Origin of the sequence: Streptomyces albiaxialis, from assembly GCF_039530985.1 — a bacterium.
Classification (GTDB): domain Bacteria; phylum Actinomycetota; class Actinomycetes; order Streptomycetales; family Streptomycetaceae; genus Streptomyces; species Streptomyces albiaxialis.
Map to the genome: position 1 here is coordinate 184359 of NZ_BAAAPE010000011.1, position 57671 is coordinate 242029.

Sequence of the window (57671 nt, forward strand, 5' to 3'; positions counted from 1 at the left end):
CTGCTCGGGCCCGTGGGGACCAGCTCGCTCGGGCGGACGATGACGAAGCCCTCGCCCTCCAGCGCGAGCTGGACCGCCTCGCCGGAGCCGCCGCGGAGCATCGAGCCGAAGCTCTGCGAGCGGTGCAGCGAGGTGCTGAGCTGGGCCGTCCAGCCGACCACCGCGTCCGTGTCCACGTACACCGGCGACTGCGGCGTCACGGGTATCACGATGGGCTCCCCCTCGCAGGTCACACCGAGCTTGCCCTGCCCGGTGAACACGCTGTTGAAGAGGCCGCCGCCCGTCATGCCCGCGCCCTTGACGACCTTCACGTCGTACGACAGCGAGGCGTCGAAGACCAGCACGTTCCGGCCGTTGATGCTGAGCGCGTCGCCCGGGGCGATGTCCACGATGAAGCAGCTCGCCGCCTCGTGCGCGAACCAGGCCTCGCCCTGCCCCCGTACGGCCATCAGCGGCAGGCCCTCGCCGGTGACCTTCCGCTTGATGTATCCGCCGACGCCCTGCCCCTTCCGCTCGAACTGAAGGTTCCCCCGGAACGCGACCATGGCACCCTGTCGCGCGAAGCACTCGCCGTTCACGGCGTACTTGATCGACTTGCTGTTCTGCAGCGACATGCCCGCGGCACTGGGTGCCTTGGCCATGTACGCGTCTTGGAAGAGGTCACTCTGCATGTCCTCATCCTCCCAGGGGTGTTGACCGGCGCTCCAGCCCCGCGCGGCTACGGCCGGTAGACGCAGGACACACCGAGGCCGCTCCCGCTCACCGCGAGCGGATTACGGGCGGGCCGGGGCCGTGCGCGGGCGGCGGAAGAGCGCTGTCCAGAGGAACGGCTCGCCGAAGTGGGGCGATGCGGGCGGCTCGTCGGTCATGCGGCGCAGCTCGACCTCCTCCAGCCCGGCGAAGATCCAGCGGAGTTCGTCCGCCGTGTAGCCGAGCCCGCCGTGCGGCGCGGGGCCCCGGTAGTGAGCGGCGTCGGGCAGCTCCGAGCCCATCGCCCCCGCCGCGAAGCACACGAGCGCGAAGTGGCCGCCGGGCGCGAGGACCCGGTCGAGCAGGGCGAGATGGCCGACCCGGCGGTGGGGCGGGAGATGGTGGAAGCAGCCCGAGTCGTACACCAGGTCGTACGGGCCCTCGGGCGCCCCCGCGTCCCGCTCCGGCGCCGCGAACGCGTCGGCACAGCGGAAGCCGACCTCGGCGCCGGTCCCCCGTGCCCGTTCCTCCGCCCACCGGATCGCCTCCGGGGACAGGTCCACGGCGTCCACGCGCCAGCCCCGGGACGCGAGGAAGAGCGCGTTGCGGCCGGGGCCGCAGCCCAGGTCGAGGGCGCGGCCCGGGCGCAGGGTCCCGTTCCCGACGTGCGCGGCGAGGTTCTCGTCCGGCTTCGCGACGAAGAAGGGGACGTCCCGCGAACGGTCCCCGTAGAAGCCGTCCCACCGGTGCGCGGCGCCCGCCGTCCCGCCGTCGGCGCCGGGCGCGTACAGCCCGTCGAGCAGCTCCATGACGTCCTCGACCGTGCGGATGTTCCGGTTCCGGTTCACCGCTCCCCTCCCTCTCCTCGAAGCCCTCTCCTCGAAGCCCTCTCCGGGCAGGCACGTAAGGTACCCGGATGATCGCAGTGCCGGAGGAGTTCGCGCGGGAGACCGTCGCGCGCGAGGGAGAGCCCGGGGCCGCCTGGCTGGAGGGGCTTCCCGGGACCGTGGACGAGCTGCTCGCCCGCTGGGGGTGCGTGCCGGACGGCGAGGTCACGCACGGGGCCGTCGGCGTGATCGTCCCCGTACGGCGTCCGGGCGGGGACGCCGCCGTGCTGAAGGTCTCCTTCCCGCACCCCGGCAACGTCCACGAGCCCGACGCGTTCGCCGTCTGGGGCGGTCGCGGCGCCGTCGTGCTCCACGCCCGCGACGACGACCGGTTCGCGATGCTCCTCGAACGCGCCGGTACGGCACAGCTCGCCGACTCCGGCGACCTCGACGGCATGGTGACCGTCGCCGGGCAGCTCAGCCGCGTACTGGCCGTTCCCGCGCCGCCCGGCCTGCCCCGGCTGCGCGACCGCGCCGACGCGTGGGAGGAGGAGCTGCGCGAGGACGCCGCCGCGTTCCCGGACGCCGTGCCGCGCCGCGCACGGGAGGCGGCGGTGGCGACCGTACGGGAGCTGGGCCGCGCGCAGCCGGACACCCTCGTCCACGGCGATCTGCACCCCCGCAACATCCTGAGCGCCGAGCGCGAGCCCTGGCTCGCCGTGGACCCCAAGGGGTACGCGGGCGACCCGGCGTACGACGGCGGCACGCTGCTCAAGTCGCTGGCCCCGCTGTTCGTGGACGCCGAGGATCTGGGCGGGGAGCTGCGCCGCGTCCTGGACCTCTTCGCCGGGGCCGCCGGTCTCGACCCCGGACGCGCCCGCCGCTGGGCCCAGTTCCACGCCGTCCAGACGGCCTACTGGGGCCTCCGCCACGGCTCGCCCTCGGCGGGCTTCGCGACCCACGTCGCGGAGCTGCTGACCGGGCGATGAGCGGGCGATGACGTTGGCCGGAACTCGACGGGCGTACGCGCCGCGGGCGTACCCGCCGCAGACGTACGGCCGCTACCGGTCGGCCCGCAGATAGATCACCGCGCCGTCCACCGTCGCGACGCGCGTGTAGTGGCGGTCGACGTAGCTCCGCAGGGTCGGCATACGGGGGATGCCGTACGGCGCCTCGCGGGAGTCGTCGACGATCAGGGCCGGCCGGGTCTGCCGCAGCTCGCGCATGAAGTACGGCCAGGCTCCGTCCATCGCGTACCGCTCGCCCGTACGGATGCCGCCCCGGCCGCCGCTGAAGTTGGAGAGGAACCCGGCGGTCAGGTACCGGGACGCGGGCTTGCGGGCCGCGAACCAGTACCCCTCGGGGTGCATGCTCCACAGCAGGACCCGCTCCTCGGGGACCGTCCGCGCGCCCACCTCCCCCGCGACCCGGTGCGCGTGGTCCAGCTCGCCGCGCTTGTACGCGAAGCCCCAGCCGATGAAGGCGGCGGCGAACACGGACGTCACGGTCAGCACCACCGTCGCCTGCCGGGCCCGCAGCTCGCACAGCGCCGCGGTGGCGAGGAGGGCGAGGGGCGGGGTGAGCTGGAGGAAGTAGTGGCCGTAGAACTGGAAGCCGACGGCGACCGCGACGGCCGAGGCGCCGAGCCAGACCCACTGGTCGGCCACGTCGCGCAGCCGCTCGCGGTGGCGGCGCAGCACGAGCCCCAGCGCGATCAGCAGCGGCAGGGCCGCGGCGGAGAGGATGCTGAGACTGCCCAGCGCCCGCCCCATGGCGTGCAGCCCGGCGCCGTCGGCGGAGACGTACGCGCCGGAGCCGGTGGCCATCCAGTACGCGAAGCGGGCGGGCCCGAACGCGAGCGCGACGCCCAGCACGGGGAGCGCGGTCCCGGCGGTCAGCCGGATCAGCGGGAGCCAGCCCGCGCGGGTCCGCCACAGCAGGAAGAGCACGGGCAGCAGGACGGCTCCGCCGGTCTGCTTGGTCAGGATGGCGCCCGCGACGGCGAGCCCGGCCCTTCCCCAGTGCGCCCGGTCGGCGCACCACATCGCGGCGACCGTCCAGGGCAGCATGAAGACCTCGAACGTCGCCGCCTGAGTGTCCTCCGGGTTGATCCCGATGGACAGCAGGACGTAGACGACGCCCGCGATCCAGCCCGCTCGCCCGCCCCAGCGGCGGCGCGCCAGCGAGGCGGCGAAGGCCGCCCCGACGGCCACCGCGGCGATCGCCGCCACGCGCAGGGGCCACAGTGAGTCGTCGCCGAACAGCGCGAAGGCGCCCTGGTAGAGCCAGGGCATGAAGGGGGGCTTGCGGTCGACGACGTCGTGGTAGAGCGTGCCGCCGTCGGCGAGCTGGCGCGCCTGGGTCGCGAGGAACCCCTCGTCGGGGTTCCACAGGGGCCGGGCGAACGAGGGGATACGGGTGAGCGCGCTCAGCGCGACGAGCAGGGGGAGCAGCCACAGCCAGTACCTGCGGTCCGCCGCGGCCGTTCCCCGCCGGGCCTCCGTGGCATCTGCCGGTCCGGCGATACGGGTACGGACTGAGGGCTGCGGCATGCCCCTAACCTAACGGTGCGTGCCCCTTTGCCCTCCGGGGGCCCACACGTTCAGGACAAGAGCCCCGCCCCTTCTCCTCAGGAGGGCGTGGTCCTGTGCCCGGCACGACCAAGCGGGGCATGCCCCCTCAGGGCATGCCCCCTCAGGGGCGCGGGACTGTGTTCAATTTGCGGCTCCGCCGCGCGGGCGCGCCCGGTCACAACACCACGGGGCTTGCCCCTTCAGGGGCGCGGGGAACTGCGCGCCCAGCCACGACGCAGCCGCAGCCTGCGAAGCACGGCACGGGGCACCCCGAACCCAGCCCCCATCGCGGGGCACCCGCGAAGAGGGCTGGGTAGCCCAGAAGCGAGGGTGCCCCACGTTGCGGGGGGGGGCGGGGGTTCCCCGCTGGGCCCCTCGGGGAGAGGGGCGCGGCGGTTCAGTCGCGGGCTACTTCTTGGGCGGCGGCCCCTTCGGCGGAGCCGTCTAGTTTGGCGACGAGCCCCGTGACCTGGCGGGCGATATCCGGCGCGGTCAGACCGATCTCGGCCATGACCTCCTTCCGGGACCCGTGGTCGAGGAACCGCTCGGGGATGCCGAAGTCACGCAGCGGCACATCGACACCCGCGTCCCGCAGGGCCTGCGCGACGGCGGAGCCGACGCCGCCCGCGCGGCTGTTGTCCTCGACGGTCACCACGACCCGGTGCTGCTCGGCCAGCGGCGGCAGCGACTCGTCGACGGGCTTGACCCAGCGCGGGTCGACGACCGTGGCCGAGATGCCCTGCTTGTCGAGCAGGTCGGCGATCTCCAGGCACATCGGCGCCAGCGCGCCGACCGAGACGAGGAGCACGTCCGGCACGCGCACCCCGGCGTCGGGGCGCCGCAGCACGTCCATGCCGCCGACCTTCCCCACGGCCGGGACGGCCGGACCGACGGCCCCCTTGGAGTACCGCACGACGGTCGGCGCGTCGTCGACCTCGACGGCCTCGCGGAGCTGGGCCCGTACCTGGTCGGCGTCGCGCGGCGCGGCGAGCCGGAGGCCCGGCACGCACTGGAGGATCGACATGTCCCACATGCCGTTGTGCGAGGCCCCGTCGGAGCCCGTGACCCCGGCGCGGTCCAGCACGAAGGTGACCCCGCACCTGTGCAGGGCGACGTCCATGAGGAGCTGGTCGAAGGCGCGGTTGAGGAACGTCGCGTAGACGGCGAAGACGGGGTGGACCCCGCCCGTGGCCAGGCCCGCCGCGGAGACGGCGCCGTGCTGCTCGGCGATCCCCACGTCGTAGACCCGGTCGGGGAACTCCTGCGCGAAGGCGTGCAGCCCGACGGGCCGCATCATGGCGGCCGTGATCGCGACGATGTCGTCCCGCTCGCGGCCGAGCTTGACCATCTCCTCGCCGAAGACCGAAGTCCAGTCCGCTCCCCCGGACTTGACCGGCAGGCCGGTGTCCGGGTGGATGACGGGGACGGCGTGGAACTGGTCGGCCTCGTCCTGCCGCGCGGGCTGGTAGCCGCGGCCCTTCTCGGTGAGGCAGTGGACCAGGACCGGGCCGCCGAAGCGCTTGGCGCGCTGGAGCGCGGACTCGACGGCCGCGATGTCGTGCCCGTCGATCGGCCCGACGTACTTCAGGCCGAGGTCCTCGAACATGCCCTGCGGCGCGATGAAGTCCTTGAGGCCCTTCTTCGCGCCGTGCAGCGTCTCGTAGAGCGGCTTGCCGACGACGGGGGTGCGGTTGAGCACCTCCTTGCCGCGGGCGAGGAAGCGCTCGTATCCGTCGGTGGTGCGGAGCGTCGCGAGGTGGTTGGCGAGGCCGCCGATGGTCGGCTCGTACGAACGCTCGTTGTCGTTGACGACGATCACCAGCGGGCGGTCCTTGGCCGCGGCGATGTTGTTCAGCGCCTCCCAGGCCATGCCGCCGGTCAGCGCGCCGTCGCCGATGACGGCCACGACGTGGTCGTCCTTGCCCTGGACCTCGTTCGCCTTGGCGAGGCCGTCGGCCCAGCCGAGGACCGTGGAGGCGTGGGAGTTCTCGATGATGTCGTGGTCGGACTCGGCGCGCGAGGGGTAGCCGGAGAGGCCGCCCTTCGCGCGCAGCGCGGAGAAGTCCTTGCGGCCGGTGAGCAGCTTGTGCACGTACGCCTGGTGCCCGGTGTCCCAGAGCACCTTGTCCCTCGGGGACTCGAAGACACGGTGCAGGGCGATGGTCAGCTCGACCACGCCCAGGTTGGGGCCCAGGTGTCCGCCGGTCTTGGAGACCGCCTCGACGAGGAAGGAGCGGATCTCCTCCGCCAGCGTCTCAAGCTGCTCCGGGCCGAGCCGGTCCAGATCGCGTGGTCCCCTGATGCGGGTCAGCAACGCCACCCGTACCTCCTAGCTTCGAGCGTGATCGAGCAGTGCCGATTCCGTCGAGTCTAATGTTCCGCTCGCGGAGGCAATCATCGGCTGGTGCTATCTCAGTCACACGAATGGTCCCTTGCCACACCCGTAGGACCTGTGTGAGATACGTCGCCCGACCCGGGCCCCTCCGTGTCCTTCCCGGCCCCTCCCGTCTCCCGGCCTACGCCCTGCCCGCCGTCTTCTGTGTCCGGCGGGAGACCGAGTCGATCACGACCGCTGCCAGCAGGACCGCGCCGGTGATCATGTCGCGGATGGCGGAGCCGGTGCCCAGCAGCGCCATGCCGGAGTTGATCGACTGGATCACGAGCGCACCCAGCAGCGCGGACCAGGTCTTCCCGCGCCCGCCGAAGAGGCTCGTGCCGCCGATGACGGCGGCGGCGATGCAGTTCATCAGCAGGCTGCCCGCGCCGGACGACTGGTTGGCGGCGTTGATCTGCGAGGCGTAGAACATGCCGCCGATGGCCGCCATGGTCCCCGCGATGGAGAAGACCGTGATGCGGATCATGGGCACGTTGATGCCGGCCCGGCCCGCGGCCTCGCTGCTGCCGCCGACCGCGAAGACCTTCCGGCCGTACGTGGTGCGGCGCAGCACGAAGTCCGTGAGGACGACGATGCCGAGGAAGATCACCACGGCGAGCGGCAGGCCCTTGTAGGAGTTGAAGACCATCGCCGCCGCGTACAGCGGGACCGCCAGCACGACCGTGCGCAGCACGATCTCGCTGAGCGGGCGGCAGGGGACCTGCGCCGCCTTGCGGCGCCGCGCGTCCAGCAGGGAGAAGCCGAGGAAGGCCAGGACGCCGACGGTGGCGAGGCCCATGGCCGCGGCCTTGTCCTCGAAGTAGTAGTTCGTGAGCTTGGCGACGATGCCGTCGTCGTCCAGATTGATGGTGCCGCTGGGGCCCAGGATCTGGAGCATCAGGCCGTTCCAGCCGAGCAGCCCGGCCAGGGTGACCACGAAGGCGGGGACGCCGATCTTCGCGAAGAAGAAGCCGTGCAGGGCGCCCGCCGCCATGCCCGTGAGGATCGCCAGGAGGAGCGCGAGCCCCTCGTCCATGCCCTTGTTGATGTTGAGTACGGCGAGGACGGCGGCCGACATGCCGCTCACCGAGCCGACCGAGAGGTCGATCTCGCCGAGGATCAGCACGAAGACGATGCCGACGGCGATCAGCCCGGTGCCCGCGCTGAGGATGAACAGGTCGCTGAGGTTGTTCGCGCTGAGGAACGCCGAGTCCTGGGCCTGGAAGACGATCGCGATGATGATCAGGCCCACGACGACGGGTATCGAGCCCAGCTCGCCGGTGCGGACCCGGCGGACCAGCTCGTTGAGGTAGCCCTTGAACCCCTGCTGGCGCACCAGCAGCCGGGGGTCGACGACGGTGACGGCGCCGGTCGCCTTCCCCGCGGTCTCGGTGGTCTCCGTGGCCGCCGCGCTCTCCGTGGCGGCCTCTTCGCCGGTGGTCACTTCTCCACCTCCGGTGTGGCGTCCTCGATCCGGGACGTACGACGGGTGACAGCGTTGTCGGTCGCTCCGGTGATGGCGGAGACGATCTCTTCCTGGGAGGTGGTGGCCACCTCGAACGTGCCGTTGTTCCGGCCCAGCCGGAGCACCGCGACACGGTCGCTGACGGCCTTGACCTCGGCCATGTTGTGGCTGATGAGGATCACCCCGAGGCCGCGCTCGCGCAGCCGCTCGACCAGGTCAAGGACCTGCGCGGTCTGCTCCACGCCGAGCGCGGCGGTCGGCTCGTCGAGGATGACGACCTTGGGCTCGCCCAGCAGCGAACGGGCGATGGCCACGGTCTGCCGCTGCCCGCCCGAGAGCGCGGCGACGGGGATACGGACGCTGGGGATCCGGATGGACAGCGTGGAGAGCAGCTCCAGCGAGCGGCGCTCCATCTCGACCTCGTCGAGGATCGAGCCGCGGCGCAGCTCGGCCCCGAGGAAGAGGTTCCCGACGACGTCCAGGTTGTCGCAGAGCGCCAGGTCCTGGTAGACGGTGGCGATCCCGAGAGTCTGGGCGTCGTGCGGGCGGTGGACCTGGACCGGCTTGCCGTCCCATTCGATGGTGCCCTCGTCGGCCGGGCCGACCCCGGCGATGGCCTTGACGAGGGTGGACTTGCCGGCTCCGTTGTCGCCGACGAGGGCGACGACCTCGCCGGGGTGGATCTCCAGCTCGACGTCCGTGAGTGCCTGGACGGCGCCGAACCGCTTGGAGATCCCGCGCAACGCCAGCACGGGCGCGGTGGACACGTGAATCAACTCCCCTGTTCCAGCAGTACCGTGGCCTGTTGCCCGGCTACTTCAGGCCCGCCTTGTCGCACGCCGACTTGAACTTGGCGGTGCAGATCTCCTTCTGCGTGAAGAAGCCCGCCTTGCCGACGTACTTCTTGACGTCGTCCTTCGTCAGCGGCAGCGGCGTGACGATCTTCGAGGGAACGCCCTTCTCGGACTCGCTGTCGGTCTTCGAGCTGGCGATCTTGTCGACGCTCTCGCCACGCGCGAGGGCCACCGCGAACTCGGCCGCCGCGGAGGTCTCAGGGACGTACGGCTTGTAGACGCTCATGTACTGCTCGCCGGACAGCAGCCGCTGGACGGCGTTGAGTTCGGCGTCCTGGCCGGTCACCGGGGGCATCTCGTCCTTGGCGAAGCCCGCGCCCTTGAGCGCGGTGATGATGCCGCCCGCCATGCCGTCGTTCGCGGAGTAGACGCCGTCGACCTTGTCCTTGCCGAGCGCGGAGAGGGCGCCCTTCATGTTCTCGTTGGCGTTCTCCGGCTTCCACTCCTTGGTGTCGTACTCCTTGCCGACCTTGACCTTGCCGTCGAGTACGGAGTGGGCGCCTTCCTTGTACATCTTGGCGTTCGGGTCGGTGACCGAGCCGTTCATCATGACGACCTGCGGCTTGCCCTTGACGCCCTTCTCGTCCAACGCCTTCAGCAGCGACTTGGCCTGGATCTTGCCGACGCGCGGGTTGTCGACGGAGGTGTACGCCTTGATCGGGCCCTCGGCGAGGCGGTCGTAGGCCACGACGGGGATGTCGCGGTCGTCGGCCTTCTTCACCGAGCTGGAGATCGACTTGGCGTCGACGGCGTCCACGATGAGCGCGTCGACCTTCTTCGCGATCATCGTGTCGGCCTGCTGCTGCTGGAGGTTGGCGTCCTGCTTGGCGTTGGAGTAGAGGATCTTGGTGTCCTCGCCCGCCAGCTCCTTGATCTTCTTCTCCATCAGCGGCTTGTCGAAGCGCTCGTAGCGCGCCGTCTGGTTCTCGGGGAGCAGCAGGCCGATCGTGAGCTTGCCCTTCTTCCCCTTGCTGCCGCTGTCCTTGTCGTCGGCCTGGTCGGCGCTGCCGCAGGCCGCCGTGGCGACGGCGATGGAGAGGGCTACGGAACCGAGGGCGACGCGGCGCATCGTTGCGTGCATGAGCTACCTCCCTGACGGGGCCGCGTCGATGCGGCCGAGGTAGCCGGAAGTCAACTCGTCGGTACGAGCGTGGTCAATAAGTAAATCATTAACGAGATGGCAACGATGCCATTCGTTAGTGCCCCGAAGGGGCGCGAGGGAGGCCGGTGCCGCCCGTCGCGCCCCTTCGGACCGCTCTCCTCCGACCGTACGGCGGCTAGACGGCGGCGGGGACCTTCAGCGTGGAGGCGGCGTCCATCTCGGAGAGGACGAGCGCCAGGGCGCCCAACACCTCCGCGCGGCTGCCCAGTTCGCCCGGGACCACCTTGAGCTGGCGGGCGGCGCTCGGGATCGCGTACCGCGCGACGGAGTCCCGTACGGGGTCGAGGACCAGGTCGCGGGCCTCGGCGAGGGGGCCGCCGAGCACGACCCGGGAGGGGTTCAGCAGATTGCACAGGCTGGCCACGCCGCTGCCGATGTGGCGGCCGATGTCGGCGACCACCCGGCGGCACCCCGGGTCGCCCTGCCCGGCCAGCTCGACGACGCGGGCCATGGTCAGGTCCGTGCCGTGGCTGGAGTGGAGCAGCGGCAGCACGTACCGCGCGGCGGTGAACGTCTCCAGGCAGCCCCGGTTGCCGCAGCGGCAGACCGGGCCCGACTCGTCGAGGGTGATGTGGCCGATCTCCCCGGCCGTGCCGCCCGGGCCCCGGTAGATCTGCCCGTTGATCACGAGCCCGGCGCCGACGCCGCTGGCCACCTTGATGTACGCGAGGTCGGCGGCGCCCCGGCCCGCGCCCCAGACCTGCTCACCCAGGGCGCCGAGGTTGGCGTCGTTGTCGACGTGGACGGGGACGCCGAGGCGGCGGGCCATCTCGTCGCGCGGATTGGTGCCGGCCCAGCCCGGGAGGATCGCGGTGGAGCCCAGCACGCCGGTGCCGATGTCGATGGGCCCGGGGACGCCGAGGCCGACGCCGATGACCTTCTCGGGGCTGATGCCGCTCTTGGCGATGAGGCGGTGCGCGAGCTGCTCGGCGCGGTCGAAGCCCTCGGCGGAGGAGGCGTCCACATCGATGGGCTCGGCGGCCTCCTCCAGCACCGTGTGCGCGAGATTGCCGACGGCGACGCGCAGGTGGGAGTGGCCGAAATCGATGCCGACGACGGTCCCGGCGTCGGCGCTCAGCGAGACCGCGCGGGCGCGGCGTCCGCCGGAGGAGGTCGGGGTGACCTCGACGGTGCCGCCGTCCTTCAGCTCGCGGACGATGTTGGAGACCGTGGCGGCGGACAGTCCCGTCGTACGGGCGATCTCCGCCTGGGTCAGCGAGCCCGCCATCCGCACGGCCCGGACGACCCGTTCAAGGTTGGCCCGGTGCAGCGAGGACTGCGACCCCGGAGTCTCCACCACTGTTCACTCCCCGTGTGTTTGTCTCCAACATATGAACTCTAAGCAGAGCCCCAGCCGTTCCCCGCGTCAAGTCCTTGAGCACGAGTGGGCATGGTGGCCGCTCATATGTGTGGCAATTGTACGGAGCGTGAGCGCATGCGGACGCGGGGGTCCTGGCACCGGCTGCCGGGACCCCCGCGGTTCCCCCTGTGCTACTTCACCGATCCGGCGGTCAGGCCGGAGACCACGTGGCGTTCGATGAAGGCGAAGAGCACGACGACGGGCACGATGGCGACCACCGAGGCGGCGAACAGATAGTTCCACTCCACCGTGTAGTTGCCGATGAAGTTGTTGATGCCCACGGTCAGCGGCTGCTTGTCGGGCTCCGTGGAGAGCGTCAGGCCCATCACGAACTCGTTCCACGAGGTGATGAACGTGAAGATCACCGCGGTGACGACGCCCGGCAGCGCCAGCGGCAGGGTCACCTTCACCATGGCCCCGAACCGGCTGGTGCCGTCGACCATGGCCGCCTCCTCCAGCTCGGCCGGGATCGAGGAGATGTACGCCGAGAGGATCCAGACGGCGAAGGCGAGGTTGAACGCGGCGTTGCACACGATCAGCGTCCACACCGAGTTCAACAGATCGAGCTGGTAGAACTGCCGGTACAGGCCCACCACCAGCGCCGTCGGCTGGAACATCTGGGTGACCAGCACCAGCAGCAGGAACCACTTCCGGCCCCGGAAGCGCACCCGCGCCGTGTAGTAGGCGGCGGGCAGCGAGACCAGCAGCACCAGCAGCGTGGCGCCGCCCGCGACCAGCAGCGTCACCTGGAGGTTGTCCCCGAGCGAGGACTCCTTCCAGACGTCGATGAAGTTCGACCACTCCAGGTCGGACGGGAGGTACGTCCGGTCGCGCAGCTCCTTCGCGGGCCGCAGCGCCGTCAGGATCATCTCCAGGTACGGCGCCAGGAAGAGCGCCGCCAGCAGCCAGGCGACCGCGGCGATGACGAGCGTGCGGGGGCTGAAGCGGCGCGGCGGCTTCGGCGGCGTCACCTTCCGTGGGGCGCGAGGAGTCGTCTTCTGAACGGCCGTCGTCATCAGTCCTCCTCGTTCCACCGGCTGACCTTCAGGAAGATCAGCACCAGCACGACGACCATCGCGAAGTTGACCACGGACATCGCCGAGGACTCGGCGATGTCGGTCTCCTTGAGCTTGTACATGAACACCGTGGTCGTGGCGGTGTCGCTGCCCGGACCGCCCTGCGTCATCGCCCAGATGATCGGGAACGAGTTGAAGACGTTGATCAGGTTGATGACCACGCCGACGAGGAACGCGGGCCGCAGCAGCGGGAGGGTGATGCCGCGGTACGTCTGCCAGGGCCCGGCTCCGTCGATCCGCGCGGCCTCGTAGACGTCGTGCGGAATGGTCTGGAGCCCCGCCAGGAGGGTGTAGGTGGTGAACGGCAGCGAGACGAAGACCGCGACGAACATCATCCACGGCCAGGCCGTGCCGGGTTCGCCGAGCCAGTCCTTCGACTTGTCGATGAATCCGAGGTCGATCAGGAGCGTGTTGAGGACGCCCGCGGTCTGGTTGAGCATCCACTTGAAGCCGATGGCGGTCATCAGCACGGACGCCGCCCAGGGGGCGATGAGCGCCCAGCGGGTGACGCTGCGGCCCGGGAAGCGCTGGTTGAAGAGCTGCGCGAGGGCCAGCGAGATCAGCATCGTCGCGGTGACGACCACGACGGTCCACAGGACCGTCCAGAGGAGCACATGACCGAAGTCGGTCTCCTCGAAGAGCTTCTTGAACTTCTCGGTGCCCGCGGATCCGCGGACCTTGCCCGCGATGCTGATGTTCAGGAACGAGGTGCGGACCAGCTCGACGATGGGCCAGACGACGACGGCCAGGATCAGCAGGATGACGGGAGCGATCCAGGGAAGCGGGCCCAGCCGCCCGAGACCGCCGCGCGGACCGCGGCGTCCCGGTCGGGTGGGGAGCCCGCCCCGTCCCCGGCTCCCGCGGGCCGGGGACGGCGGGGCCTTCATTGACACAGATTCTCCTTGCGGTGCGAGAACAGCAGGAACGGGAGGGCGGGAGGGCTACTTGTTCGCCGCCGCTTCCTCCGCCTTCTTCTGCAGGTCGCCCAGCACCTTCTTCGGGTCCTCCTGCGCCGCCTTGCCGCCCGTCTTCTTCATCTCGGCGGAGACGACGTCCCACGAGGGGTCACCCAGCGGGTAGAACTTCGCGTTCGGCAGCTCCTTGAAGAAGGGCTCCAGGTCCTTGTGCTTCCCGCTGCTCTGCATCTGCTCCATGGCGTCCTGCGTCACGGGCGGGAAGTTGTACATCTCGTCGAACTTCAGCATCTTCTTGGAGTAGGTGAAGTCGAGGAACTTCTTCACGCCCTCCTTCTCCGCGCCGCCGTCCTTGAACGCCATCATCCAGTCGGCGACGCCGAGGGTGCTCTTCAGCGGCCCGTCCTTGCCGGGGATCGGCACGACGCCGTAGTCGATCTTGCCTTCCTTGGCCATGGCGATGAGGCTCGGGTGGCCGTTGAGCATGCCGACCTTGCCGCCCGCGAAGTCCGCGAACGCCGTCTTACGGTCGGTGGAGGCGGGGTTGGAGTAGGTCAGGCCCGGCTTGACGAGGTTCTTCTGCAGCCACTCGAAGGTCTCGACGTTCTCCGCGCTGTCCAGCGTGTACTTGCCGCTGGGGTCGGTGTAGCCGCCGCCGTTGCCCATCTCCCAGATCATCGTCTCGCCCTGGGTCTCCTCGGGACCCAGCGGCAGGGCGTACGGGGTCTCGGCGGCCTTCTTGTCCTTGATCTTCTTCGCCGCGTCGGCCAGCTCGTCCCAGGTCTTCGGCGGCGTCTTCACGCCCGCCTTGTCGAGGATCTTCTTGTTGTAGAAGAGCAGCCGGCTGGAGGAGACCCACGGGATGCCGTACTGCGTGCCCTCGACCTCGCCGGCCTTGGCGAAGGAGGGGATCAGGTTCTTGCGGGTCTTGGCGGAGGTGACCTCGTCCACCTTGTAGAGCAGGTCGTCGGCGACCTTGTCGGCGTAGCCGCCGGTCTGCAGCAGGTCGGGCTCGTTCCCGGCCTGGATCATGTTCTTGACCTGCTTGTCGATCTCGTTCCAGTTGATGACCTGGACGTCGACCTTGTAGCCCTTGTTGGCCTTCTCGAAATCCTTGGCCACGTCCTTCCAATAGATCTTGGAAGCGTTGGAAGCCTTGTCTCCGTAGTCGGCGGCGACCAGCTTGATGGTCTTGGAATCCCCGTCCCCGCTGTCGCTGCCGCAGGCGGTGACTCCCAGTGCCATGGCGAGCGCTGCGGCCCCGGCCGCGACTGCTCTTCTGTTCATATTGCTCAACCCTTCGACGTCGGCGTCGACTTGTTGCCGGTGCCCCACGTGGCGCTTCGCGCCGAGACTACTCACGGCGCTTTCCACCGCAATAGGTCTAGTCCACTTTCGTGGCCAAGCCGAAATCTTTGCGCAGGGTCCCTGCGTAAAGGCGCCGCCGACGCGCAACACAGGTGCTCAGACCCCTACTTGAGGGCGCCCGCCGTCAGGCCCGCCTGGACCTGGCGCTGGAAGACCGCGTAGACGACCAGAACGGGCAGCATCGCGATGGTCAGCCCCGCGAACAGCGCGCCCCAGTCACCCCGGTAGCCCTGCGAGACCGCCAGTGCGGCGAGCCCCTGGGGCAGCACGTAGTTGTCCTCGTTGTCGTTGTTCAGCAACAGGGGCAGCAGGTACTGGTTCCACTGGCCCAGGAAGTTGAAGATCCCGATGGACACGAGACCCGGCTTGGCCATGGGCAGCATGATCTGGAAGAACGTACGGGTGTGCGACGCCCCGTCGACCATCGCCGCCTCCTGCACCCCGGTGGGCAGGGTCCGGAAGAACGAGGTGAGGAAGAACGTGGTGAAGGGCAGCGAATACGCGATGTAGGCGATGATCAGCCCTGGCCTGGTATCCAGCAGCCCGAAGTTGTCCATGATCGTGAACAGCGGCACGAGTGCCAGGATCACCGGGAACATCATCCCGCCCGCGAACAGCAGGAAGATGAACCGGTTCCCCGGAAAGGTGAAGCGCGCGATCACGTACGCGGCCATCGAGCCCAGCAGCATCGTACCGGTGAGCGAACCCGCCAGGATGATCAGCGAGTTGATCGCGTAACGGCCGATCTTGGCCTCGGTCCAGGCGTTGCTGAAGTTTTCCCAGTGGAGCGCGGACGGCAGGCCGAGCGGATCGCTGAGGATGTCTCCCGAGGGACGGAACGCCGTCAGCGCCACCCACACCAGCGGGCCGGCCGCGAGGACCACCCACACGACGAGAAACGTGTGCGAGAAGACATTGAGGACGGCCCCCTCCTTCCCCTTGACCGGCTTCGCCGGGCGGGAGTCCTGCACAGGGGACTTGGTCGGAACGGTGGTCATGATGCTGTGGCTCCCGCGGTCTTCAGTATTCGATCCGGTCGCGGTTCCCGACCCGCATGATGATCAGGGAGAACACCACGCTGACGACGAGAAGGACGACGCCGATGGACGTGGCGTATCCGAACTGGCCCTCACGGAACCTTTGGTAGAGGAAGACCGGTGTGACCTTCAGCGCGTGGTCCGGCATCATGACCAGGACGATCGCGAACGAGTCCAGGGCCTGGATGCCCATGTAGATCCAGCCGGTACGGACGGTGTCCCAGATGAGCGGCAGTGTGATCTTGAAGAAGGTCTTGGTGCGTCCCGCGCCGTCCAGCAGCGCCGCCTCGTAGAGGTCGTGCGGAATGGCCCCCATCGCGGCCGAGAACAGCACCACGTAGAAGCCGACGAAGGACCAGCACAGCACGGTGAGCGTGGCGAACAGCGCGAGGTTGTACTCGCCGCCCAGCCAGGGCTGTTCGAGGCCATCGAGTCCCAGCGCGCCGAGCGTGCCGTTCAGCAGACCGCTGCGGGTGGAGAACACCCGCATCCACACCACCGCGATGATCGCGATGGAGAGCACCTGCGGGAAGAAGTAGACGATCTTGTAGAACGTCGAGCCGAAGACCCCCGCGACGGCCTGGCCCTTGCGGTACCGGCCGCCGGCCATGATCATGTACGCGAAGAACATCCCCAGCGCGAGGGTGATCAGCGGGGCCACCACCAGGAGCGTAACGCTGGTCTTGGCCGAGTCCCAGAACCGGTCGTCGTTCCACAGCTTCTGGTAGTTGTCCAGGCCGACGAAGTTCGCCGCCGAACCGCCGTCCCAGTCCGTCATCGAATAGTAGATCGCCTGGACGAACGGGGAGATGACGAATATCGCATAGAACAGCAGCGGCAGCGACAGGAATCCGATGACGAATCGGTACTTGTCGAGCGTCCGGTACCGCCGGTCCCGCTTTACCCGGGCCGGGGTGAGGCGGGGCGGCAGCAGCACCGCGGCGAGGAAAAGCAGCCGCCCAGCGCCCCCCGGATCGGGGGTCTTCGTTGTCGACGGGGATTTCCCCGCTCGTGCCTCAGTCTTCACACCGCTCCCGATTCACGCGTGTGACATTGCTCTGCGACGCCCGAGATGCGCGGGGCTACGACCGCTCGACCCGCTGTGTATCGGGGTCCTTCGCAATCCGAGCCGCGGCCTTCTCCATCGTGTCCATGGCCTGCTTGACGGACATGTCCCCCAGCATGAACTTGCCCATCACGTTGTTGTAGTCCGCCTCGAACATGTCCCGGTACCACTCTTTCCAGAAGGCGAGGACGATGTTCTTGCCGGCCGCCTTGATCGCCTTCTGGGAGCTGTCGACGCCAGGCGGCAGCTTCAGTCCGTCGATCGCGCCCTTGACGACGGGGATGGAGGAGACCTCCTCGAAGAGGTTCCGGGCCGCCTTCTTGCTGTACATCATCCGGAGCCATTCCATGCCGCCCTGGGCATTCTTGGCCTTGGCCGGAACCATGAACGGCTCACCGGGCGGGGCATAGAGCGTGCCGAACGGCATCTTGTCGCTCTTGTCGAGAGAGGGAGTGGCGCCCACCGCCATCCGGAAGTCCTTCGGGGTGGTGTCCTTCGCCTCGTTCTCCACCCAGGAGCCGTCCGGGACGAAGACCGCCTTGCCCTTGGTCCAGGCGGTCTGCATCTCGATATGAGCCTCTTTGCCGTCGAAGCCGGTGAGGACGTACTTCTTGGCGACCAGCTCCTCGAACGCCTCGAAGACCGACTTCACGGCGTCGTGCTTCCAGGCACCCGGTTCCAGATAGTCCATGGCCTCGATGACCTCGCGCCCGCCGGCCTGCGCGAACATCGCGAACATGCTGAAGAGCATGTAGCGCGGATGGCCGCCCGGATAGGTCCAGCCGTGGATTCCCTTCGCCTTCGCCTTCTTGCAGACGGCGAGCATCTCGTCCCAGGTCTTGGGGTATTCGGCCTCCAGCGTCTCGGTGAGCATCTTCTCCGAGTACCAGTTGCCGTAGACCGTGGAAGCGATGTTGAGCTGATAGCAGCCGTCGGTGCCGAAGGCCCCCATTTGCACAACGCCGGGCACCAGTGTGTCCCGCACCTTGACGTCCGGATCGTCCCATGACGGGGCGTCGAGCAGCTCGGTGAGGTCGGTGAGCTGCTCGTTCTTGATGGCCTTGCCGGGGTGAATGGGCTCGGCACCGGAATTGTTCACGACATCCGGCGGGTCACCCTTCACCAGCCGCGGCTGCACCTGAGTAGCGATCTTTTCCGTGGCCTTCTGCTCCGTGTCGGCCTTGGAGAACCGGTCCTGGTACATGTCCGTGACGTACTGGGCGTACTTGTCGCCGTATCCACCGTTGAAGATGTAGACCTGAAGGGCGGCGTCCTCCTTGACGCCGAGCGGGTTCTTCTTGCTCTTCTTACCCTTCTCGGCCTTCTCGTCGCCATCATCACCGCCCGTCGCGCAGGACGCGAGCGCGCCCACCGCGGGGACGGCGAGCAGTCCGGCCGCCGCGGCCCTTTTCATCGCATCACGACGGTTGACGCTGGTGAATCCCATGCTCAAGTCCTCGCTTCCTAGGACTCAGGCGGTGTACCGGTCACCCGTCAACTCACCACAGACGAAGGGCCCGTCACCGCAGGTCGGTGTCAAGCTGGGGTCGTGCAGATCGTGCAGGTCGCGCTGGGCTCGGACAGGTATAGTCCACCGCTCGGCGACAGGGCAAGATCGAGCACGAGTCGCCTCGGCATCTTTCCCGAGTTGAGACCTCGCGAGGCGCACCGGGAAAACAGCGCGAACCGTTATTCCCCCCAACACCCTTGACACCAACGAATCCGGGGCAGTACTGAGCCCGCCACGTCCTACGGAACGCGGTCCCACCCCTTGGGCAGGTGCGGCACATCCCAGTCAGGGCTGGGCTGCCAGCGGCTCCAGTCCGTGGTGAACGGCCACTGTCGTCTCCCGAGCCCGGTCACAGCCTCGTGCGCGGTCTTCTGGATCATGAGGTCGGTGCCGTTCGATATCCGGCCGGTCGTCCGGGCCCGCTGGTACTCGGCCTCGTCCTTCCAGCTCCACGTCGACAGATCGTCCTCCACGACGATGTCGAGCACGTAATCCTCGCTGTCGAAGCCCACCCCGGTCCGCGTCCAGGGCGCCTCCAGGTTGATGTACCAGCCATGGAATTCGCGGGCCTCCGGGTCCCAGGACCTGATGACGGAGTACGCACTTCCGACGACGTGGAGCCGCACCGTATCGGGGCCGTCCCACCACCGGTCGGTATACGCGTCGGCGAGCCCGGGATCACTCAACGGCCCCTTGCGCCGCTTGCAGAGCGTGCCATGGGGCTGCCAGATGGCGACCGCGCCGGGCTCGTCCCGGACGATCACCGCCGGCAGAACATAGCCGATCCTCCGGAACGGCATCGAACGCCACGCGATGACGTCGCCGGTCTCCCACCGGCCTGTCACAGCAGCCTCGCCATGCCGAAGAAGGCCGGATTGCGTATGGCATTCCGCCCGCCCGACCATTGCAGGACGCACCGCCTCTCCTGGCCTTGGGCTCCGCTTTCGTAGGCCAGCAGGTCGAACCCGAACCACGCCCCGTCGGCGATGTCCCCCAGGACCTCGGTGCGGGGAATGCCCGCGCGCATCCGATAGCCCCCGGGAGAGAACGCCGCCTCCAGCCAGGAGCCGGGCACGGTCTCGGTACCGGCTCGTACAAGCCCCGAGAAGTGCTCCACCACCGCGCCTTCCGGAAGATCCGCGGCCTTCGGCACCAGGAAGATGCTGTGCACGTTCCCGGATCCCAGCGGTACCTCGAAGAGTAGCTGTACGACGTCCTGGGCGTGGTAGAAGCCATTGGGCTTGTCGAACACCTGAACAGGGTCATTGACGTGTGCGGTGACCCGTATCTGGTCGGCGGTATGGCTGAACGAGACCGCCGCGCTGAACTCCTCGTCGGATTCCGGCGCCACGCCGTAGGTGACGTGGCTGCGGAAGAACTGCCAGGGCGGGGCCGGTGCGACGCCGCTGAGCACCGTCCCGGCCGTCTCCGGCTCCGGCGGGATCTCCAGCCGCCCCCCGGCCTCACCCCGCTCGCGCAGTCCTATGTAGCGTTGCTCGTCGACATGCGGGTCGAACAGTCTTTCCCGGAAGGTGCTGGAACCGCGGGAAAAGGTCCAGACGTCGTCGATGACCGCCTCGGGCTCCCTGGTCAATTGCGGTGGTGGCGTCAACAGGGATTCGGGCACCGTGCCCGGATAGAGCCGCGCCAGGTGCGTGACGGCGAAATGGACCCGGTCACACTGCGCCAGCGAGTGTGCGCGTTCGTACAGCCTCTGCCAGGCAGCGGGTTCCTGACCGGCCGAGAGCATCTGGCGCAGGTCACAGAATTCATTGAGCCGCGCGGCGGCCGGGCGGCCCGCCGGTGCGTAGACGTATATGTCCTTGCACAGATGCGCCGCGCAGAAGATGAGGTCGTCTGTCGGGGAAAGCCTTCTCGCCCGTCCGGAACCGGTGTCCCAGGGGAGGGAGTCGTCCAGGAATGCTCTGGTGTCCACGCGGTGGAGGTTCTCGTCGAAGCCCGGGGCGTGCAGCTCCACGATGAAGGCTCGCCCGGCGCGGCGATCGGGCCTGATGAAGGGTGCGGCGTGCCGTCCGGTCGCCAGGGCGCCGGCGATCCGTTCCTGTGCCAGGGGCCGTACCGTGCCGGAGGACGGGTCGTAGGTCGACTGTGAGTACCCCATCGACCTCAATGCCTCGCCGTACGCGTCCAGTTGTCCGGCCGGCACGAACAGGTCCAGGTCGTTGAAGCTCCTCAGCTCCGGAGCCGGATAGTACGCCGTTGCCCACGCGGGCCCCTTGAGGACGACCGGCTCCAGACCGCGGTCGTTGAGCGCGGCAAGGACGGCCCCGAACTCCTCCCAGAGCATGGTCATGCGCAGGCGCCGGTCCGCTGCCGCCTGGTCGAGCAGCGGAAGCTCCCCGACCAGGCCGGGACGGCGGATCCGCGCACGGGCCACGGCCGAGGCCGCCAGCAGCGGTATCTTGTGCCGGACCACCTCGGACACAGCAAGCTTCTCGTCGAAGTCATCGGCGCCGAGGGTCCGTACGATCGTGTCCGCCTCGTCCAGGTCCTGCGCGGGGAGAGGCTCCGGGGCCTCTGGAGTCTCCGCAGGACACTTCGACGCTTCGAGCAGGAACGTGGCGAGCCATTCGCCTGTCATCTGTGTCCGCCCTTTCCCTGTTCTCCCGAACCGGATTCCGGCTATGCGACGTTCACGCTCCACAGCGTGCGCGGATTCACCGATGTGCTCCCGTCTTCGGCCGTCCGGTGGCCGCGGACGGTGCACCGGCCATGCCCGAACCGATCGTTGTCGATGATGACGAGGTCTCCGGCGCCGAGCGCGTAGCGCATCTGAACCCCGGGGGTATCGGCATGCTCGGCGAACCTTCTGGCGGCCCGGATGAATCGGTCCCCGTCACGGCCCGGCGGTGCACACTGTTCCAGCCGGGCGAATTTCTGCGGGAGACGGGCGGCCACGTCGTATCGCACGGATTCGCGCCAGGGGGTCGGCGGAACGTAGACGAGAGGCAGCCTCGACGCCTCGTCCTGGAGGTTGACCGAAGGAAAGCAGATGCTCTTGGTGGTGAGCGTACGGACGTCTTCGGTGAATCCGTCGGGGTCCGCGCGTTCCATGGACGCCAGCACCTCTCCCCAGCGCACGAGGAGCGATTCACCGTTCTCCCCGGCCGCCCCGTCCGACCAGCCGGGGTCGATCATCTGCATGGCCATGTACCTCGGCCGGTCGGCGGCGAATGCGCGCCCCGAGTGCATCGGTAGTGCGCCGTCGCGCTCCTGCACGCGCTTGGCCGCACTGTCGGGGCGGTAGCGCACCACGTTCACCGCTCGGTGCAATGCGTAGGCCTCCGAGTCGGATCCGGCCGCATAGTTGTCGATGAGTGTGCCGAGTCCCGAGAGTACGGAAACGAGGACGTCGACATCGGGTGGCATCCCCCGCAGCAATGCCAGTCGGTGAGCCCCCAGAGACTCCCGCGCCGCGGCGGTGACGCGGGCGGGGGACATGCCGTCGGTGGTCAGGGCGATCGAGTCAATCTTCTCCATCGTCGGGAACCTTTCGCTCGGGGAGATTCGACCTTGCCGCGCTGCGCGACGGAGGGTCCGGCCAGGATGTGCTGCCGAGGAATATCGCGTTGAAAAGGATCTTGAAGGCTCCGTGGGACTGTGCGCGATGCTGCGCCTTGAAACCGATCAGCACCACATTTCCCAGGCCATGTCTGACGGTGAGCACGCTCGCTCGGCCGACCAGGTGTGACTCACCCCGCAACCAGCCGCTCCGCAGCACATCGCGGTCCGGATAACGGGCGGCAATCCGGACCCCCGGACCCTCCGCCAGAAAGACCGGGCTGTTCAGCACGAAAGCGGAATAGACCGGTGGCATGCCATAACACACCGGATGATCTCCCTCGGCGGCCATCTCCACGATCGTTCCCGGAACGGACAGGTCGTCCGACGACACGGTCTCTGTGATATCCCGGACCGGAAGTCCGAATTCCGCGAGGGGCAGCGTGGCCGCCCGGTTGAGGGTGATGAGCGTGCCGCCGTCCGCCACGAATTCGCGGAGATTCGCCACACCGCCTGGCGTCATGCCGCCGGCCAGTTCGGGCGGACAGCGGTCGGCGGGCGGTCCGTCCCGCATCGAGGCCCAGTCACTGTCCGGCAGGATCACGGTGTCGTAGCGCGCTCCCAGGCCGCCCTCGCGGATCTCCCGGTCGAGCACGGCTCGGTACTCGAAGCCGAACTGATCCAGCACCAGGCGAGTCCAGCCCTCGTCGTAGTTCCGGTTGCCGACCTGCTTGTAGACGCCCAACCGTGGGGAAGCCACGGGGACGGCGTCCGTCGGGACAGCAGCCACCGAGGCGACCGGCACACCGAGCCGATCTCCCAGGTCGCGCAGGATGGTCCCGGCCTCGGGCCCGGCCAGGAAGGCTCCTGGCGGAAGCCCGCCCCGACTGCCGGGCAGGTCCCCGGGGGCACGGAGGACCGGGAAGCCCGCGCGCAGGAGCTCGTTGACGGCCCGGTGCACATCGTTCACGCGGGGGTCCAGGGCAAAGCCGCCTGCCGGCTCGTCCGTGACCATGTCAGGGCGCGGCCGTGCCCATGCGACCGGCGTGCGGGGCAGGTGGCCGCCGTGCCGGTGGCGGGTGACGGTCACGCCCATCTGCAGGGGCAGGGTCCAGCCCGTGATGTCGAACGGGCGCTTGTGCTGCCCGTTCGAGCCGCGGTCCGGGTACCTCTGCGGGCACAGAAGATCCTCGATGATGGGCCGGTACGCCTGTCCGGCCCGGATGACGAAACTGCCCGCCGGGTAGCACACATCGTCCAGGGTGAATCCCGCGCCGGCCTGCTCCACGGCAACGCCCTGATGCCGGAGGATGTTGACCAGCTTCACGGCCGTCGGGAAATCCGGCTGGTCGGCGGGGAGGACGTAGCAGTCGTCACCGCCCTTCCGAATCTGACGCCGACCGATCGCGCAGGCGTCGTAGAGCCACTCCTCGCGATCCCTGGCGACCAGGTCGAGTACGGCCATCGCCGCCGCTCTCAGATACTCACCGGCGTCGCGCATACGCCATTCGCCGCCCCTGTAGGGGTTCGGGTAGAACGTGGACGGCTGCCGGGTGGGGGTGATGTTGTCCGGGAAGGTCTCCGGAAAGGAAGAACTCCGGTGGATCTCCGGGCCCGCCGATGTGCGTGCGGTCTCCGTGAGTATCGCGGTGATGTTGTGGAACTGCGGCACCGAACGCATGCCGCCGTTCCACCAGCCGTCGTAGTACTGATGAGAGACGACACCGGGCATTCCGGCCCGCTCCAGGCTGCGCGCCACCGCTGCGCCGACGTAATTGACGTTCCTGATGACTTCGGCGGGTATGTTCGGATTGACCGGGTCCAGGAACGGCGGTACCACGATCCGTGGTGGATATGCGCTCGTCTGGTGCACATTGTTGATGACCTGCGGAAACCAGCGGTGGTAGAGCTGGTGGCTGATGTTCCGCGTCTCCGCGAGCGCGCACATGTACCAGTCCCGGTTGTTGTCGTGACCGGCGTAGGCGCCATCGAGCCAGGGGTAGGGAAACTCCGGGAGTCCCGCTGTGAACCGGTGCGTATACCAATCGGCAACCATCGTTGTGCCGTCCGGGTTCGCCGCCGGAACGACCAGCGTGATCAGTTCCTGCCGGATCCGCTCGGTCGTCGGTGAATCATCGGCCGTCAACTCGTAGAGAAACGTCGGTGCGCTCTGATGAGTGGCGATCTCCGAGGCATGTATGCCGAAGTCGACCCACGCGATGCCCCTTCCGGCACGCGCGAGCTCCCGGGCCTCGGCATCCGTCATCCCTTTCACACCGGCCAGCCTGGCCGAAATCCTCCGGTAGCGTTCCAGCGCGGACAGGTTCTCCGCCGCGGACACGATGGCCATGAGCTGTGGCCGTCCCTGCTCCGTTCTCCCGATCTCGACCAGACGCATCCGGTCGCTGGCACGGGCCAGCTCCCGGCAGTACCGGGCTATCTGCTCGTAGGTGGCGATCTTGTGGTCGGCGCACGGTGTCCAGCCGATGACGGACTCGGGCGTCGGTATCGCGGGCATACGCGTCACCTATTTCCGGGAGAACTCGTAGGCGGACCTCGGGGGAAAGGCGAAATAGGCCACAAGCGCACCCACCGCGACAACGGCTCCGCAGAGCACCATGAGGGTCTCGAAGGCAGGCCCGAGCCGGTCCGGCTCCAGATAGCGGCTGCCGGTGAGCCCGGCGAGCGCCGGCACCGCGGCGACGCCCAGGAGCCCTCCTGCCCGCTGGGCGGTGTTGACGACTCCGCTGGCGATTCCCGCGTTGTGGGCAGGAGCGGCGTGCACGGCGATGGACATCGACGGGGTGAAGGTCAGCGCGAGGCCCGCGCCGAGCAGCACGACTCCAGGCAGGACTTCGAGCGGATAGAAGGCATGAGAGCCGATCCGGGCGAGCAGGAGCACGCCGGCCACGCCCAGCAGTGCGGCGCTGCCGACGGTGAGCCGGGGGCCGATCCGGCTCAGCAGTGCGGCGGACACCGGCGAGAGCAGCAGGATGAGCAGCGATGTGGGGATCAGTGCCGCCCCCGCCACGGCCGGCGCGTACCCGGCGACCGACTGGAGCTGGAGGAGGACGAACATCGGAACCACTGTCTGCGCAGCACACATGCAGGCGACGACCACGCAGGCGGCGGCGAAGATCCGCGAACGCATCAGAGGCAACGGAACGAGTGGTTCCGCCGGGCGCCGTTCGTAGCGGAGGAAGGCGAGCAGCGCGCAGAGGCCGACGGACAGGCACAGGAGCACCGGTGCAGCGGTGATTCCGGATGCCGGCGCACTGATCGCGGCGTAGGTGAGTGAACCGAGCGCGGCCACGAGGAGACATGTCCCGGTCCAGTCGAACCGGTGCGCCTTGTGCGTCGCCGTCAGCGGCAAGCGGAGCCAGGCGACTGCCAGCGCGGCGACGGCGACCGGTACGTTGGCGAAGAAGATCCATCGCCACCCGCCCAGCTCGATGAGCCAGCCACCGACCGAGGGGCCGATCGCGCTGAGCACTCCACCGAGCGCGTACCACAGGCCGATCGCCCGGGACTGATCAACCGGATCGATGAGCTGCCGGAGAACCGCCAGTGAGCAGGGGATCACCAGCGAGGCGCCGCAGCCCTGCAGGCCGCGGCCGATGACCAGCATCACCATGTCGGTGCTGAAGCCGCAGAACAGGGACGCACCGAGGAACAGCGTGATCCCAGCCATGAAGGTACGGCGCAGGCCGTACCGGTCGCCGAGCGCACCTCCGATCGCGGACAGGGTCGCGAGCATGAGCATGTAGACGCTCACGGACCACTGGACTTCCGCCATTCCGGCATGCAGGTCGGCGCCGAAGTGCGGAACCGCGATGCTGACCATCATGACGTTGAGCAGCGCCATTCCGGAGCCCAGTTCGGCGGTGAGCACGGTCCAGCGCCCGGCGCGGCTACGCATGCGGATGCCGACACTCGGACTCTCCGTATGGGAATCGGGCATCGGTGCTCTGCTCGCTATTCCGGCTCCGCCGGAGCCGGGTCGGCAGAACCTCCCGGCGCTCCCGTCCTGGACACCGCTGTCCTGCCGGACTCCTCGAATTCAAGCTGACGCTTCAGGCTCTCCGGCATGCCCTGGAGGGCGAAGACCTCACTCAGCGGCGCCAGTTCCTCCTCGACATTCTTTGTGGTGCCGTCGATCTGGATACGGACCATGGCCTCCCTGGTCGCCTTGATGGCCCGCCGGAGCCCGTGGTTGGCATAGATGGCCATGGCGAAGCCCTTGGCCTCCAGCTCATCCACGGTCACCTCCGGGTAGGTGGTGGGAACGACGATGACCGGCAGGCCTCCCGAGTAGTTCTCCCGGAAGTCGTTCACCTGGCGCGGAATCCGCTCCTTGGAGTGGATGAGCAGGGCGTCGGCTCCGGCACATTCGTAAACCCGGGCACGGTATATCGCATCCTCCGTGCCGGCCCCGGAGATGAAGGACTCGATCCGAGCGACCACGACGAAGTCGCTCTCCACTTGTGCGTGCTTGGCAGCCTGTATCCGGGCGGCGAAGTCCTCGGCCGCCAGCATGGTCTGGCCCGACTCGACAAAGCTGTTCATCTTGGGGAACTGCTTGTCCTCGATGCAGACTCCGGCGATTCCACCCGCTTCGTACTGACGGACCATGTGGAAGACATTGTTGACACCCCCGAAACCGGAATCGCAGTCCGCCAGCACCGGGATCTCGACAGCGCGCGCCATGTCCTGAGCCGCGCTCAGGCACTCACTCATGGTGAGCACATTCGAATCAGGCACACAATGGCTGGTCGACACTTCGAATCCGCTGGCCCAGACGCAGTCGAAACCGGTTTCCTCGACGATTCTGGCGGTCAGCGCATTGTGCGCGCCCACGGCCTTGGTCAGGCGCGATGCGTTCAGCAACTGACGGAGCAGCGTGGTCGTCCGGGTCATGCCGTTCGCCTTCCCTCTGCTGAGTGGGGGGTTGCCAGGTACCTGCTCATCCGCTGAGTGAGATCCGGTGGACTGACAGCCACGCGCCCGGGTTTGGTGCCACGCTCGTCAGGGATGTCGATGTGCACCAGCACGGGTGGGCGCAGGCTGCCGGGGTCGGGAAGCGCCGCCGCGCCGGACACCCGCAGTGCCGAGCGGTATCCGGCGGACAGCGCCAGGTCACAGGGGCTCGCCTCGTTCCGGTGGCGCTGTCCGCCGGTGCTCTCGTGCAGTTGGTTGTCCAGCACCAGGTGGATCAGATCGACGTCGAACCGGCCGATCAGCGGAAGGCACGAGAGGTTCATGTAGAAGGAACCGTCTCCGTCCAGGACCACCGTGCGATGCCGTTGTTGGGCCAACGCGATGCCCAGCCCGATCGGCCCGGCCATGCCCATGGACCCCACCAGATAGAAGTAGCGTTCCCGGTCGCCGGACGAGTGGAGATCCCGGCTGATCAGTCCATTGGTGGAGACGATCCCGGCGTCCGTGAAGTTCTCGGCCACCCACTGGATCACATCCGTCATCGTCAACATCTCAGTCACTTCCCTGGACGATCAGACAGGCGGGCGTCCCGGATTCGTCCAGCGCGCGGACCACTCTGCTCACCGAGTCCCGGGGATCCGCCCTGTCCAGCACTGTCCAGGGCAGCCCGAAAAGGTCGAGCAGCGACAGCATGTTGTCTCCCATGACCTGGTGCTCAATGGCATCCGCACCGCTCTGGCCGCGCCAACTGATGATGATCGGCAGTGAAACGCCGTAGATGATGTTGAACGAGGACAGCACGTTCAGCGAGTAGCCGAGGCCGGAATTCTGCATCAGGACGACGCACGGGGCTCCGCCTATGGTGAGTCCGGAGGCCAGCCCGAGGGCAGTGTCCTCCCTTGGGGCGAGCACGAATCTGGAATCTGCCAGCTCCGGCGGCCGATTGCCGACAGGTTCTTCCAGGATCTGGAAGAACTCCTTGAGATAAGAGCAGGGCACGCCAGTGAAGTTCAGAAAGCCGTGGCTGCCGAACTCGCCCAGCGTCAGCTCCGCTGTATCGATCGGCGAGAGAGCGCTTCCGGTGTCGTTCATGAACTTCTCCAAGGGCGATTATTCGTGATCGGGCAGCGCGGGGAACCGCAGGTCCGGCAGTGCCTTGCCGAGCAGGACACCCATGTCGTGGGCGCTCCGGGCGTCGACTGGCTTCTCTCCCAGGCCGGCCGTCAGCCGGTCCATCGAGGCCAGCTCGTTGCGAGGCGGCATTCCGTGGAACACGGGGCATTCAATCCCCCGTTGACGCAGCCAGTGCGCCGCTCCGAGCGTTGCCATCGTGTCCGAGGGAATCACCACGAGACAGCGGAAGGACTCCTGAAGTTCCGGATCGTCCAGCAGAGCGGGAATTCCGGCTTCCCAGAGATCCCCGCCGAGTTCGGCGACGATGACCTGCGACTCCTGTTCCCTCAGACGCGTCAGAAGGTATTTCGCGGCCGTGGTCACCGTCTCGTCGGGGAGGCCATAGGTGGTGGCCAGTCCGGCGTCGACGAAGTCGGCGCTCGCGTGCGCCCCCGCGTCGGAGAGCTGCAGCAGATCGCCGAGCCGGCCGGTGCCGGCCAGTTTCGTGACCCCCACCCGGAGGCCGGCCCTGCGAACGAGGTGGCGCACCAGGTTCCCGGCGAAGGTGGTCTTCCCGACATTCGATGCTGTCCCGCCGATGACGATGGTCGGGCAACTCCGGTAGTGCTGCGGGGATTTCGGCAGGAGCCCGAGCGGCTGCGCCGGTTTGCGGGCGTCGGCGACCAAGCCGAGGAGGCGCACCTCGGTGTGCGAGGCGAGGGCGGACGGCCGTGCCTGGGCCGGCCCGATCACACCCGCGAGAGAGAGGAGGTCCGTGGCCCTGTCCACCCGCACCTCCAGACCGCCCTCGGGTATGCGGCCGTAGAGAGAGGTGCTGGAGAATCGGTTCGCCAGAACGCCGATCAGCACGTCGCCGGCCCACAACGGCCGCTCGCGGCCCGAAGGGATTTCGAGGACGGCGGGATACTTGCCGACGGAGGTGACCCTGGCGAGCACGAGATCCCCTGGACGACCGGTTCCTTCCACGGGGACGAGCCGCCGGGGGATGTCAGGCCGACCACGTACGCAGCTACCGAGGAGCACTTCATCGGCATCGAACCCCTTGCCGGTGGCGAAGTCCGCACTCATTCGCCTCGGCCCGCCAAGACCGATTCCGCCTTACCGATGATGGTCACCAGCCCCTCCTCCCGCATGGGCAGAACACGTGATCCGACCACAGCCCAGTCCCAGGGGTGAATCGGCACTCCCAGGCGGTGTGAAATTCTGAGCATGTCCGTCCAGGCGGAAGCCGATTCAAGCTGCGCACGAAGGGCGGCCAGCTTGCCGAGGTCTGCCGGCCGTCGGGATTTCGGCTGCTGTTCCAGGAAGCGGTCGACCGAATGCAGCAGCCTTTCCACGCAGGCATCGTAATCGAGGTCGAGTTCCTCACTTCCCTCGTAGATCTTCCTCACCTGCTTGCGTGCGAACCGTTCCAGATCAGCGCCGGCGTGCGCGGATTCACAGACTCGGATCCGCCGCCCTTCTTCGAAGAAGATCCCCAACTCCCGGATGATATCCGCCGGTTCGTCGGGGGTATGGACGTGCGAGACGAGTGCCGTGCTCGACCCGAGGTGGTGGCGGAGCTGGCCGGGTCGCTGGAGTTCCGGGGTCGCGGGCCCCTTGGCCCTGGCCAGCTCGACACATGTGGGCATCCTGCGACTCTTCCGGTACAGCACCAGTACCAACGACTGACAGCAGGTGAATGTGTGGTCGGCGATGCGCCTCCGTTCCTGGGTGGTGATGTTCCAGGCGAAGTACCTGAGCGCCCGTAACGAATGCCGATCCATCGTGACGCGCTCGGCTGCGACGATTCGAAACCCGTTGTACTGCAGCCAGTCGACGGCGTTGTCGAGCTTCCGCGACACCGCACTCTCCGGCCTGAGAAGTATGAGGCTGTAATGCTGGGCGAAATCCTCCACGGGAATACTCGAAGCCTGCAGCGTGTGGTAACCCTCACTGAAATAGACATCGGCCGCGTAGAGCGATCTTTTCTTTTCGTCCACGCTGAGGATGTCCGGCATCGTCGGCGCGTGGGGGCCCCAGGAGAGAGTGGTCGTCGGATCGGCCATACTGCCCCCTTGAGTCATCTAACTTCAGCCATACACTGCATCATGTACTGGTTAACTTTTGGTATCTGCACGGTAAACACGCACGTTGTCGCCAATTGTTCGGCGAGGCCGAAAGCGGGAGGCTGAAACCCTGTCACTCGGGAAGGAGCCTGATTTGTGACCATCTCAGCCCGTCCTCATGAGCTCAACTTCGTGGACGGCCGGTGGGTGGCCGCCATGGGGGGTACCGCTGGTCCGGACCTCAATCCCGCCAGGCCCGCCGATGTGATCGGCCGGTTCGCCCACTCCGGCGAAGACGATGTGGAAGCCGCGGTGGCGGCAGCCGACGCCGCCCTGCCGAGCTGGCGCGGCCAGGGGCCCGTCCGGCGCGCGGAGCGATTGCGGGCACTTGAGCAGGTGATCGCCCGCCGTGCGGATGACTTCGCGCATGCCATCACCCGTGAGCAGGGCAAGTTGCTCCGGGAAGCGCGGGCGGAAGTGGAGCGGTCGCTCTCGATTCTCCGATTCACAGCGGGCGAGGGGCGGCGGCTGGGAGGAGCCACCGTACCCGCGGAGGACGCGCGGACATTCAGCTACACCCTTCGAGTGCCCCTGGGCGTGGTCGGGCTCATCACTCCGTGGAACTTTCCCCTCGCGATTCCCGTGTGGAAAGTCGCCCCGGCACTGCTGTCCGGCTGCACGGCGGTGCTCAAGCCGTCTCCGCTCACTCCGCTGGTTGCCGCGCTCCTGACCGAGGCGGTGGCTGAAGCCGGGGTACCGCCGGGGGTGCTGAATCTGGTCCAGGGCGACGTCGCCGCGGGGGAAGCGCTCGTGAGACATCCGGCGGTCGCGGGTGTCAGCTTCACCGGCTCGCTCGCGGTGGGGCTGCTCATCCAGGCCGGGGCAGCGCGGCGCCTGGCGCGGACGCAGTTGGAGCTCGGCGGCAAGAACGCGGTGCTGGTGCTCGGCGACGCCGATCTGGACGCCGCGGCCGATGCCGTCGTGCAGGGCGCCTTCGGGCAGGCGGGCCAGCGATGCAGTGCGACCTCACGTGTGATTGTGGAGGTCGGGGTCAAGGACGCGCTGCTCGATCGGCTGGTGCATCGTGTGAACCGGTTGAAGGTGGGGCCCGGGACCGGGCGCGCCGTGGACGTGGGACCCATGATCAGCGCGGCGCGCAGGGACGCCTGCCTGGGCGCGGTCGAGAGGGCACGGGGCACGGGTGCCAAGGTGCTCTGCGGCGGGGACACCGTCCCGGGCGACGGCTATTTCATGCAGCCGACGGTGTTGAGCGAGGTTCGGGAGAGCGCGGAGCTGGCGCAGGAAGAGATCTTCGGGCCGGTGCTGTCCGTCATCGACGCGGACAGATTCTCCGACGCCGTCCGTATCGCGAACGGTGTGCGCTACGGAATGAGCGGAACGGTCTTCACCCGTGATCCGTCCAGGATCTTCGAAGCGATCGAGGCCCTCGACGTGGGCATGCTGCACGTGAACCGACCGGGGGTAGGGGCATACGCCCATCTCCCCCACGGGGGCGGCAAGATGTCCCAGTACGGTCCCCCCGAATGCTCTCCGCACGTCTGGGAGTTCTACACCCAGTGGCGCTCAGCCTGCATAGCCTTCTGAGCGTCACATGCCGGGCAACGGCCGGACGGGCCCGCCGGTGCATTCAGGCCCAACGGCACACCACCGCTGTGAAGTCGTCGTGGAGTTTCACGTGCCTGGCCCGGCCGAGCTGCCACCGGGACCGCTCCTCCGCACGAAGCCTGGCGAGCACCGACGGCACATCACCGGAATCGAGCTGACACAGCAACCCCGCCCAAGTGCCCAGCCCCAACTCCTGTATGCGCGCTGCTCCATCAGTGACGACGGCGGCCCGCCGCAGGCCATCCGCTCCGTCGAGAGTGGAGGCGCCGGCCACCGCGCTGAACGCCGCCTGCGGTTCCACGCTGGCCTTCCAGAGCGGGCCCGTCGGTGACATGCGCCGGGGCCGCTGGTCCCGCCGGGTCGCGTCGGTCCGCACATGGATCCCGCCGCGCTGTTCGAGCAGAATCGTGCAGTCGCAGAGCACCAGATGATCGACGACCGTGCCGCTCGTGCGCAGTATCGCCACGGCAGCCGAGGGGGTGTCGGGATGCGACAGATCGCACCGACCCTCGTGCGCTCGCCGTACCTGGTCGATCGACCGGGCCAACGCCTCGGGCAGAGAGCGTTCCTCGGCGGGGCCGGCCTGGTCGACGATGCGGCGCGCCAAGGACTCGACATACCAACGGACGCCGTGCACACAGCCGGTCGGCCGGCCGTCCGGCGGCGGAGTCACCCCGTCCAGCACACACACCAGACGGTCGTCGGCGAGCACGTAGTCCTGATTCTCCCTCGCACCGGGGCCGGGCACCGAGACCTGACTCACGTACATCGCACGACCTGCCGTTGCCAACCGCCCCACCGTCCCGGCCGCTCCTGCCCTTCGGTTCATGCTCTGTCGACGGATGTCCCGCCACGCCCCTCGCCTACGAGGAACGCGCTGCGCGGAAATACGGGGCGGCCCGCGACAACGGACTGGAAAGCTCCCCCGTGAGAACCTCTTGATGCAGCTTCTGGATGGACGCGGTCGGGTCGATGCCCAGTTCCTCTCGGAGCCAGGCCCTGAGCTGCTTGTAGGTGTCGAGTGCCTCGGCCCGCCGGCCGTCCTGATACAGCGCCAGGATCAGAAGGCCCCACAGTCGCTCCCTCAGCGGTGTCCGCGACACTTCCATGCGCAACGGCCCGATCACTTCATCGAGTTGCCCGTCCATGACGCGGATCTCCATGAGCTCTTCGAAGGCGGCCAGACGCTGCTCGCCGAGGTCGGCCGTACGGGCGGCGAAACTCCCGTGCAGGGGCACATCGCACAGCGGATCGGGAGCCCGCCACATGGCGAGGGCGTCCTCGAACGCCTGGGCCGCGACCCCGAGATCGTGATCCCTGAGGGCCCGCCTGCCGCAACGCATCAGCAAATCGAAGGCAGAGATGTCGATTTCATGCGGCTCGACCTTGATCAGATAGCCGAAAGCGCATGTCTGGATCCGATTCGGCACCGCCTCGTCGAACAGCTCCGTACGCAAGCGGGAAACGTTCGTCTTCAGGTTGCTGCGAATGGACCGAGGGGGACCGGCGCCCCACAGTGCCTCGGTCAGTTCGTCAGTCGTCACCGTGGTATTCGCCCGGAGCAGCAGCGAGCACAGAAGCTGCCGGTGCTTTAATCGAGTGATCGCGATGAGGTTGCCATCGTTTCCGAGGACCTCAAGGGGGCCCAGTATCCGGAATCTCACAACCCCTCCATGCGGCAGGTGAACTCTCGGGCTGGATCCAGATTCTCACCGCGCTCACCACACACCTGGGCCAGCTTCCCAGGACATCGAGGGGTGAGTCCTTGAAGCAACTAGCGGCACGCGCTCAGCCGCCGACGCGCATTCCGGGCTCCGGCCACTGACGCCGGCTCCACGATCAGCGGCACAATGCGCTTCGCACTTCCCCGCGGTTCTACCCGGCTGCATCAGGCGTCGCACAACGTATCGACGACCGCTTCAGCCAGTCAACCGTCGTGACCACATCGAATCAGCCATTCGTTCGACCCCGCATCGGCGATCAGACGCCGCGAGTTCACCGACGGCAGTCCCGGCGAGCGCCCGCTTCTCAACACCCCAACACCGTCTGCCCCCTTGACACCAAACAGCCCCGATACATTACTTGGCATTGCAACTGCGGAGTGACAACGTTGTCGGTCACCGTCACCGGGAGGCTCGCGTGCGACATGGACAGCGGCACAGACATCTCGCCCGACTGCTCCCCCTCTCCGGGGTCACAGGACTGCTCGTGGCGTCGCTGCTCGCCACGACGCTCCAGTCCACAGCCGTCGCGGCCCCCGACCCCGGATCGGCGCAGCGCGGCACCGCGTTCGCCTCCTCGTTCGAGGAGGACGACCCGCCGCCGGACTGGCGCGACACCGTCGAGACGGGGCCCGACGGCAAGCCCCGCACCGGCGGAGTCACGCCCGAGGACCCGCCCTCGCCCGGCGCGAAGGGCATGACGACCCGGGTGGACACGGGGCCCTCCGACTCCCCCACCTCGAAGAAGGACGCCGGGTTCACCGGCAGGCACGCCCTGCGGTACGCGGGCACCCATGCCGGTTCCGGCCACGGGTACGCGTACAACAAGGTGTTCGACACGGATGTGACGGTCACCCGCGACACCGTCCTGTCGTACCGCCTCTTCCCGGAGATGCCGGAGGGCGACCGCTCGTACCGCGCGACGAATGCCGCCGTCGACCTCGCCTTCACCGACGGCACGTACCTCAGCGACCTGCGCGCGACGGACCAGCACGGCGTGCGCCTCTCGCCGCGCGCCCAGGGGCACTCCAAGACGCTGTACGTGAATCAGTGGAACAACAAGGAGGCGCGGATCGGCGCCGTCGCCGAGGGCAAGACGGTCGACCGCGTGCTGGTGGCGTACGACGCGGAGAAGGGCGGCGGCTCGGGAGACGGCGCGGGCGAGGACGGCGGAGCCTTCCGGGGCTGGGTGGACGACATCGCGCTCAAGCCCGAGAAGGCCGAGCCCGCGAAGCCCAAGGCCCATCTCTCCGATCACGTCGTCACCAACCGGGGCACCCTGTCGAGCGGCGACTTCTCACGCGGCAACAACTTCCCGGCGACGGCCGTCCCCAACGGCTTCAACTTCTGGACGCCGGTGACCAACGCGGGCTCGACCGACTGGCTCTACGAGTACGCGCGCAAGAACAACGCCGACAACCTGCCCACCCTCCAGGCGTTCGGCGCGAGCCATGAGCCCAGCCCCTGGATGGGCGACCGCCAGACGTTTCAGGTGATGCCGTCGGTGGCGAAGGGCACCCCGGACGCGTCCCGCGGGGCCCGCGAGCTGCCCTTCCAGCACGCGAACGAGACGACGAAGCCGCACCACTACGGCGTGACGTTCGAGAACGGGCTGCGCACCGACATCGCGCCCTCGGACCACGCGGCGATGATGCGCTTCCGCTTCCCCGACAGGGACGCGGCGAGCCTGATCTTCGACAACGTGAACAACGACGGCGGCCTCACGCTCGACCGCGAGAACGGCACGGTCACCGGCTTCTCGGACGTCAAGTCCGGCCTGTCCACGGGCGCCACGCGGATGTTCGTCTACGCGAAGTTCGACGCGAAGGCGACGGACGGCGGCAGGCTGGAGGGCGGCGGCGGCAAGGACGTCACCGGCTTCCTCCGCTTCGCGCCGGGCGACGACCGTACGGTCACCATGCGCATCGCGACCTCGCTCATCAGCGTCGACCAGGCGAAGGACAACCTGGAGCAGGAGATCCCGGCGAAGGCGACCTTCGACGGGGTGAAGGACAAGGCCCAGTCCGAGTGGGACGACATCCTGGAACGGATCGAGGTCGAGGGCGCGAGCGAGGACCAGCTCACCACGCTCTACTCCAACCTCTACCGGCTCTACCTCTACCCCAACTCCGGTCACGAGAAGGTCGGTTCGCGCACGCGCTACGCCAGCCCGTTCTCCAAGGCCGAGAAGCCCGACACCCCGACCGAGACCGGCTCGAAGATCGTCGACGGCGAGGTCTACGTCAACAACGGCTTCTGGGACACGTATCGCACGACCTGGCCCGCGTACTCCTTCCTCACCCCGAAGCGGGCGGGGAAGATGGTCGACGGCTTCGTCCAGCAGTACAAGGACGGCGGCTGGATCTCCCGCTGGTCCTCGCCGGGCTACGCGGACCTGATGACCGGCACCTCGTCGGACGTGGCGTTCGCGGACGCGTACGCGAAGGGCGTCGACTTCGACGCCAAGGCGGCGTACGAGGCGGCGCTGAAGAACGCGACGGTCGCCCCGCCGGACCCCGGCGTCGGCCGCAAGGGCATGACGACCTCCCCCTTCCTCGGCTACACGAACACCGACACGAAGGAGGGCATGTCCTGGGCGCTGGAGGGCTATCTGAACGACTTCGGCATCGCGAAGATGGGCAAGGCGCTCTACGCGAAGACGGGCGAGAAGCGCTACAAGGAGGAGTCGGACTACTTCCGGGAGCGCGCGCGGAATTACGTCCATCTCTTCGACAAGCGCGTCGGATTCTTCCAGGGCCGCAATCCGAACGGCAGTTGGCGCCTCTCGCCCGATGCCTACGACCCGCGCGTGTGGGGCCACGACTACACGGAGACGAACGGCTGGAACTTCGCCTTCACCGCGCCCCAGGACACCAGGGGCCTGGCGAATCTCTACGGCGGCCGGGGCGCGCTGGCGAAGAAGCTGGACTCCTACTTCTCCACTCCGGAGACGGGCGAGAAGAAATACGCGGGCAGCTACGGGCAGGTCATCCACGAGATGCGCGAGGCGCGGGACGTCCGCATGGGAATGTACGGGCACAGCAATCAGCCCTCGCACCACATCGCGTACACCTATGACGCGGCGGGCCAGCCCTGGAAGACCCAGGAAAAGGTCCGTGAGGCCCTTTCCCGGCTCTATCTGGGCAGCGAGATCGGCCAGGGCTACGCGGGCGACGAGGACAACGGCGAGATGTCGGCCTGGTACGTCTTCAGTGCCCTCGGCTTCTACCCCCTGGTGATGGGCCAGCCGGAGTACGCGGTGGGCTCCCCGCTCTTCACCAAGGCCACGGTCCACCTGGAGAACGGCCGCGACCTGGTGGTGAAGGCACCGAAGAACAGCGCGGAGAACGTCTACGTCCAGGGCGTGAAGCTGAACGGCAAGAAATGGACGTCGACGGCGCTCCCCCACAAGCTCCTCGCACGGGGCGGCACCCTCGAATTCGACATGGGTCCCCGCCCCTCGAAGTGGGGCACGGGCGAGAAGAACGCCCCGACATCCCTCACGAAGAACGCCGAGGTCCCGTCGCCGTCCCAGGACATCACGGAACCGGGTGATTCCCCCCTTCTGGACAACACCTCGGACACCGCGGCGGAAGTCGATGACACCCCCGTGAAGGTGAAGAAGGGCAAGAGCGTCACCTCGTACACCCTCACGTCCTCGAAGGCGGACGAGGCACCGGCTTCCTGGACCTTGGAAGGCACGTCCGACGGGAAGAAGTGGCACAGGGTCGATTCCCGCGAGAACGAGAAATTCCGCTGGGACAAACAGACCCGCGCCTTCACCCTCCCGAGAACCGCCCGCTACGACGAGTACCGCCTGATCCCCGACGAGAGGACCGGAAAGCTCTCAGAGCTGGAACTCCTCGACTGACCACCCCCCACAACCGCCCCTTCCCGCGTGCCCCCCATCGGGAAGGGGCGGTCTTGGTGTCCGGGTCTTCCGCCGGGTGTGTGGGCTCCGGGGAAGGGCTGGCGTGGCGTCCGGGGGCGGGGAGCGGGGGCCGCGCAGGATGCGGGGATGGGTACTGGTGAACGGTCCGGGGTGGACCGGAAGACGTTTTTGCTGCTCGGAGCCGGGGTGCTGGGCGGGGTGGGCGCCGCGGCACCGGAGGGAGAGGCGGGGGCGGAGGACCTGCTCGCGCCCCTGCCCGATGTGCTGGAGGGGGGGCGCGTCTCGCCGCCCGACGGGGGCGTGCCCGGCGGGGACCCGGGGGTCGGGCCGGTGGAGGTGCCGACGCGGGTGCCGTTCCCGTTCCGCGCGGCCGGGTACCGGGCGCTGCCCCGGCTGGCGGAGGACCGGCGGCCGTGGCGGGACCGGCCCGTGCCGTGGTCGCGGGTGACGCCGGACGACAAGCACACGTACCTCGACCGGCACGGCGTCATCATGTACCGGCCGAACCGCAAGGCGCGGGGCTACGACCAGCCGGTGACCCAGCTCCAGTTCGGGCTCGGATGCGTGACCAGCTACCGGCGCGAGCGGGACCCCGCCCGCAAGCGGCTCTTCCTGCGGCGGGCCAGGGCGCAGGCCGAGCGGCTGATCGCGAGGAAGACGGTGACGCGGGGCGCCTGGTACTTCACCTTCCCCTTTGACTTCACGCACGGTACGCACAAGGGCATCCGCTACCGCGCCCCCTGGTACTCCGGCATGGCGCAGGGCGAGGCGCTCAGCTTCTTCGTCCAGCTCGCGGAGCTGGACGGGGTGACCCTGGAGGAGCGGTTGCTCTACCGGACGGCGGCCGACGGGGCGTTCGCCTCACTGCTGCGCGGCGACGACGAGTGGCCCTGGGTGGTCAACCGGGACAGCGACGGCTATCTGTGGATCCAGCTCTATCCGATGGACCCGACCGAGACCTCCGACTACACCTTCAACGGGATGCTCTTCGCCGCCCTCGGCCTCTGGGACTACGCCCGGTTCACCGGGCATCCCCTCGCCCGGCAGCTCTACGACGGCGCGCTCACCACCGCCGCGCACTTCTTCCCGGAGCTGCGGAACACGGGCGGCTGGGCGTACTACTGCCGCACGCACCGGATCCCGACGCCGACGTACCACGGGCACGTCGTACGGCTGTACCGGCAGCTCGCCTGGCAGACCGGCAGCCGGCGCTTCGCCCGGATGGCCGAGCTACTGGCCGGGGACACGCCCGCGCGACGGGGCGGGCGTCTTTCCGGGTGAGGTCCCCGGGCATCTCCCCGGGGCATCTCTCCGGGCGTCTCCCCGGGTGAGGTCCCGCCGCCTCACGCCCCTTCCTCCTCCTCGTCCAGCGCCACGATCTGCGAGCGGGCGGAGAAGCCCAGCTTGGTGAGGATGTGCTCGACGTGGGAGTCGACGGTGCGCTTGGAGACCACCAGCTTCTGCGCGATCTCCCTGTTCGTGAGCCCCTGGGCGACCAGCCCGGCGACCTGCCGTTCGCGGGGCGTGAGCCCCTCGGCGGGGCCACGGCGCTGCGGGGGGACCTCCGGTGCCGCCGCGTTCTCGGCGAGGGCGAGGCGGACGGCGGCGTCCATCGTCAGCTTCGTGCCCTCGTTGAACGCCTCGTGGTACGCGCCCGAGCCGAGCGTCTCCCGGGCCAGCTCGGCGGCGTGCCGGTGCAACTCGTGCAGGGCGGGGATGCCGAAGCGGGGCTCCTTGGACGCGCGCCGCCACAGCGCGTCGGCCGCGCCCTGGAGCGCCGCGACGCGCTCGAAGTGGCGCAGCTCGGCGGCGTGCCAGGCGAAGCCCTCCAGGAAGTGGGCGATGCCCATGACGTCGCGCAGGGCGTCCTTGACGCGGATGCCCTCGCGGGCGGTGTCCACGGAGTGCTGGTGGTCGCCCTTGAGCCAGAGGCCGACGCTCTTGACCCACAGGGCCCACCCGCGCGACCAGCACTCGGCGGGGTGCGCGGCGTTCCGCCGCAGCGAGTCGTCGCAGAGGCCGACGCCCTCGCCCGTGGCGCCGGTGATGATGTGGAAGAAGCCGGCGAAGAAGGCGCTCATCATCAGCGCCGTCTCGTCGCCCGCCTCGTCCATCCGGCGGCGCGCGTCGTCGAAGCCGTCCGCGACGCCGTCGGTCAGCCCCCGGAAGTAGCGGGTGTGGTGGCGGAACGCGAGGGTCCAGGCGAGGCCCCGGTCGTCGCCGAGGCGGCGGGCGAGGGCCTCGGCCTCGTCCAGCAGCGGCCAGTTGTCGCCGCGCTCGCCCTGGAGGTCCATGTACCAACTGCTCAGCCAGAGCGCCTTGACGCGCTCGGGGCAGGGCTGGGCGCAGGTGTCCAGGGTGCGTCTCAGCCAGTACCGGCCCTCGGTGAGCAGCCCGGCGCAGTGCCAGTAGCCCCACAGCCGGGTGGCCATGCTCAGCCCCTCGCAGGCGAGCGGGGGCGTGGCGACGCAGTGCTCCAGGGCGGCCCGCAGATTGGCCTGGTCGTGCGCGATGCGGCGCATCCAGGCGGCCTGCCCGTCGGTGAGCCACTCGGCGTCGAAGCGTCCGCACTCGTCGAGGAAGTACGCCACGTGCCGCTGCCGTACGGCCTGCTCGGCCGCGTGGCCCGTCTCCGCGAGCTTCTCCTGGCCGAACTCGCGGATGGTGTCGAGCATCCGGTACCGGGCGCCCTCCTCGGTCTCCACCTTGAGCACGACGGACTTCTCCACGAGCCCGATGAGGGCGTCCAGCACCTCCCACTCGGCGAGGCTGTCGTCGTCGGAGCAGACGGCCTCGGCCGCCTCCAGCCGGAACTCGCCCGCGAAGACGGAGAGCCGGGCCCACAGGGAGCGCTCCTCGGGCGTGGAGAGTTCGTGGCTCCACTCGATGGTCGTCCGCAGCGTCTGGTGGCGGGCGACCGTGGTGCGGCGGCCGCCGGTCAGCAGCCGGAAGCGGTGGTCGAGGCGGCCGAGCATCGCTTCGACCGACAGGGTCCGCAGCCGGGAGACGGCCAGCTCGATGGCGAGGGGGATGCCGTCGAGGCGGCGGAGGAGGGAGAGCACGTCGGCGCGGTTGTCGTCGGTGACCTCGAAGCCGGGGGCCGCGGCGGAGGCCCGGTCGGTGAAGAGGCGCAGCGCGTCGCAGTCCTCCCCCGCGCGGGACTCGCCGGGTCCCGCGGGCACGGAGAGCGGCGGCACGGGCAGCACCTGCTCGCCGGGCACGTCCAGCGGCTGCCTGCTGGTGGCGATGATGTGCAGGTCGGGCGCGGTACGCAGGAGCTGGTCGCAGAGCATGGCGCAGGCGTCGACGAGGTGCTCGCAGGTGTCGAGGACGAGGAGCATGCGCTTGTCGGCCAGGTAGGCGGCGAGGACGTCGGCGGCGGGCAGCGCGGACTGCTCGGGCAGGTGCAGCGCGGAGGCCACGGTGTTGGGCAGCAGCTCGGGGTCGGAGAGCGCGGAGAGGGGGACCAGGCCGACGCCGTGCTCGAACCGGTCCCGCATCCCGTGTGCCGCGCGGATCGCCGTGCGGGTCTTGCCGACGCCGCCGGGCCCCGTGAGGGTCACCAGCCGCGCGGTGTCCAGCACGGAGGCGATGCGGGCCAGCTCCGCCGTACGGCCGATGAACGAGGTGGTCTCGGCGGGCAGTTCAGGAAGGGTCATCCGTGACGATCCCGTCGTGTGTGGTCGGGTCCGGGGAGGTCCCGTCACGGTAGAACGGACTCGTCCGAAGCCGTACGAGTTCGGGTGACCGTCAGCCGTACGGGGCTCCACCGTGGATAATGCGCGCCCGGACGGATCCGCGGGAGGGGCCGGACGGTCACGTCTCGCGTGTGCCGGACGCCGTGCGCCGGTGAGCCGGAAAAGCCCGATGGGCCGCGCCCCGGGAAGGGGGCACGGCCCATCGGTCCGAACGGCCGCGGGTGCGGTCAGTCGCGGATCAGCGAGCGCAGCACGTACTGCAGGATGCCGCCGTTGCGGTAGTAGTCCGCCTCGCCGGGGGTGTCGATGCGGACCTTGGCGTCGAACTCGACGCCCGTGTCCGTCGTCACCTTGACCGTCTCCGGGATGCCGCCGTCGTTGAGCGCGGTGACGCCGGTGAAGGAGAAGGTCTCCTCGCCGGTGAGCCCCAGGGACTCGGCCGTGGCGCCCTCGGGGAACTGGAGCGGGAGGACGCCCATGCCGATGAGGTTCGAGCGGTGGATGCGCTCGTACGACTCGGCGATCACGGCGCGGACGCCGAGCAGGCGGGTGCCCTTGGCGGCCCAGTCGCGGGACGAGCCGGAGCCGTACTCCTTGCCCGCGAGGACGACCAGCGGGGTGCCCTGGGCCTGGTAGTTCTGCGAGGCGTCGTAGATGAAGGAGACCGGGCCGCCCTCCTGCGTGAAGTCACGCGTGTAGCCGCCCTCGGTGCCCGGCGCGATCTGGTTGCGCAGGCGGATGTTGGCGAAGGTGCCGCGGATCATGACCTCGTGGTTGCCGCGGCGGGAGCCGTAGGAGTTGAAGTCGCGGCGGGTGACGCCGTGCTCCGTGAGGTACTTGCCCGCCGGGGTGTCGGCCTTGATCGCGCCGGCCGGGGAGATGTGGTCGGTGGTGACCGAGTCGCCCAGCTTGGCCAGCACGCGGGCGCCGGAGATGTCCTCGACCGGGGCGGGCTCCATGCCCATGCCCTCGAAGTACGGGGGCTTGCGGACGTAGGTGGACTCGCCGTCCCACTCGAAGGTGTTGCCGGTGGGGATCGGCAGGGCCTGCCACTGGGCGTCGCCCGCGAAGACGTCCTCGTAGGACTTGTTGAACATGTCCTCGCCGATGGAGTTGGCGACGACGTCGTTCACCTCGGCCTCGGTCGGCCAGATGTCGGCGAGGTAGACCGGCTTGCCGTCCTGGTCGATGCCGAGCGCGTCGCGCGTGATGTCCACCTTCATGGACCCGGCGATGGCGTAGGCGACGACCAGCGGCGGGGAGGCCAGGTAGTTCATCTTGACGTCGGGGTTGATCCGGCCCTCGAAGTTGCGGTTGCCGGAGAGGACCGAGGTGACGGCCAGGTCGTTGTCGTTGACGGCCTGGGAGACCTCGTCCGGCAGCGGGCCTGAGTTGCCGATGCAGGTCGTGCAGCCGTAGCCGACGAGGTTGAAGCCGACCTTGTCCAGGTACGGGGTCAGGTTGGCCTTGTCGAAGTAGTCGGTGACGACCTTCGAGCCCGGGGCGAGGGTGGTCTTGACCCACGGCTTGCGGGTCAGGCCCTTCTCCACGGCCTTCTTCGCGACGAGCGCGGCGGCGACCATGACGTACGGGTTCGAGGTGTTGGTGCAGGAGGTGATGGCCGCGACCGTCACCGCGCCGTGGTCGATCTCGTACGTGGAACCGTCGGGGGCGGTCACCTGGACGGGCTTGCTGGGCACCCCGTTGGAGACGGCCGGCGAGTCGGAGGCCGGGAAGGACTCCTTGCCCGCCTCGTCGAGGTCGGCCTCGGAGACGTAGTTGAGCACGTCCTGGCCGAACTTGTGCGCCGCGTCGGTGAGCGCGATGCGGTCCTGGGGGCGCTTCGGGCCCGCGAGGGACGGCACGACGGTGGAGAGGTCCAGCTCCAGCTTCTCGGAGAACTCCGGCTCGGCGGCCGGGTCCAGCCAGAGGCCCTGCTCCTTGGCGTACGCCTCGACGAGCGCGACCTGCTGGTCGCTGCGGCCGGTCAGGCGCAGGTAGTTCAGCGTCTCGTCGTCGATCGGGAAGATCGCGGCGGTGGAGCCGAACTCCGGCGACATGTTGCCGATGGTGGCGCGGTTGGCGAGCGAGGTCGCGGCGACGCCCTCGCCGTAGAACTCCACGAACTTGCCGACGACGCCGTGCTTGCGCAGCATCTCGGTGATCGTGAGCACGAGGTCGGTGGCGGTGGTGCCGGGCTTCATCTCGCCGGTCAGCTTGAAGCCGACGACGCGCGGGATGAGCATCGAGACCGGCTGGCCGAGCATCGCGGCCTCGGCCTCGATGCCGCCGACGCCCCAGCCCAGCACGCCCAGGCCGTTGACCATGGTGGTGTGCGAGTCGGTGCCGACGAGGGTGTCCGGGTAGGCCTGCCCGTCGCGCACCATGACGGTGCGGGCCAGCTTCTCGATGTTGACCTGGTGGACGATGCCGGTGCCGGGCGGGACGACCTTGAACTCGTCGAAGGCGGTCTGGCCCCAGCGCAGGAACTGGTACCGCTCGCGGTTGCGGCCGTACTCCAGGTCCACGTTCTGCTTGAACGACTCGCTGGTGCCGAACTTGTCGGCGATGACCGAGTGGTCGATGACCAGCTCGGCGGGGGCCAGCGGGTTGATACGGGCCGGGTCGCCGCCCAGCTCCTTGACGGCCTCGCGCATGGTGGCGAGGTCCACCACGCACGGCACGCCGGTGAAGTCCTGCATGATCACGCGGGCGGGCGTGAACTGGATCTCCTGGCTGGGCTGGGCGTTCGGATCCCAGCCGCCCAGCGCCCTGATGTGGTCGGCGGTGATGTTCGCGCCGTCCTCCGTGCGGAGGAGGTTCTCCAGAAGGACCTTCAGGCTGTAGGGAAGGCGCGCGGAGCCCTCGACCTTGTCCAGCTTGAAGATCTCGTACGACTCGTCGCCCACGCTCAGCGTGGCGCGGGCGTCGAAGCTGTTCGCCGACACGACAGTCTCCTTCAGTGCCTTGTGTGCATCAGCCGCTGATCCGCTATGGTGAGCCCAGCCAAGTTAGGTAAGCCTTACTTGGCCAGCGGACAGCGGTCGCGGCGCATGTCGTCGCCAGTTATCTCGATGTCGAGATAACTCTAGTACACGTCCGCAGGACGGTCATGCCCTGCCCCGAGGTCACGCCCCTCAGTGTGCGCCGCGCCCGCCCGGACGGCAGCGCGGGGAGTCCCCAGCGACGCGTGCTGGACCCCCGCGCGGGGCGGTCGCAGGCTGGGGGGATGTCACCGCTGAGCGTTCCGCACTGGTACGTGTGCCCCTCCGCGCGCTTCTGGAACTGCCCGCCCGCGCCGGACGGCGCGCGTGCCTTCCATGCCTCCCTGCCCGGCTACGCCCCGACGCCGCTGACGGAGCTTCCCGCGCTCGCGCGCGGACTGGGGGTCGGACGGCTCTTCGCGAAGGACGAGTCGGCGCGGCTGGGGCTGCCCGCGTTCAAGGCGCTGGGCGCCACCTGGGCCGTGCACCGGCTCCTGGAGGAGCACGCGGGCGGCGGGCCCGTCACCCTGGTCACGGCGACCGACGGGAACCACGGGCGGGCCGTGGCCCGCACCGCGCGGCTGCGCGGGCAGCGCGCCCATGTGTTCGTCTCGCGCGGCGTCCACCCCGCCGCGGTCGCGGCCGTCGCCGGTGAGGGCGCCCGGGTGACCACCGTCGACGGGCCGTACGACGAGGCCGTACGCGCGGCCCGCGCGGCGGCCGGGGCGCCGGGGACGCTGCTGGTGCAGGATTCCGGGCAGCCCGGGTACGAACGGGTGCCGGGCTGGATCGTCGAGGGGTACGCGACGCTCTTCGCGGAGACCGACGAGCAGCTCGCGCGGGCCGGGGCCGCGCCGCCGGACCTCGTCGCCGTCCCCGCGGGCGTCGGCTCGCTCGCGCAGGCCGCCGTCGTCCACTACCGGAGCCCCCGCGAGGGCCGCCGCCCGCCCGTCCTCCTCACGGCGGAACCCGAGGCGGCGCCCTGCGTCCTGACGAGCCTGCGCCACGGCGAACCCCGCACCGTCCCGACCGGCGAGACCGCGATGGCGGGCCTCAACTGCGGCACGCCCTCCTTGCTGGCCTGGCCATACCTCCGGGACGGGATCGACGCGGCCGTCGCCGTCGACGACGCAGCGGGCGCCGCGGCGGCCCGCGACCTCGCGGCCCACGGCGTCCCCGCCGGCCCCTGCGGCGCGGCCCCCCTAGCAGGCCTCCGCGCCGCGCTCGGCGCGGCGGCCCGCCCCGGGCTGGACCTCGCCCCCGACGCGACGGTCGTCCTCCTGAGCACGGAGGGCGCGGAGGCCAATCCGGGCTACTCCCCCGCGTGACGGCGCTCAGCGGTGTCCGTCGCGGTGCCGGTTCAGGAGCGCGAGGGCGAGGCCGGACACGACGGCCAGGGCCGCGCCCGCGCTCAGTTGGGTGCCGACGGCGAACGTGCCGGAGAGGAGGGTGACCGCGTAGGGGGCGAACATGCCGAGGTAGGCGAGGGTCCAGACCAGCGAGACCACGCGGGCCAGCCGTGCCGGCGGGGCCAGGACCGCCGCCTCGGTGAGGGCGTGGGTGAGCGTCAGTCCGTACCCCGCGCCGAGGACCGCCGCCGCCGTGAGCGCGAGGCCCGGGCGGGCGCCCGCGACGGCCGGTACGGCGAGCAGCAGGCCCAGCGCGATCACCGCGAGCCCCGTGGCGCCCGTCGCGACGCGGTGCCGTCCGGCCAGGTGCCGGGCCAGCGGCTGGATGGCCATTCCGGCCCCGGGCACGACGGCGGTGGCGATCCCCGCGTAGACGGTCTCCCAGCCGTCGAGCCCGCCGCCGACCAGCCCGGGGAGGGTCACGAAGCCGAGGGTGGGCGCCGCGAAGATCCACGGCGCGATGGGCAGTATGGCCCGGCGGAACCGCCGCTTGTCGACGGGGACGGAGGCGGGCGCGGCCCGGTCCCGGTCCGGGCGTGTCTCCGGCGCCGTACGGGCCGCCGCGCACGCGGCGAGGACGAGCAGCACGTGCGGCACGTACGCGAGAACCCTCGGGTACGGCGCCCACTGGGCGATCAGCGAGGCGGCGAGGCCGCCCGAGGCGAAGCCCGCCGAGACGAACAGCCCCGCGCGCTTGGCGGGCGTCCCCGGGTGCGCCGGGGTCTCGTACGGCGGCATCGACAGCTCCTTGACCCACGCGCTGCCCGCCGCGAGCAGCGCGCCCGCGCCCACGCCGGTCAGGAAGCGGCCGGGGAAGAGCCAGCCGGGCCCCGCCGCGCCCGCCATCAGCAGCAGCGTCGAGAGCAGGTTGACGGCGAGCGCGGCGAACGCGAGCGGGCGGCGCCCGTACCGGTCGGCGAGCGGGCCGCCGAGCAGCAGGCCGGGGACCAGGCCGAGGACGTAGAGCGCGAAGAGGCCGGTGACGGCGGACTCGGACATGCCGAGCCCGGAGCGGTAGGAGCCGAGGAGCGCGGAGAACTGGTTGGCGCTCCAGCCGGAGGCCGTCATCATCCACGCCACGCGCAGCCCGTACCGCCGGGACCCGGACACGGTGGCGGTGGCGGAGGGGGCGGGGGAAGGCGGTGCTGTCGTACGCATGAGGGCCAGTTCTACGGGCGCGCGGGGCGGCCGCGCCGCACGCGTTCACGACTCGTGAACGCCCGTGGGGGCCGTCCGCGCGGGCGGCGTACGCTGGCGGTATGGATCTCCGTCTGCTGTCGTCCTTCCTGGCGGTGGTGGAGGAGGGCCACTTCCGGAGGGCCGCGCGGCGGCTCCACCTCTCCCCCGCCGCCGTCACCCAGCACGTGGCGCGGCTGGAGAGCGAGCTGGGCACCCCGCTGCTGCACCGGGGCCCGCCGGTCGCCCCCACCCGCGCCGGGCACCGGCTGACCGGGCACGCGCGGACGCTGCTCGCGGCGGCGGAGGCGGCCCGCGAGGACATCACGGGACTGGCGGGCGTACGGCGCGACGGCGCAGGGCACCGGCCGCTGCGCGTCGGGATCATGGGCCACGGCTCGGCCGAGCTGACCCCGGCGGCGATCAACGCGTTCCGCCGGGCACGCCCCGACGTCCCGCTCGAACTGCGCCAGCTCGACTTCACCGAGCACTCCTCGGCGCTGGTCGAGGACCGGGTCGACGTCGCGTTCGTCCGCCCGGCGCCGGACGACGAGCGGGTGACCGCCGACGTCCTGACGACGGAGCAGCGCATCATCGTCGTCCCCGCCGCCTCCCCGTTCGCGGCAGCGCGGGACGAGGGCCTGAGGGTCGCCGACATCACGGGGCTGCCGTTCTTCCGCGTGCCGGAGCACACCCCGCGCCCCTTCACCGAGTACCTCTACTTCGGGCAGACCGGCCGGAGCGCGCCGCGGCGCAGCGAGGACTACGCGCTGACGCCGCAGGAGGTCCTGACCGGCGTGGTCGCGGGCCGCGCCGCGGGCTCGGGGCTGAAGTCCTTCGCGCGCTACTACGCCTGGCCGGGCGCGGTCTTCGTGCCCGTACTGGACGCGCCGTGGGAGAGCAGCTACCTCGCCGTACGGGCGTACGAGGGCCGGGGCGCGCACCCGGGGCACCCGGAGATCGCGGTCTTCCGCGCGCTGACGCTGGCCCTGGCGCGCGAACTGGGGCCGCGGATCTCCGGGTCGGCCTGACGCGCGCGCCTATCCGAGGGTGCTGGTCAGGCGGCGCAGGAAGGCGACGACGCCCGTGTACCCCTGGCCCCAGGACATCGGCGTCTCGCTGCGGTCGGGGTCGAAGAAGGCGGGGTCGGCGTCCGGGCCGTGGCTGCGCCGGATCAGATGGCGGCCCGCGTCGCGCGCGGCCTCGGCGTAGGCCTCCTCGCCGCTCCACGCGGCGAGGTCCAGCATGATCTCGCCGAGCCCGCACAGGCCGCAGCACTGCGTCACGTTCTCCAGCCACGGGATCCAGCCCGCGCACACCCGGGCGATACGGTGCGCGGCGGCCGTGAACTCCGGCTCGTCCAGCACGTCGCCCGCGCGCCACAGCGCCCGCGCGGCCCCGGCCAGCCCCTTGCACCAGGTGGCGCTCAGCGGCACGGCCGTCGGCAGCGCCGACCGCTCGGCCAGCGGGACGGACCGCTCGCACAGCTCGGCGGCGCGCGTACGGGCCGCGGCGCGCAGCTCTTCGTCGCCGGTCCGCGCGGCGAGGAGGACGAGGAAGTCCACGACCCCGGCGAGGCCGTGTGCGTACCCGAAGGTGGTGTCCATCGCGGCCGTCTCCGGCATCGCGGAGTCGTCGGTCCCGACGAGGGTGACGAGCGAGTCCCGGGCGAGGATCGCCGCGGCCTCCTCGCGCGCGGCGGCCAGATGGGCGGGGTCGCCGTCCAGCTCGTGCCGGAGGAGCCTGCCGTAGCCGATGCCCGCGTGACCGGCGAAGATGTCGTCGCCCGGGTCGCGCCCGGCGATGACGGGCGACGGCGGCACGGGGGACGGCGCGTCGAGCCCGGCGGCGGTCATCCGTGCGAGCAGCAGGTCGATGCCGCCCGTCCCGACGTACAGCCCGCGCGGCTGCGGGACGCGGCGGGCGGCGCCGACCGCGTGCGCGGCGAGCCTGCCGACCAGCTCGGGGACGCCGTCCCGGTCGAGGTGGTGCAGCAGCTCCAGGGCGACGCCGGTGCTGCCGGAGTAGAGGCTCGCGTCGACGCGGGCCGCCGCGTCCTCCTCGTCGGGGTCGAGCAGCGCGGCGTCGAGGCCGTCGAGCAGCGTGCCGAGGGTGTGCTCCAGCAGCTCGTGCGCGGACGGGGGCCGGGCGTCGTAGGGCGGGGAGGACGGGAGCGGCCGGGGGGACGGGGCCGGAGGGGCCGCGGCCACCCCGTCCGTACCCTCCGTCCAGGTGGCGTCCGCGAGCGCGTCGAGGGCGGCGGTGGCCGCGTCCGTCTCCTCGGAGAGCAGCGCGTCGACGACGTCCACGAACGTCTTCCCCGGCCCCGTGCCGTACAGCGCGTGGAGGGTGTCGACGGCGCGGTGGCGGGCGAGGCCCGGGGCGGTGATGCCGCCGACCGGGGTCATGCCGTGGGCGGCGAGGCCGAGGACCATGCCGAGCGCGAACAGGTCGTCCTCGGGACGCGGCGGCTCGCCGTCCGCCTGGCGCAGCGGCGCGAAGCCCGGGGTGTAGCCGGGCAGATGGACGCCGTCGAGTGCGGAGATCCCGAAGTCGATCACGCGTACCCGGCAGTCGTCGAGGACCACGTTCTTGGCGGAGAGGTCCCGCTGCACCACGCCCCGGCGGTGCGTCTCGCGCACGATCCCGGCGAGCCCGGCGGCGAAGCGGACGAACTCCCCGGAGGGCGCGGCGCCGGAGGAGAGGTACGTGCCGTGCGCGGCGAGGTGGGCGCGGAGGTGGTCGGGCCCGGCGTCGGTGGTGGCGAGGTACTCGTCGGAGCCGTGGGAGAAGTGGTCGAGCAGCACGGGCACGCCCTCGACGCCCTCCAGGGCCGCCAGCACCCGGCGCTCGTTGCGCACCCGCATCCGGGCGTCGATGCCCTGCGCGTCCTCCCCCACGTGCGCGCGGGCCTGCTTGACGACGGCCGTACGCCCGGTGCGCAGGTCCGTCGCGCGGTACACGTCGCCCTGCGGCTTGCGCAGGATGCCGTGGACGACGCGGAAGCGTCCGCCGAGGAGGGTGCCGTCGGAGGGGTGGGCCTCGTCGTCGTCCGTGCCCGGCGCGCGCTCCGGGCCCGGCTCGGGGCTCCCCGGCTCCGTGCGGGGCCCGGCGAAGGGGTCGGCCGCCCAGTCGGGGGCCCGGTACTCCAGGCCCGCGGGGCCGTCGAACAGCTCGCCGCCGGGGCCCGCGATCCGGATGCCCAGCACGTTCCGCTCGTCGAAGTACCACTGGGGGCGGAAGGGGCCGTACCGGTAGTAGACGGGGGCGCCGGGGGCGACGCGACGGTCGCTGAGCACGCGCGGGCCCTCGTGGCCCCGGGTCAGCGCGGCCAGGGCGAGGCCGAACTCCCGTACGCGGCCGGGCGCGGGGTAGACGGTGAAGGCCTTGCCGACGGCCGCCGGGGACTGGACGCCCCCGTTGAGCGTCGCCAGCACGCCCTGGGAGCGGGCGAGTTTGAACGGGCAGCCCTCCGCGAGCAGCGCGGGCAGCAGCCGCTCGGCCAGTTCGGGGAAGGTCGCGGCCCGCGAGGATATGTGCAGCTTCCAGCCGTGCTCCGGCAGCGGGCCGGCGGTGGGGGGATTGACGAACAGCCAGGTCCGGCCGGTGCGGAGCCGGATCCGCGGCGCGGTTTCCGAGGGCGAAGCGGACTCCACGGCCCGCCGGACGGATTCCTCGATGTCGGCTGTCGCCACGCGAACTCCCGTTATTTGAGGGGTTGTTGGTGTACCCCTGACCCCTGGCGAATGCTACGGTCAAAGTGTCCAGTGTGGTATATCGCAAACAAAGGAGTTCGCGTGAACACTCTGCTTGAGCTGTCCCCCCGCATGGCCGGCGCACGGACCGTCGAGCCGTCCGTCCAGTTCGACGAGACGGTCCAGGCGCTGACCGCGGCGAACATGTGCGGGGAGACCTGCGGCTGTGACAACGCGGGCAGCTACGGCTGCGCCAACACGGGGACCGGGACCACCTGGCCGGTGGCCTGACCCGGAAGCACCTCAGGGCGGACCCGTCACCGGGTTCGCCCACCCCGACACCGGGGGCGCCGGGCCGGGCCCGTACGGGGCGACACGGCCGAAACGGACCCCCGAGTTCACCCCTATCTCACATCTGAGATAACGTCGTCTCATGACCGACGACTACCTCGCACGTATCGGGCAGCTCATCCGCGACGCGCGCCAGCACAGGGGCATGACCCAGTCGCAGCTCGCGGACGCGCTCGGCACCAGCCAGAGCGCCGTCAACCGCATTGAGCGGGGCAATCAGAACATCAGCCTTGAGATGATCGCCCGCATCTCCGAGGCGCTGGACAGCGAGATCGTCTCGCTGGGGTATTCGGGCCCGATGCATCTGCGGGTCGTCGGCGGCCGTCGGCTCTCCGGCAGCATCGACGTCAAGACGAGCAAGAACGCCTGCGTCGCGCTGCTCTGCGCCTCCCTCCTCAACTCGGGGCGTACGGTGCTGCGCCGCGTCGCCCGTATCGAGGAGGTCTTCCGGCTGCTGGAGGTGCTCACCTCGGTGGGCGTCCGCGCCCGGTGGATCAACGACGGCGCGGACCTGGAGATCGTGCCCCCGGCCGAGCTGCACATGGAGGCCATCGACGAGGAGGCCGCGCGCCGCACCCGGAGCATCATCATGTTCCTCGGCCCGCTGCTGCACCGCACGGACCGCTTCCGCATCCCGTACGCGGGCGGCTGCGACCTCGGTACGCGCACCGTCGAGCCGCACATGAGCGCGCTGCGCCACTTCGGCCTGGAGGTCACGGCGACCGAGGGGCTGTACCACGCGGAGGTCGACCGCGCGGTCTCACCGTCCCGGCCCATCGTCCTGACCGAGCGCGGGGACACGGTCACCGAGAACGCGCTGCTGGCCGCCGCGCGGCACGACGGCGTCACGGTCATCCGCAACGCCTCGTCGAACTACATGGTCCAGGACCTCTGCTTCTTCCTGGAGGAACTGGGCGTCCGCGTCGAGGGCGTCGGCACCACGACCCTCACGGTGCACGGCGTCCCGGTCATCGACACGGACGTGGACTACTCCCCCTCCGAGGACCCGGTCGAGGCGATGAGCCTGGTGGCCGCCGCCGTCGTCACCGAGTCCACGCTGACGGTGCGGCGCGTGCCCGCCGAGTTCATGGAGATCGAGCTGGCCGTCCTGGAGGAGATGGGCCTCGACTTCGACCGCAGCGAGGAGTACGCGGCGGACAACGGCCGCACCCGCCTCACCGACCTGACGGTGCGGCCCTCCAAGCTGGAGGCGCCCATCGACAAGATCCACCCGATGCCGTTCCCCGGCCTGAACATCGACAACGTGCCCTTCTTCGCGGCCATCGCGGCCGTCGCGCAGGGCAAGACCCTCATCCACGACTGGGTCTACGACAACCGGGCGATCTACCTCACCGACCTCAACCGCCTCGGCGGGCGCCTCCAGCTCCTCGACCCGCACCGCGTCCTGGTCGAGGGCCCGACGCGCTGGCGCGCCGCCGAGATGATGTGCCCGCCCGCGCTGCGCCCGGCCGTCGTCGTGCTCCTCGCGATGCTCGCCGCCGAGGGCACCTCGGTGCTGCGCAACGTCTACGTCATCAACCGCGGCTACGAGGACCTGGCCGAACGCCTCAACGAGGTCGGCGCCCAGATCGAGACGTTCCGCGACATCTGAGCCCTCCCGGTCGAGGTCTCGGTCGAGGCCTCAGTCGAGGCAGAACTCGTTGCCCTCGATGTCCAGCATCGGGATGCAGGACTCGTTCTCCTCGTCGGCGTAGAGCACCTGGACGCATACCGCGCCGAGTGCGACCAGGCGGTCGCGCTCGGCCTCCAGGGCGGCCAGGCGCTCGTCGCCCACGAGGCCGGTGCCGACGCGGACGTCGAGGTGGACGCGGTTCTTGGCGGTCTTGCCCTCGGGGACGCGCTGGAAGAAGAGCCGGGGGCCCTCGCCCGTGGGGTCCTGGCAGGCGAACCAGGAGTCGCGGTCCTCGGGCGGCAGGGAGGCGGTGTACGCGTCCCAGGTGGCGAAGCCGTCCGGCGGCGGCGGGACGACGTATCCCAGCACCTCGCACCAGAAGCGGGCCACGCGCTCGGGTTCCGCGCAGTCGAAGGTGATCTGGACCTGCCTGATCTGTGACATCGGCGCACGATAGCAAGCGGGGCCATGCGGCTCACTCCGTTTCCAGCGCCGCGCGGACCAGTTCCAGGGGGTGCCAGGCGCGGCGGGCCGTGCCGTGGGCTATCTGCTGGCGGCAGGAGACGCCGGAGGCGACGACGACGGTGTCCTCGGGCTCGGCCTCGACCGCGGGGAAGAGGCGGTCACGGCCGACCGTCATGGACAGCTCATAGTGCTCGGACTCGAAGCCGAACGAGCCCGCCATGCCGCAGCATCCGGCGTCGGCCTCCTCCACCCGCGCGCCGGGGATACGGCGCAGAAGGGCCACCGTCGCCGCCGTGCCGACCTCGGCCTTCTGGTGGCAGTGGCCGTGGTAGAGGAGGCGGCGGCTGGCGGGCCAGGCGTCGTCGCGGAGGCGGAGCCGCCCGTCGTCGAGCGCCTCCGCGAGCAGCTCCTCGATCTGCCGTACGCGGCCCGCCAGTTCCCGGGCCGCCGGGTCGCCGGGGCGCAGGGCCAGGTGCTCGTCGCGGAGCGTCATCAGGCAGGAGGGCTCGCAGCCGACGACGGGCGAGCCGGGCCCGGCGCCCTCGTCCAGGAGGCGCGCGAGGTGCACGGCCTTCGCCTTCGCCTCGTCGACCAGGCCCTTGGAGAGGCTGGAGCGCCCGCAGCAGCCGCGGCTCTCCAGCCGTACGCGCCAGCCGGCGCGCTCCAGCAGCTCGATCGCGGCGCGCCCGACGGCCGGTTCGGTGTACGTGGTGAAGGAGTCGGCGAGGAAGGTGAGCGTCCGCCCCTCCGCGCCGGTGCCGGACGGCACGCGGGTCGTGCGGCGGCGGTGCCAGCGGGTGAGGTTCCGGCGGGCGAAGACGGGCAGGGGGCGGGCGCGGGCGATGCCGAGCCACCGTTCCATGAGGCGGCGGAGTGCGGGGACGCGGCCGGGGAGGTTGGAGAGCGGGGCCGTGGCCGAGCCCAGCCGGTTGAGGGCGCGGATCGCGCCGAACACCCGGCTGCGGAGCGGGACTCCGTGCAGGTCGTGGTGGTGCGAGAGGGCCTCGCTCTTGAGTGTCGCCATATCGACACCGAGCGGGCACTCGCTCTTGCAGGCCTTGCACATCAGGCAGGCGTCGAGGATCTCGTGCAGCCGCTCGTCACCGAGGGCACGCTTCGGGTCGGGCTCGGAGAGGGCCTTGACCAGGGCCCCGGCGCGACCCCGCGTGGAGTCCTCCTCGTCCTTCGTGGCCATGTACGAGGGGCACATCACGCCGCTCCCGCTCTTGCGGCACAGGCCGATGTTCATGCAGCGGTCGGCGGCGCCGCGCATGCCGCCGGTGACCTCGAACGAGAGCCGGGTGCGCAGCGGTCCGGGCTCGGGGAGGGCCGCGTCGCGGAGGTTGTCGGTCATCGCGGGGGCGTCGACGATCTTGCCGGGGTTCATCAGGTTGTCCGGGTCGAAGACGCGCTTGACCTCTCGCATCGCCCCGTAGAGCCGGTCGCCGAAGATCTGCCGGTTGAACTCGCTGCGGGCCAGGCCGTCGCCGTGCTCGCTGGAGTTCACCCCGCCGTAGGCGACGACGAGGTCCCTGATCTCCTCGGCGACGGCCCGCATGGTCCGCTCCTGCGCGGGGTCGGCGAGGTCCACGAAGGGCCGGATGTGGAGGCAGCCGACCGAACAGTGGCCGTAGAACCCGGCCTCCAGGCCGTGCCGGTCGAGGACGGCCTTGAAGTCGCGGGTGTAGTCGGCCAGCCGGGCCGGGTCGACGGCCGTGTCCTCGACGAACGCGAGCGGGCGGCGCGTGCCCTCGCTGGCGGCCATCAGCAGCCCGAGCCCGGCCTTGCGGACCTTGAGCAGTGCGCCCTGCTGCTCGGGGGTGACGGCGTGGAGGGTGTGGTAGCCGTGGCCGTGCCGCTTCCACAGGGCGGTCAGGCGGTCGAGGGAGGCGCGCAGTTCGCCCTCGTCGTCGCCGGTGAAGCTGACGAAGAGGAGCGCGTCGGGGTCGCCTTCGAGGTGCGTGGAGAGCGAGGCGTACTCGATCCGGCGCCGCGAGAGGTCGAGGATCGTGCGGTCCATCAGCTCGACGGCCGCCGGTTCGCAGGCGAGCGCGTCCTCGGTGGCCTCGATCGCGGCCTGGGTGGAGGTGAAGTGCCCGACGGCGATGACCGTACGGCGCGGCTTGGGCACGAGGTCGACCAGGGCGCGGGTGGTGAGGACGAGGGTGCCCTCGGAGCCGACGACGAACTTGGCGAGGTCGAAGGGCTCCTCGGGGCGGGCGAGGCGGGCGAGGCGGTCGAGGCGGTAGCCGCAGGCGCGGCGCCAGAAGGCGGGGAAGCCCTCGGCGATGGCGTCGGCGTTCTCCCGTACGAGGCGGGGCAGTTCGCGGTAGAGGGCGCCCTCGCGGGTGCCGGAGCGGGCCCGGCGGGCGCGTTCGGCCTCGTCGACGGGGGCGAGGCGGGCGGTGCTCGCGTCGGAGAGGACGACGTCGAGGGCGCGGACGTGGTCGATGGTCATGCCGTGCCGCAGGGAGCCGCTGCCCGCGGAGTTGTTGCCGATCATCCCGCCGAGCGTGGCCCGGTTGCTGGTGGAGGTGTCGGGCCCGAACATCAGGCCGTGCGGCGCGGCGGCCCGGTTGAGCTGGTCCTGCACGACGCCGGGTTCGACGAGCGCCGTACGGGCTTCGGGGTCCAGCTCCACGATGCGGCGCATGTGGCGGGAGAGGTCGAGCACGAGCCCGGCGCCGACGGTCTGGCCCGCGAGGCTGGTGCCCGCGCCCCGGGGGACGAGCGGCACGCCGTGCTCGGCCGCGGCGGCGACGGCGGCCTGGACGTCCCCGGCGTGCCGGGGGAAGGCGACCCCGACGGGCGTGATCGCGTACATGCTGGCGTCGCGGGAGAAGAGGTGCCGGGTGTGGTCGTCGAAACGGACCTCGCCGTCGAGGTCGCGGCGCAACCGCCGCTCCAGGGAGGGGATTTCGGGGGCGCGGGTCGGTTCCGGTCCGGTGAGGGTCACGCGTTCCCGCCCTCCTCGCGCAGCACGGCCAGGGCCGCCTCCAGGCCGCCCGCGGCGATCGGTACGCCCGCGAGCTGGAGGCCCATCTGGACGCCCGCGAGGGTTCCCGCGAGCGTGAGGTCGTTGAAGTGGCCGAGGTGGCCGACGCGGAAGACGCGCCCCGCGAGCCGGCCGAGCCCGGCGCCGAGCGACATGTCGAACCGTTCCAGGATCACCTCGCGCACCTTGTCCGCGTCGTGGCCTGGCGGCATCAGGACGGCGGTGAGCGACCCGGAGTGCTCGCGCTCGTCGGCGCACAGGACCTCAAGTCCCCAGGCCCGTACGGCGGCGCGGGTGGCGCGGGCGTGCCGGGCGTGGCGGGCGAAGACGGCGGGCAGCCCCTCGTCGGCGAGCATGCGCAGGGCGACGTCGAGCCCGTAGAGCAGGTTGGTCGCGGGGGTGTACGGGAAGGCGCCCTGCCGGTTGGCCTCCAGGATCGGGGCCCAGTCCCAGTACGAGCGCGGCAGCGCGGCCGTACGGGAGGCGGCCAGCGCCTTCTCGCTGACGGCGTTGAAGCCGAGGCCCGGCGGCAGCATCAGCCCCTTCTGCGAACCGGCCACCGTGACGTCGACGCCCCACGCGTCGTGCCGGTAGTCGATCGAGCCGAGCGAGGAGATGGTGTCGACGAGGAGGAGCGCGGGGTGGCCGGTGGCGTCGAGGGCCGCGCGGAGTTCGGGGACGCGGCTGGTCACGCCGGTCGAGGTCTCGTTGTGGACGGCGCAGACGGCCTTGATCGCGTGCCCTCCGCCGGCTGCGCCGTCATCGGCGAGGCGGGCGGCGAGCGCTTCGGGGTCGGCGCCGTGCCGCCAGTCGCCGGGGACGATCTCGACGTCGAGGCCGAGCCGTTCGGCCATGGCGGTCCAGAGGGCGGCGAAGTGGCCGGTCTCGAAGAAGAGCACGCGGTCGCCGGGGCTGAGCGTGTTGACGAGCGCGGCCTCCCAGGCGCCGGTGCCGGAGGAGGGCAGGACGACGACGGGGCCGCTCGTCCCGAACACCGGGCCGAGCGCGGCGAGGAGACGGCGCGTCAGCGCGGCGAACTCGGGGCCTCGGTGGTCGAGGGTGGGCGCGGAGAGGGCGCGGAGCACCTCGTCGGGGACGTTCGTGGGGCCGGGGATCTGGAGGAAATGGCGGCCGGTGTGCAGGGTCACGCGAGCCAACCCCCTTGCGCTCTGTGCCGTGTCACGGCACGCTGTCTCGTAAGATGGCACGGCGGAGCCTAGGGACGGCCCGTCGGGCCGTCAATGGGCGTACCGGAAGCGGGGGTTCGGACATGCAGAACGTGCTCAACGCGCTGCGGGTGCTCGACGAGGTCGCCGCCCGGCAGCCCGTCGGCGTATCGGACCTGGCCAGGGCGGTGGAGCTGCCCAAGAGCACCGTGCAGCGGGCGCTGCTCACGCTGCGCGAGGCGGGCTGGCTGCGGCAGACCGCGAGCGGCACCGCGGGGCGCTGGGTGCTCACGACGAAGCCGCTGCTCCTCGGCCGCCACGCCTCGGGCGAACTGGGCCTGCGCGATGTGGCGGTGCCGGTGATGGAGGACCTGCGCGGCCGGTGCGACGAGACCGTCCACCTGGCCGTTCCGGAGGGCGGCAAGGTCGTGCTGATCGAGCGGCTGGAGACCTCGCAGCCCGTGCGGATCATCCTGCCGCTGGGCAAGAACCTCCCGCTGCACGCCTCGGCGAACGGCAAGGCGGTGCTGGCCGCGAGCACCCCCGAGGAGATCGAGCGGCATCTGACCGAGGAGCTGCCGCGCTTCACGGAGACGACGGTGACCGACGCGGACGCACTGCGCGAGGAGCTGGCGGCGATCCGGGCGCGGGGTTACGCGACGAACGACGGTGAGTGGCGCACGGACGTCTCGGCCACCGCCTCGGCCGTTCTCGGACCGTCGGGACACCCCGTGGCGAGCCTCAGCATCAACATCCCCAGCAGCCGCCTGACCAGCGAATCCCGTGCCGCGCACGCCGAGTTGGTACGCGAGGCGGCGGAGCGGATCGGCGCGGCGCTCGGCGGAGGACATGGCGGCAGGCCCGGCGGCACGTCCGGCGGCAGGCCCGGCGGAGGGCACTCGCGCCGCACCCCTTGACGGGTGTGACGTTGGTCTCAATACT

General features: G+C 70.1%; 42 protein-coding genes. 9 read left to right on the forward strand and 33 right to left on the reverse strand.

Going from position 1 to position 57671, the window contains the following annotated elements:
- Positions 1 to 671: AIM24 family protein (locus ABD343_RS21460; RefSeq protein ID WP_344530620.1), on the reverse strand; the 671-nt coding region annotated here is incomplete at its 3' end.
- Positions 672 to 773: 102 nt separating this feature from the next.
- Positions 774 to 1499: a class I SAM-dependent methyltransferase gene (locus tag ABD343_RS21465; protein ID WP_344530929.1), complete on the reverse strand. Its 726-nt coding sequence runs from the start codon at positions 1497 to 1499 to the stop codon at positions 774 to 776.
- A 107-nt stretch (positions 1500 to 1606) separates the two neighbouring features.
- On the opposite strand from ABD343_RS21465, the gene ABD343_RS21470 reads away from it, so the two are divergent.
- On the forward strand, positions 1607 to 2506 hold the full coding sequence (locus tag ABD343_RS21470; protein ID WP_344530622.1) for an aminoglycoside phosphotransferase family protein: 900 nt from the start codon (positions 1607 to 1609) through the stop codon (positions 2504 to 2506).
- A 72-nt stretch (positions 2507 to 2578) separates the two neighbouring features.
- Here ABD343_RS21470 and ABD343_RS21475 read toward each other — a convergent pair whose 3' ends face one another.
- The 22 genes from ABD343_RS21475 to ABD343_RS21580 all read right to left on the reverse strand — a co-directional run bounded on the left by ABD343_RS21475 (position 2579) and on the right by ABD343_RS21580 (position 29918).
- Positions 2579 to 4069 carry an ArnT family glycosyltransferase gene (locus ABD343_RS21475; protein ID WP_344530624.1) on the reverse strand — a complete coding sequence of 497 codons (1491 nt, stop codon included), beginning with the start codon at positions 4067 to 4069 and terminating at the stop codon, positions 2579 to 2581.
- A 418-nt stretch (positions 4070 to 4487) separates the two neighbouring features.
- On the reverse strand, positions 4488 to 6410 hold the full coding sequence (gene dxs, locus ABD343_RS21480) for a 1-deoxy-D-xylulose-5-phosphate synthase (RefSeq protein ID WP_344530626.1): 1923 nt from the start codon (positions 6408 to 6410) through the stop codon (positions 4488 to 4490).
- Positions 6411 to 6606: 196 nt separating this feature from the next.
- Positions 6607 to 7908, reverse strand: coding sequence for a sugar ABC transporter permease (locus tag ABD343_RS21485; RefSeq protein WP_344530628.1), 1302 nt, complete (start codon positions 7906 to 7908; stop codon positions 6607 to 6609).
- Positions 7905 to 8705 (reverse strand): ATP-binding cassette domain-containing protein, encoded by an 801-nt coding sequence (locus ABD343_RS21490; RefSeq protein ID WP_344530630.1) that lies wholly within the window; start codon positions 8703 to 8705, stop codon positions 7905 to 7907. The genes ABD343_RS21485 and ABD343_RS21490 overlap by 4 nt, the downstream gene beginning before the upstream one ends.
- A gap of 37 nt (positions 8706 to 8742) precedes the next feature.
- Positions 8743 to 9864, reverse strand: coding sequence for a substrate-binding domain-containing protein (locus tag ABD343_RS21495; RefSeq protein WP_344530632.1), 1122 nt, complete (start codon positions 9862 to 9864; stop codon positions 8743 to 8745).
- Between the two features lie 196 nt (positions 9865 to 10060).
- Entirely contained in the window at positions 10061 to 11242 is a 1182-nt protein-coding gene (locus ABD343_RS21500) for an ROK family transcriptional regulator (RefSeq protein ID WP_344530634.1), read from the reverse strand.
- A 194-nt stretch (positions 11243 to 11436) separates the two neighbouring features.
- Positions 11437 to 12321, reverse strand: a complete 885-nt coding sequence (locus ABD343_RS21505) for a carbohydrate ABC transporter permease (protein ID WP_344530636.1) — start codon at positions 12319 to 12321, stop codon at positions 11437 to 11439.
- Positions 12321 to 13268, reverse strand: coding sequence for a carbohydrate ABC transporter permease (locus ABD343_RS21510; RefSeq protein WP_344530638.1), 948 nt, complete (start codon positions 13266 to 13268; stop codon positions 12321 to 12323). Before ABD343_RS21510 ends, ABD343_RS21505 begins: the two co-directional genes overlap by 1 nt.
- 54 nt (positions 13269 to 13322) lie before the next feature.
- Complete coding sequence (locus tag ABD343_RS21515) at positions 13323 to 14582, reverse strand: extracellular solute-binding protein (protein WP_344530640.1); 1260 nt, start codon at positions 14580 to 14582, stop codon at positions 13323 to 13325.
- A gap of 185 nt (positions 14583 to 14767) precedes the next feature.
- On the reverse strand, positions 14768 to 15661 hold the full coding sequence (locus tag ABD343_RS21520) for a carbohydrate ABC transporter permease (RefSeq protein WP_344530642.1): 894 nt from the start codon (positions 15659 to 15661) through the stop codon (positions 14768 to 14770).
- 22 nt (positions 15662 to 15683) lie between these two features.
- Positions 15684 to 16631: a carbohydrate ABC transporter permease gene (locus ABD343_RS21525; RefSeq protein ID WP_344530931.1), complete on the reverse strand. Its 948-nt coding sequence runs from the start codon at positions 16629 to 16631 to the stop codon at positions 15684 to 15686.
- A gap of 151 nt (positions 16632 to 16782) precedes the next feature.
- Positions 16783 to 18213, reverse strand: coding sequence for an N-acetylglucosamine/diacetylchitobiose ABC transporter substrate-binding protein (gene ngcE / locus ABD343_RS21530; RefSeq protein WP_344530644.1), 1431 nt, complete (start codon positions 18211 to 18213; stop codon positions 16783 to 16785).
- A gap of 302 nt (positions 18214 to 18515) precedes the next feature.
- A complete protein-coding gene (locus ABD343_RS21535; RefSeq protein WP_344530645.1) occupies positions 18516 to 19121 on the reverse strand; it encodes a DUF402 domain-containing protein in 606 nt (201 codons plus the stop codon).
- On the reverse strand, positions 19118 to 20878 hold the full coding sequence (locus tag ABD343_RS21540) for a nucleotidyltransferase family protein (protein WP_344530647.1): 1761 nt from the start codon (positions 20876 to 20878) through the stop codon (positions 19118 to 19120). The genes ABD343_RS21535 and ABD343_RS21540 overlap by 4 nt, the downstream gene beginning before the upstream one ends.
- Before the next feature lie 41 nt (positions 20879 to 20919).
- On the reverse strand, positions 20920 to 21777 hold the full coding sequence (locus ABD343_RS21545; protein ID WP_344530649.1) for a TauD/TfdA family dioxygenase: 858 nt from the start codon (positions 21775 to 21777) through the stop codon (positions 20920 to 20922).
- Positions 21764 to 24316: a M14 family metallopeptidase gene (locus tag ABD343_RS21550; protein WP_344530650.1), complete on the reverse strand. Its 2553-nt coding sequence runs from the start codon at positions 24314 to 24316 to the stop codon at positions 21764 to 21766. The genes ABD343_RS21545 and ABD343_RS21550 overlap by 14 nt, the downstream gene beginning before the upstream one ends.
- Positions 24317 to 24325: 9 nt before the next feature.
- A complete protein-coding gene (locus ABD343_RS21555; protein ID WP_344530652.1) occupies positions 24326 to 25759 on the reverse strand; it encodes an MFS transporter in 1434 nt (477 codons plus the stop codon).
- A 14-nt stretch (positions 25760 to 25773) separates the two neighbouring features.
- Positions 25774 to 26715: an isocitrate lyase/phosphoenolpyruvate mutase family protein gene (locus ABD343_RS21560; RefSeq protein ID WP_344530654.1), complete on the reverse strand. Its 942-nt coding sequence runs from the start codon at positions 26713 to 26715 to the stop codon at positions 25774 to 25776.
- Positions 26712 to 27287: a thiamine pyrophosphate-dependent enzyme gene (locus ABD343_RS21565; RefSeq protein ID WP_344530656.1), complete on the reverse strand. Its 576-nt coding sequence runs from the start codon at positions 27285 to 27287 to the stop codon at positions 26712 to 26714. The genes ABD343_RS21560 and ABD343_RS21565 overlap by 4 nt, the downstream gene beginning before the upstream one ends.
- A gap of 1 nt (position 27288) precedes the next feature.
- Positions 27289 to 27828: a hypothetical protein gene (locus tag ABD343_RS21570; protein ID WP_344530658.1), complete on the reverse strand. Its 540-nt coding sequence runs from the start codon at positions 27826 to 27828 to the stop codon at positions 27289 to 27291.
- A gap of 18 nt (positions 27829 to 27846) precedes the next feature.
- Positions 27847 to 28806 carry a hypothetical protein gene (locus tag ABD343_RS21575; protein ID WP_344530659.1) on the reverse strand — a complete coding sequence of 320 codons (960 nt, stop codon included), beginning with the start codon at positions 28804 to 28806 and terminating at the stop codon, positions 27847 to 27849.
- A 128-nt stretch (positions 28807 to 28934) separates the two neighbouring features.
- Complete coding sequence (locus ABD343_RS21580) at positions 28935 to 29918, reverse strand: nucleoside-diphosphate kinase (protein WP_344530661.1); 984 nt, start codon at positions 29916 to 29918, stop codon at positions 28935 to 28937.
- A gap of 156 nt (positions 29919 to 30074) precedes the next feature.
- Between ABD343_RS21580 and ABD343_RS21585 the strand changes: the two genes are divergently transcribed.
- On the forward strand, positions 30075 to 31523 hold the full coding sequence (locus ABD343_RS21585) for an aldehyde dehydrogenase family protein (protein WP_344530663.1): 1449 nt from the start codon (positions 30075 to 30077) through the stop codon (positions 31521 to 31523).
- A 43-nt stretch (positions 31524 to 31566) separates the two neighbouring features.
- On the opposite strand, the gene ABD343_RS21590 is transcribed toward ABD343_RS21585, so the two are convergent.
- The gene (locus ABD343_RS21590) at positions 31567 to 32256 is read right to left on the reverse strand and encodes a hypothetical protein (RefSeq protein WP_344530665.1); all 690 of its coding nucleotides are present in this window, start codon (positions 32254 to 32256) and stop codon (positions 31567 to 31569) included.
- Positions 32257 to 32407: 151 nt separating this feature from the next.
- On the reverse strand, positions 32408 to 33208 hold the full coding sequence (locus tag ABD343_RS21595) for an AfsR/SARP family transcriptional regulator (protein ID WP_344530667.1): 801 nt from the start codon (positions 33206 to 33208) through the stop codon (positions 32408 to 32410).
- Positions 33209 to 33683: 475 nt separating this feature from the next.
- Here ABD343_RS21595 and ABD343_RS21600 point away from each other — a divergent pair, with 475 nt between their 5' ends.
- Together ABD343_RS21600 and ABD343_RS21605 are read left to right on the forward strand one after the other, a co-directional pair.
- A complete protein-coding gene (locus ABD343_RS21600; protein ID WP_425578238.1) occupies positions 33684 to 37136 on the forward strand; it encodes a GH92 family glycosyl hydrolase in 3453 nt (1150 codons plus the stop codon).
- Positions 37137 to 37283: 147 nt separating this feature from the next.
- Positions 37284 to 38438 carry a D-glucuronyl C5-epimerase family protein gene (locus tag ABD343_RS21605; protein ID WP_344530669.1) on the forward strand — a complete coding sequence of 385 codons (1155 nt, stop codon included), beginning with the start codon at positions 37284 to 37286 and terminating at the stop codon, positions 38436 to 38438.
- A 62-nt stretch (positions 38439 to 38500) separates the two neighbouring features.
- Here the strand turns inward: ABD343_RS21605 and ABD343_RS21610 are convergent, their stop codons facing one another.
- Together ABD343_RS21610 and acnA are read right to left on the reverse strand one after the other, a co-directional pair.
- A complete protein-coding gene (locus ABD343_RS21610; RefSeq protein ID WP_344530671.1) occupies positions 38501 to 40816 on the reverse strand; it encodes an ATP-binding protein in 2316 nt (771 codons plus the stop codon).
- 266 nt (positions 40817 to 41082) lie between these two features.
- The gene (gene acnA, locus ABD343_RS21615; RefSeq protein WP_344530673.1) at positions 41083 to 43803 is read right to left on the reverse strand and encodes an aconitate hydratase AcnA; all 2721 of its coding nucleotides are present in this window, start codon (positions 43801 to 43803) and stop codon (positions 41083 to 41085) included.
- Between the two features lie 281 nt (positions 43804 to 44084).
- Here acnA and ABD343_RS21620 point away from each other — a divergent pair, with 281 nt between their 5' ends.
- Positions 44085 to 45167 (forward strand): diaminopropionate ammonia-lyase, encoded by a 1083-nt coding sequence (locus tag ABD343_RS21620; RefSeq protein WP_344530675.1) that lies wholly within the window; start codon positions 44085 to 44087, stop codon positions 45165 to 45167.
- Positions 45168 to 45173: 6 nt separating this feature from the next.
- On the opposite strand, the gene ABD343_RS21625 is transcribed toward ABD343_RS21620, so the two are convergent.
- The gene (locus ABD343_RS21625) at positions 45174 to 46406 is read right to left on the reverse strand and encodes an MFS transporter (RefSeq protein ID WP_344530677.1); all 1233 of its coding nucleotides are present in this window, start codon (positions 46404 to 46406) and stop codon (positions 45174 to 45176) included.
- A gap of 101 nt (positions 46407 to 46507) precedes the next feature.
- On the opposite strand from ABD343_RS21625, the gene ABD343_RS21630 reads away from it, so the two are divergent.
- Entirely contained in the window at positions 46508 to 47455 is a 948-nt protein-coding gene (locus ABD343_RS21630; protein ID WP_344530679.1) for a LysR family transcriptional regulator, read from the forward strand.
- Positions 47456 to 47464: 9 nt separating this feature from the next.
- On the opposite strand, the gene ABD343_RS21635 is transcribed toward ABD343_RS21630, so the two are convergent.
- Positions 47465 to 50119, reverse strand: coding sequence for a class III lanthionine synthetase LanKC N-terminal domain-containing protein (locus tag ABD343_RS21635; RefSeq protein ID WP_344530681.1), 2655 nt, complete (start codon positions 50117 to 50119; stop codon positions 47465 to 47467).
- A 102-nt stretch (positions 50120 to 50221) separates the two neighbouring features.
- On the opposite strand from ABD343_RS21635, the gene ABD343_RS21640 reads away from it, so the two are divergent.
- Together ABD343_RS21640 and ABD343_RS21645 are read left to right on the forward strand one after the other, a co-directional pair.
- The gene (locus ABD343_RS21640) at positions 50222 to 50410 is read left to right on the forward strand and encodes a hypothetical protein (protein WP_344530683.1); all 189 of its coding nucleotides are present in this window, start codon (positions 50222 to 50224) and stop codon (positions 50408 to 50410) included.
- Between the two features lie 142 nt (positions 50411 to 50552).
- Entirely contained in the window at positions 50553 to 52082 is a 1530-nt protein-coding gene (locus tag ABD343_RS21645) for a helix-turn-helix domain-containing protein (protein ID WP_344530684.1), read from the forward strand.
- A gap of 30 nt (positions 52083 to 52112) precedes the next feature.
- Here the strand turns inward: ABD343_RS21645 and ABD343_RS21650 are convergent, their stop codons facing one another.
- From ABD343_RS21650 to ABD343_RS21660, 3 genes are read right to left on the reverse strand one after another with little or no spacing between them, the layout of a single operon-like run.
- Positions 52113 to 52547, reverse strand: coding sequence for a VOC family protein (locus ABD343_RS21650; protein ID WP_344530686.1), 435 nt, complete (start codon positions 52545 to 52547; stop codon positions 52113 to 52115).
- A 31-nt stretch (positions 52548 to 52578) separates the two neighbouring features.
- On the reverse strand, positions 52579 to 55524 hold the full coding sequence (locus ABD343_RS21655; protein WP_344530688.1) for an FAD-binding and (Fe-S)-binding domain-containing protein: 2946 nt from the start codon (positions 55522 to 55524) through the stop codon (positions 52579 to 52581).
- Positions 55521 to 56711, reverse strand: a complete 1191-nt coding sequence (locus ABD343_RS21660; protein WP_344530690.1) for a pyridoxal-phosphate-dependent aminotransferase family protein — start codon at positions 56709 to 56711, stop codon at positions 55521 to 55523. The genes ABD343_RS21655 and ABD343_RS21660 overlap by 4 nt, the downstream gene beginning before the upstream one ends.
- Positions 56712 to 56833: 122 nt before the next feature.
- On the opposite strand from ABD343_RS21660, the gene ABD343_RS21665 reads away from it, so the two are divergent.
- Positions 56834 to 57646, forward strand: coding sequence for an IclR family transcriptional regulator (locus ABD343_RS21665; protein ID WP_344530691.1), 813 nt, complete (start codon positions 56834 to 56836; stop codon positions 57644 to 57646).
- The last annotated feature ends 25 nt before the right edge of the window (positions 57647 to 57671 follow it).

Excerpts from the sequence above, each read along its gene's own strand:
- ABD343_RS21555 (WP_344530652.1), bottom strand. The coding sequence starts at position 25,759 with ATGCCCGATTCCCATACGGAGAGTCCGAGTGTCGGCATCCGCATGCGT.
- ABD343_RS21570 (WP_344530658.1), bottom strand. The coding sequence starts at position 27,828 with ATGAACGACACCGGAAGCGCTCTCTCGCCGATCGATACAGCGGAGCTG.
- ABD343_RS21565 (WP_344530656.1), bottom strand. The coding sequence starts at position 27,287 with ATGTTGACGATGACGGATGTGATCCAGTGGGTGGCCGAGAACTTCACG.
- ABD343_RS21545 (WP_344530649.1), bottom strand. The coding sequence starts at position 21,777 with ATGGAGAAGATTGACTCGATCGCCCTGACCACCGACGGCATGTCCCCC.
- ABD343_RS21540 (WP_344530647.1), bottom strand. The coding sequence starts at position 20,878 with ATGACAGGCGAATGGCTCGCCACGTTCCTGCTCGAAGCGTCGAAGTGT.
- ABD343_RS21645 (WP_344530684.1), top strand. The coding sequence starts at position 50,553 with ATGACCGACGACTACCTCGCACGTATCGGGCAGCTCATCCGCGACGCG.
- ABD343_RS21495 (WP_344530632.1), bottom strand. The coding sequence starts at position 9,864 with ATGCACGCAACGATGCGCCGCGTCGCCCTCGGTTCCGTAGCCCTCTCC.
- ABD343_RS21515 (WP_344530640.1), bottom strand. The coding sequence starts at position 14,582 with ATGAACAGAAGAGCAGTCGCGGCCGGGGCCGCAGCGCTCGCCATGGCA.
- ngcE (WP_344530644.1), bottom strand. The coding sequence starts at position 18,213 with ATGGGATTCACCAGCGTCAACCGTCGTGATGCGATGAAAAGGGCCGCG.
- ABD343_RS21560 (WP_344530654.1), bottom strand. The coding sequence starts at position 26,715 with ATGACCCGGACGACCACGCTGCTCCGTCAGTTGCTGAACGCATCGCGC.
- ABD343_RS21650 (WP_344530686.1), bottom strand. The coding sequence starts at position 52,547 with ATGTCACAGATCAGGCAGGTCCAGATCACCTTCGACTGCGCGGAACCC.
- ABD343_RS21550 (WP_344530650.1), bottom strand. The coding sequence starts at position 24,316 with ATGCCCGCGATACCGACGCCCGAGTCCGTCATCGGCTGGACACCGTGC.
- ABD343_RS21580 (WP_344530661.1), bottom strand. The coding sequence starts at position 29,918 with ATGGCCGATCCGACGACCACTCTCTCCTGGGGCCCCCACGCGCCGACG.
- ABD343_RS21470 (WP_344530622.1), top strand. The coding sequence starts at position 1,607 with ATGATCGCAGTGCCGGAGGAGTTCGCGCGGGAGACCGTCGCGCGCGAG.
- ABD343_RS21505 (WP_344530636.1), bottom strand. The coding sequence starts at position 12,321 with ATGACGACGGCCGTTCAGAAGACGACTCCTCGCGCCCCACGGAAGGTG.
- ABD343_RS21475 (WP_344530624.1), bottom strand. The coding sequence starts at position 4,069 with ATGCCGCAGCCCTCAGTCCGTACCCGTATCGCCGGACCGGCAGATGCC.
- ABD343_RS21620 (WP_344530675.1), top strand. The coding sequence starts at position 44,085 with ATGTCACCGCTGAGCGTTCCGCACTGGTACGTGTGCCCCTCCGCGCGC.
- ABD343_RS21510 (WP_344530638.1), bottom strand. The coding sequence starts at position 13,268 with ATGAAGGCCCCGCCGTCCCCGGCCCGCGGGAGCCGGGGACGGGGCGGG.
- ABD343_RS21625 (WP_344530677.1), bottom strand. The coding sequence starts at position 46,406 with ATGCGTACGACAGCACCGCCTTCCCCCGCCCCCTCCGCCACCGCCACC.
- ABD343_RS21610 (WP_344530671.1), bottom strand. The coding sequence starts at position 40,816 with ATGACCCTTCCTGAACTGCCCGCCGAGACCACCTCGTTCATCGGCCGT.
- ABD343_RS21465 (WP_344530929.1), bottom strand. The coding sequence starts at position 1,499 with ATGGAGCTGCTCGACGGGCTGTACGCGCCCGGCGCCGACGGCGGGACG.
- ABD343_RS21520 (WP_344530642.1), bottom strand. The coding sequence starts at position 15,661 with ATGACCACCGTTCCGACCAAGTCCCCTGTGCAGGACTCCCGCCCGGCG.
- ABD343_RS21630 (WP_344530679.1), top strand. The coding sequence starts at position 46,508 with ATGGATCTCCGTCTGCTGTCGTCCTTCCTGGCGGTGGTGGAGGAGGGC.
- ABD343_RS21605 (WP_344530669.1), top strand. The coding sequence starts at position 37,284 with ATGGGTACTGGTGAACGGTCCGGGGTGGACCGGAAGACGTTTTTGCTG.
- ABD343_RS21665 (WP_344530691.1), top strand. The coding sequence starts at position 56,834 with ATGCAGAACGTGCTCAACGCGCTGCGGGTGCTCGACGAGGTCGCCGCC.